Annotated in this window: 57 protein-coding genes and 1 tRNA gene (2 of these 58 only partly in view); 29 read left to right on the forward strand and 29 right to left on the reverse strand. The window is 70.9% G+C overall.

All coding sequences use genetic code 11. From position 1 onward, the window contains the following. Together ACIBX3_RS19585 and ACIBX3_RS19590 are read right to left on the reverse strand one after the other, a co-directional pair. Positions 1 to 94, reverse strand: partial view of an ABC transporter substrate-binding protein gene (locus tag ACIBX3_RS19585; RefSeq protein ID WP_397118801.1) — the start only. The gene continues 1,652 nt to the left of window position 1, outside the view; 94 of the gene's 1,746 nt are visible here — the first part of the coding sequence; its start codon is at positions 92 to 94; its stop codon lies beyond the left edge, outside the window. A 13-nt stretch (positions 95 to 107) separates the two neighbouring features. Next, positions 108 to 1,010 (reverse strand): proline iminopeptidase-family hydrolase, encoded by a 903-nt coding sequence (locus tag ACIBX3_RS19590; protein ID WP_397118803.1) that lies wholly within the window; start codon positions 1,008 to 1,010, stop codon positions 108 to 110. Between the two features lie 161 nt (positions 1,011 to 1,171). Between ACIBX3_RS19590 and ACIBX3_RS19595 the strand changes: the two genes are divergently transcribed. Next, positions 1,172 to 1,942, forward strand: a complete 771-nt coding sequence (locus ACIBX3_RS19595; protein WP_397118805.1) for a FadR/GntR family transcriptional regulator — start codon at positions 1,172 to 1,174, stop codon at positions 1,940 to 1,942. Between the two features lie 112 nt (positions 1,943 to 2,054). On the opposite strand, the gene ACIBX3_RS19600 is transcribed toward ACIBX3_RS19595, so the two are convergent. Further along, entirely contained in the window at positions 2,055 to 2,486 is a 432-nt protein-coding gene (locus ACIBX3_RS19600; RefSeq protein ID WP_397118807.1) for a type II toxin-antitoxin system PemK/MazF family toxin, read from the reverse strand. Between the two features lie 41 nt (positions 2,487 to 2,527). Beyond that, entirely contained in the window at positions 2,528 to 3,346 is an 819-nt protein-coding gene (locus ACIBX3_RS19605) for a helix-turn-helix domain-containing protein (RefSeq protein WP_397118809.1), read from the reverse strand. An 88-nt stretch (positions 3,347 to 3,434) separates the two neighbouring features. Between ACIBX3_RS19605 and ACIBX3_RS19610 the strand changes: the two genes are divergently transcribed. The 4 genes from ACIBX3_RS19610 to ACIBX3_RS19625 all read left to right on the forward strand — a co-directional run bounded on the left by ACIBX3_RS19610 (position 3,435) and on the right by ACIBX3_RS19625 (position 6,328). Beyond that, positions 3,435 to 3,785 carry a VOC family protein gene (locus ACIBX3_RS19610; RefSeq protein WP_397118811.1) on the forward strand — a complete coding sequence of 117 codons (351 nt, stop codon included), beginning with the start codon at positions 3,435 to 3,437 and terminating at the stop codon, positions 3,783 to 3,785. Positions 3,786 to 3,971: 186 nt separating this feature from the next. After that, positions 3,972 to 4,751, forward strand: coding sequence for an acyl-CoA thioesterase domain-containing protein (locus ACIBX3_RS19615; protein ID WP_397118813.1), 780 nt, complete (start codon positions 3,972 to 3,974; stop codon positions 4,749 to 4,751). A gap of 96 nt (positions 4,752 to 4,847) precedes the next feature. After that, entirely contained in the window at positions 4,848 to 5,771 is a 924-nt protein-coding gene (locus tag ACIBX3_RS19620; protein ID WP_397118815.1) for a hypothetical protein, read from the forward strand. After that, a complete protein-coding gene (locus ACIBX3_RS19625; RefSeq protein ID WP_397118817.1) occupies positions 5,771 to 6,328 on the forward strand; it encodes a DUF6529 family protein in 558 nt (185 codons plus the stop codon). Before ACIBX3_RS19620 ends, ACIBX3_RS19625 begins: the two co-directional genes overlap by 1 nt. Positions 6,329 to 6,396: 68 nt before the next feature. On the opposite strand, the gene gndA is transcribed toward ACIBX3_RS19625, so the two are convergent. Continuing rightward, on the reverse strand, positions 6,397 to 7,821 hold the full coding sequence (gndA, locus tag ACIBX3_RS19630) for an NADP-dependent phosphogluconate dehydrogenase (protein WP_397118819.1): 1,425 nt from the start codon (positions 7,819 to 7,821) through the stop codon (positions 6,397 to 6,399). A gap of 66 nt (positions 7,822 to 7,887) precedes the next feature. Further along, positions 7,888 to 8,580 carry an HAD family hydrolase gene (locus ACIBX3_RS19635; RefSeq protein ID WP_397118821.1) on the reverse strand — a complete coding sequence of 231 codons (693 nt, stop codon included), beginning with the start codon at positions 8,578 to 8,580 and terminating at the stop codon, positions 7,888 to 7,890. Positions 8,581 to 8,602: 22 nt separating this feature from the next. Here ACIBX3_RS19635 and ACIBX3_RS19640 point away from each other — a divergent pair, with 22 nt between their 5' ends. The 3 genes from ACIBX3_RS19640 (at position 8,603) to ACIBX3_RS19650 (ending at position 12,832) form a co-directional block, all read left to right on the forward strand. Beyond that, positions 8,603 to 9,247: an NAD(P)H-binding protein gene (locus ACIBX3_RS19640; protein WP_397118823.1), complete on the forward strand. Its 645-nt coding sequence runs from the start codon at positions 8,603 to 8,605 to the stop codon at positions 9,245 to 9,247. A gap of 5 nt (positions 9,248 to 9,252) precedes the next feature. Beyond that, entirely contained in the window at positions 9,253 to 10,287 is a 1,035-nt protein-coding gene (locus ACIBX3_RS19645; protein WP_397118825.1) for an aldo/keto reductase, read from the forward strand. Between the two features lie 79 nt (positions 10,288 to 10,366). Next, positions 10,367 to 12,832 carry an ATP-dependent Clp protease ATP-binding subunit gene (locus ACIBX3_RS19650; protein WP_397118827.1) on the forward strand — a complete coding sequence of 822 codons (2,466 nt, stop codon included), beginning with the start codon at positions 10,367 to 10,369 and terminating at the stop codon, positions 12,830 to 12,832. Here ACIBX3_RS19650 and ptsP read toward each other — a convergent pair. The 8 genes from ptsP to ACIBX3_RS19690 are packed head-to-tail and all read right to left on the reverse strand — an operon-like array spanning position 12,829 to position 19,455. After that, positions 12,829 to 14,529: a phosphoenolpyruvate--protein phosphotransferase gene (gene ptsP, locus ACIBX3_RS19655; RefSeq protein ID WP_397118829.1), complete on the reverse strand. Its 1,701-nt coding sequence runs from the start codon at positions 14,527 to 14,529 to the stop codon at positions 12,829 to 12,831. The two genes, ACIBX3_RS19650 and ptsP, sit on opposite strands and share 4 nt — an antisense overlap. Further along, positions 14,522 to 14,803 carry an HPr family phosphocarrier protein gene (locus ACIBX3_RS19660; protein ID WP_397118831.1) on the reverse strand — a complete coding sequence of 94 codons (282 nt, stop codon included), beginning with the start codon at positions 14,801 to 14,803 and terminating at the stop codon, positions 14,522 to 14,524. The genes ptsP and ACIBX3_RS19660 overlap by 8 nt, the downstream gene beginning before the upstream one ends. 12 nt (positions 14,804 to 14,815) lie before the next feature. Beyond that, positions 14,816 to 15,820: a zinc-dependent dehydrogenase gene (locus ACIBX3_RS19665; protein WP_397118833.1), complete on the reverse strand. Its 1,005-nt coding sequence runs from the start codon at positions 15,818 to 15,820 to the stop codon at positions 14,816 to 14,818. Then, on the reverse strand, positions 15,817 to 16,245 hold the full coding sequence (locus tag ACIBX3_RS19670; RefSeq protein ID WP_397118835.1) for a PTS sugar transporter subunit IIA: 429 nt from the start codon (positions 16,243 to 16,245) through the stop codon (positions 15,817 to 15,819). The genes ACIBX3_RS19665 and ACIBX3_RS19670 overlap by 4 nt, the downstream gene beginning before the upstream one ends. Next, complete coding sequence (locus ACIBX3_RS19675; protein ID WP_397118837.1) at positions 16,238 to 16,546, reverse strand: PTS lactose transporter subunit IIB; 309 nt, start codon at positions 16,544 to 16,546, stop codon at positions 16,238 to 16,240. Before ACIBX3_RS19675 ends, ACIBX3_RS19670 begins: the two co-directional genes overlap by 8 nt. A 3-nt stretch (positions 16,547 to 16,549) precedes the next feature. Further along, on the reverse strand, positions 16,550 to 17,659 hold the full coding sequence (gene mtlA / locus ACIBX3_RS19680; protein ID WP_397118839.1) for a mannitol-specific PTS transporter subunit IIC: 1,110 nt from the start codon (positions 17,657 to 17,659) through the stop codon (positions 16,550 to 16,552). A 51-nt stretch (positions 17,660 to 17,710) separates the two neighbouring features. Beyond that, positions 17,711 to 18,697: a 1-phosphofructokinase gene (pfkB, locus tag ACIBX3_RS19685; RefSeq protein ID WP_397118841.1), complete on the reverse strand. Its 987-nt coding sequence runs from the start codon at positions 18,695 to 18,697 to the stop codon at positions 17,711 to 17,713. Beyond that, positions 18,694 to 19,455, reverse strand: coding sequence for a DeoR/GlpR family DNA-binding transcription regulator (locus ACIBX3_RS19690; protein ID WP_397118843.1), 762 nt, complete (start codon positions 19,453 to 19,455; stop codon positions 18,694 to 18,696). Before ACIBX3_RS19690 ends, pfkB begins: the two co-directional genes overlap by 4 nt. Before the next feature lie 101 nt (positions 19,456 to 19,556). Here ACIBX3_RS19690 and ACIBX3_RS19695 point away from each other — a divergent pair, with 101 nt between their 5' ends. Further along, positions 19,557 to 20,414: a hypothetical protein gene (locus ACIBX3_RS19695; protein WP_397118845.1), complete on the forward strand. Its 858-nt coding sequence runs from the start codon at positions 19,557 to 19,559 to the stop codon at positions 20,412 to 20,414. Positions 20,415 to 20,430: 16 nt separating this feature from the next. Here ACIBX3_RS19695 and ACIBX3_RS19700 read toward each other — a convergent pair whose 3' ends face one another. From ACIBX3_RS19700 to def, 3 genes are all read right to left on the reverse strand, one after another. Further along, positions 20,431 to 20,790, reverse strand: a complete 360-nt coding sequence (locus tag ACIBX3_RS19700) for an MmcQ/YjbR family DNA-binding protein (protein ID WP_397118846.1) — start codon at positions 20,788 to 20,790, stop codon at positions 20,431 to 20,433. Between the two features lie 9 nt (positions 20,791 to 20,799). Then, positions 20,800 to 21,216: a CBS domain-containing protein gene (locus tag ACIBX3_RS19705; RefSeq protein ID WP_397118848.1), complete on the reverse strand. Its 417-nt coding sequence runs from the start codon at positions 21,214 to 21,216 to the stop codon at positions 20,800 to 20,802. 68 nt (positions 21,217 to 21,284) lie between these two features. Beyond that, complete coding sequence (gene def / locus ACIBX3_RS19710; RefSeq protein WP_397118850.1) at positions 21,285 to 21,827, reverse strand: peptide deformylase; 543 nt, start codon at positions 21,825 to 21,827, stop codon at positions 21,285 to 21,287. A gap of 146 nt (positions 21,828 to 21,973) precedes the next feature. On the opposite strand from def, the gene ACIBX3_RS19715 reads away from it, so the two are divergent. Beyond that, positions 21,974 to 22,768, forward strand: a complete 795-nt coding sequence (locus ACIBX3_RS19715; protein ID WP_397118852.1) for a class I SAM-dependent methyltransferase — start codon at positions 21,974 to 21,976, stop codon at positions 22,766 to 22,768. A 51-nt stretch (positions 22,769 to 22,819) separates the two neighbouring features. Here the strand turns inward: ACIBX3_RS19715 and ACIBX3_RS19720 are convergent, their stop codons facing one another. Both ACIBX3_RS19720 and ACIBX3_RS19725 read right to left on the reverse strand, forming a co-directional pair. Continuing rightward, positions 22,820 to 23,335, reverse strand: a complete 516-nt coding sequence (locus ACIBX3_RS19720; protein WP_397118854.1) for a hypothetical protein — start codon at positions 23,333 to 23,335, stop codon at positions 22,820 to 22,822. A 29-nt stretch (positions 23,336 to 23,364) separates the two neighbouring features. Continuing rightward, positions 23,365 to 24,294, reverse strand: coding sequence for a hypothetical protein (locus ACIBX3_RS19725; RefSeq protein WP_397118857.1), 930 nt, complete (start codon positions 24,292 to 24,294; stop codon positions 23,365 to 23,367). Between the two features lie 129 nt (positions 24,295 to 24,423). Between ACIBX3_RS19725 and ACIBX3_RS19730 the strand changes: the two genes are divergently transcribed. Then, positions 24,424 to 25,374 carry a GNAT family N-acetyltransferase gene (locus tag ACIBX3_RS19730; protein WP_397118859.1) on the forward strand — a complete coding sequence of 317 codons (951 nt, stop codon included), beginning with the start codon at positions 24,424 to 24,426 and terminating at the stop codon, positions 25,372 to 25,374. Positions 25,375 to 25,410: 36 nt separating this feature from the next. Next, a complete protein-coding gene (locus tag ACIBX3_RS19735; protein ID WP_397118861.1) occupies positions 25,411 to 25,689 on the forward strand; it encodes an arylamine N-acetyltransferase in 279 nt (92 codons plus the stop codon). Positions 25,690 to 25,739: 50 nt separating this feature from the next. Here the strand turns inward: ACIBX3_RS19735 and tnpA are convergent, their stop codons facing one another. Further along, the gene (gene tnpA / locus ACIBX3_RS19740) at positions 25,740 to 26,156 is read right to left on the reverse strand and encodes an IS200/IS605 family transposase (RefSeq protein WP_397118863.1); all 417 of its coding nucleotides are present in this window, start codon (positions 26,154 to 26,156) and stop codon (positions 25,740 to 25,742) included. Positions 26,157 to 26,178: 22 nt separating this feature from the next. Between tnpA and ACIBX3_RS19745 the strand changes: the two genes are divergently transcribed. The 7 genes from ACIBX3_RS19745 to ACIBX3_RS19775 all read left to right on the forward strand — a co-directional run bounded on the left by ACIBX3_RS19745 (position 26,179) and on the right by ACIBX3_RS19775 (position 32,594). Beyond that, positions 26,179 to 27,372 (forward strand): RNA-guided endonuclease InsQ/TnpB family protein, encoded by a 1,194-nt coding sequence (locus tag ACIBX3_RS19745; RefSeq protein WP_397118865.1) that lies wholly within the window; start codon positions 26,179 to 26,181, stop codon positions 27,370 to 27,372. 31 nt (positions 27,373 to 27,403) lie between these two features. Continuing rightward, positions 27,404 to 27,979 (forward strand): arylamine N-acetyltransferase, encoded by a 576-nt coding sequence (locus tag ACIBX3_RS19750; protein WP_397118867.1) that lies wholly within the window; start codon positions 27,404 to 27,406, stop codon positions 27,977 to 27,979. Between the two features lie 8 nt (positions 27,980 to 27,987). After that, positions 27,988 to 28,064: transfer RNA gene (locus ACIBX3_RS19755), tRNA-Ser, on the forward strand. Positions 28,065 to 28,715: 651 nt separating this feature from the next. Then, positions 28,716 to 31,613 (forward strand): hypothetical protein, encoded by a 2,898-nt coding sequence (locus tag ACIBX3_RS19760; RefSeq protein ID WP_397118869.1) that lies wholly within the window; start codon positions 28,716 to 28,718, stop codon positions 31,611 to 31,613. Between the two features lie 39 nt (positions 31,614 to 31,652). Beyond that, positions 31,653 to 31,853, forward strand: coding sequence for a hypothetical protein (locus tag ACIBX3_RS19765; RefSeq protein WP_397118871.1), 201 nt, complete (start codon positions 31,653 to 31,655; stop codon positions 31,851 to 31,853). A 281-nt stretch (positions 31,854 to 32,134) separates the two neighbouring features. Next, complete coding sequence (locus ACIBX3_RS19770) at positions 32,135 to 32,287, forward strand: hypothetical protein (RefSeq protein WP_397118873.1); 153 nt, start codon at positions 32,135 to 32,137, stop codon at positions 32,285 to 32,287. A 4-nt stretch (positions 32,288 to 32,291) separates the two neighbouring features. Continuing rightward, positions 32,292 to 32,594 carry a hypothetical protein gene (locus ACIBX3_RS19775; RefSeq protein ID WP_397118875.1) on the forward strand — a complete coding sequence of 101 codons (303 nt, stop codon included), beginning with the start codon at positions 32,292 to 32,294 and terminating at the stop codon, positions 32,592 to 32,594. 82 nt (positions 32,595 to 32,676) lie between these two features. Here the strand turns inward: ACIBX3_RS19775 and ACIBX3_RS19780 are convergent, their stop codons facing one another. The 3 genes from ACIBX3_RS19780 to ACIBX3_RS19790 form a co-directional block, all read right to left on the reverse strand. Further along, positions 32,677 to 33,498 carry a hypothetical protein gene (locus tag ACIBX3_RS19780; protein WP_397118877.1) on the reverse strand — a complete coding sequence of 274 codons (822 nt, stop codon included), beginning with the start codon at positions 33,496 to 33,498 and terminating at the stop codon, positions 32,677 to 32,679. An 850-nt stretch (positions 33,499 to 34,348) separates the two neighbouring features. Beyond that, positions 34,349 to 35,098: a DNA polymerase beta superfamily protein gene (locus tag ACIBX3_RS19785; protein WP_397118879.1), complete on the reverse strand. Its 750-nt coding sequence runs from the start codon at positions 35,096 to 35,098 to the stop codon at positions 34,349 to 34,351. Next, positions 35,095 to 35,733, reverse strand: coding sequence for a DNA polymerase beta superfamily protein (locus ACIBX3_RS19790; protein ID WP_397118881.1), 639 nt, complete (start codon positions 35,731 to 35,733; stop codon positions 35,095 to 35,097). Before ACIBX3_RS19790 ends, ACIBX3_RS19785 begins: the two co-directional genes overlap by 4 nt. Positions 35,734 to 35,778: 45 nt before the next feature. Here ACIBX3_RS19790 and ACIBX3_RS19795 point away from each other — a divergent pair, with 45 nt between their 5' ends. Together ACIBX3_RS19795 and ACIBX3_RS19800 are read left to right on the forward strand one after the other, a co-directional pair. Further along, positions 35,779 to 37,644: a propionyl-CoA synthetase gene (locus ACIBX3_RS19795; protein ID WP_397118883.1), complete on the forward strand. Its 1,866-nt coding sequence runs from the start codon at positions 35,779 to 35,781 to the stop codon at positions 37,642 to 37,644. Between the two features lie 75 nt (positions 37,645 to 37,719). Then, complete coding sequence (locus tag ACIBX3_RS19800) at positions 37,720 to 40,566, forward strand: hypothetical protein (protein ID WP_397118885.1); 2,847 nt, start codon at positions 37,720 to 37,722, stop codon at positions 40,564 to 40,566. Here the strand turns inward: ACIBX3_RS19800 and ACIBX3_RS19805 are convergent. Continuing rightward, a complete protein-coding gene (locus ACIBX3_RS19805; RefSeq protein WP_397118887.1) occupies positions 40,529 to 41,698 on the reverse strand; it encodes a sensor histidine kinase in 1,170 nt (389 codons plus the stop codon). The two genes, ACIBX3_RS19800 and ACIBX3_RS19805, sit on opposite strands and share 38 nt — an antisense overlap. Next, positions 41,695 to 42,351 carry a response regulator transcription factor gene (locus ACIBX3_RS19810; protein WP_397118889.1) on the reverse strand — a complete coding sequence of 219 codons (657 nt, stop codon included), beginning with the start codon at positions 42,349 to 42,351 and terminating at the stop codon, positions 41,695 to 41,697. Before ACIBX3_RS19810 ends, ACIBX3_RS19805 begins: the two co-directional genes overlap by 4 nt. Before the next feature lie 150 nt (positions 42,352 to 42,501). Between ACIBX3_RS19810 and ACIBX3_RS19815 the strand changes: the two genes are divergently transcribed. The 7 genes from ACIBX3_RS19815 (at position 42,502) to ACIBX3_RS19845 (ending at position 50,686) form a co-directional block, all read left to right on the forward strand. Then, positions 42,502 to 43,914, forward strand: coding sequence for a phospholipid carrier-dependent glycosyltransferase (locus tag ACIBX3_RS19815; protein ID WP_397118891.1), 1,413 nt, complete (start codon positions 42,502 to 42,504; stop codon positions 43,912 to 43,914). Continuing rightward, a complete protein-coding gene (locus ACIBX3_RS19820) occupies positions 43,911 to 45,029 on the forward strand; it encodes a sensor histidine kinase (protein WP_397118893.1) in 1,119 nt (372 codons plus the stop codon). The genes ACIBX3_RS19815 and ACIBX3_RS19820 overlap by 4 nt, the downstream gene beginning before the upstream one ends. Continuing rightward, positions 45,026 to 45,676, forward strand: coding sequence for a response regulator (locus ACIBX3_RS19825; protein WP_397118895.1), 651 nt, complete (start codon positions 45,026 to 45,028; stop codon positions 45,674 to 45,676). The genes ACIBX3_RS19820 and ACIBX3_RS19825 overlap by 4 nt, the downstream gene beginning before the upstream one ends. Positions 45,677 to 45,892: 216 nt before the next feature. After that, positions 45,893 to 47,872 (forward strand): MMPL family transporter, encoded by a 1,980-nt coding sequence (locus tag ACIBX3_RS19830; protein WP_397118897.1) that lies wholly within the window; start codon positions 45,893 to 45,895, stop codon positions 47,870 to 47,872. Between the two features lie 48 nt (positions 47,873 to 47,920). Next, entirely contained in the window at positions 47,921 to 48,808 is an 888-nt protein-coding gene (locus tag ACIBX3_RS19835) for a hypothetical protein (protein WP_397118899.1), read from the forward strand. A gap of 33 nt (positions 48,809 to 48,841) precedes the next feature. After that, entirely contained in the window at positions 48,842 to 49,750 is a 909-nt protein-coding gene (locus ACIBX3_RS19840; RefSeq protein ID WP_397118901.1) for a hypothetical protein, read from the forward strand. Between the two features lie 21 nt (positions 49,751 to 49,771). After that, positions 49,772 to 50,686 (forward strand): hypothetical protein, encoded by a 915-nt coding sequence (locus ACIBX3_RS19845; RefSeq protein ID WP_397118903.1) that lies wholly within the window; start codon positions 49,772 to 49,774, stop codon positions 50,684 to 50,686. Here the strand turns inward: ACIBX3_RS19845 and ACIBX3_RS19850 are convergent. The 3 genes from ACIBX3_RS19850 to ACIBX3_RS19860 form a co-directional block, all read right to left on the reverse strand. Continuing rightward, a complete protein-coding gene (locus tag ACIBX3_RS19850) occupies positions 50,641 to 51,816 on the reverse strand; it encodes a UDP-N-acetylglucosamine--N-acetylmuramyl-(pentapeptide) pyrophosphoryl-undecaprenol N-acetylglucosamine transferase (protein WP_397118905.1) in 1,176 nt (391 codons plus the stop codon). The two genes, ACIBX3_RS19845 and ACIBX3_RS19850, sit on opposite strands and share 46 nt — an antisense overlap. A gap of 4 nt (positions 51,817 to 51,820) precedes the next feature. Continuing rightward, positions 51,821 to 52,636, reverse strand: coding sequence for a formylglycine-generating enzyme family protein (locus tag ACIBX3_RS19855; RefSeq protein WP_397119326.1), 816 nt, complete (start codon positions 52,634 to 52,636; stop codon positions 51,821 to 51,823). 573 nt (positions 52,637 to 53,209) lie between these two features. Then, positions 53,210 to 54,139 carry a GNAT family N-acetyltransferase gene (locus tag ACIBX3_RS19860; protein WP_397118907.1) on the reverse strand — a complete coding sequence of 310 codons (930 nt, stop codon included), beginning with the start codon at positions 54,137 to 54,139 and terminating at the stop codon, positions 53,210 to 53,212. A 70-nt stretch (positions 54,140 to 54,209) separates the two neighbouring features. Between ACIBX3_RS19860 and ACIBX3_RS19865 the strand changes: the two genes are divergently transcribed. Further along, positions 54,210 to 54,530: an STAS domain-containing protein gene (locus tag ACIBX3_RS19865; RefSeq protein ID WP_397118909.1), complete on the forward strand. Its 321-nt coding sequence runs from the start codon at positions 54,210 to 54,212 to the stop codon at positions 54,528 to 54,530. Here ACIBX3_RS19865 and ACIBX3_RS19870 read toward each other — a convergent pair. After that, positions 54,511 to 55,668: the 3' portion of an MDR family MFS transporter gene (locus ACIBX3_RS19870; protein WP_397118911.1), read on the reverse strand. The gene runs 417 nt beyond the window's last position; only the last 1,158 of its 1,575 coding nucleotides appear in the window; the start codon falls outside the window, past its right edge; it ends in the stop codon at positions 54,511 to 54,513. The genes ACIBX3_RS19865 and ACIBX3_RS19870 overlap by 20 nt on opposite strands.

The following is a 55,668-nucleotide window of genomic DNA, read 5'->3' on the forward strand; positions in this document are numbered from 1 at the left end:
CCTGGGTGCTCGAGCAGGCGGCCAGGGCGAGTGCCGCGCAGACGGCGGCGATCGGGCGGATGAGCGGGCGGGCGCACGGGAGGTGACGTGCCATGGTGCGGCTCCAGTCAGTCGTTTGCGTCGAGGAACGCGCCGACGAGGTGGAGGTAGGCCTCTTCCTCTTCGACATGGGGCATGTGGCTGGAGTCCTCGAAGATCTCCCAGCGCACATCCGGGATCCGGTCGGCGTACGGCCGCACCGTGGCCTCGGTCGCCTCGTCGTGGCGGCCCGAGACGAGCAGCGTCGGCACCCCGATGCGGCCGGCCCGATCGATGATCGTCCAGTCCTTCAGCGTTCCGATGACGTGGAACTCGTTGGGACCGTTCATGGTGTGGTACACGGTCGGATCCGCCTCGATGGCGGCGAAGGTCGCGGCCACCTCGGGCGGGTTCGGCACGATGCGGCAGACGTGCCGGGCGTTGAAGACGGCCTCGGCCGCCTTGTAGTCCGGGTGGTCGGTGGTGCCGGCCGTCTCGTGATCGAGCAGCGTCTTCTGGACCTCGGGCGGGAGCAGGGCGCGCAGGCGTGCCGCCTCCGACAGCCACAGCTCCATGGACGCGGGGGAGTTGGCGATGACGAGCGACTTGAGTCCGGCCGGCCGGCGTACGGCGTGCTCGGCGGCGAGCATGCCGCCCCACGACTGACCGAGGACGTGGTAGCCGCCGGAGAGGCCGAGCGCGGCCAGCAGGTTGTCCAGCTCGTCGAGGAAGAGCCGGACGGTCCAGAAGTCCGCGCCCTCGCCGGGCAGGTGGGTGGAGTTGCCGATGCCGAGCTGGTCGTAGTGGATGACCGAACGGCCCTGCCGGGCGAGACCGGCGATGCGAAGCGTGTAGTCGTGGGCCGCGCCCGGGCCGCCGTGGAGCACCACCAAGGGGGTCTTGGCCGACTCCGGATCGCCGGTGATCCGGTACCACGTCTGCCAGTCGCGGAAGGGAACGGTGCCGGTGAGAGTGGGCTCTGGGATGGGCAATGGTTCCTCCCTCTGTTGCTCGGTAGAATGTATGGATTAATGGTCTGGCCACAAGACCTTTTTGTGAACGTTGCATACCAGTAACAGCGGCGAAACCCGCCGCCCGCGCTGCCATGATCGATAGGACCTGAGAAGGCCCGGAGAGGGCCGCGAGGAGGAACGTGCGGGACGAGACAGGCGAGACTGCCGAGACGGGCAGCGGTTCCGTGCTGCGACCGGTGCGGCTCCCGACAGCCGCGGAGGAGGTGGCCGACCGGCTCATCACAGCGGTCGCGATCGGTGAATACCTCCCCGGCGAGCGGCTGCCGCCGGAGCGGGAGCTGGCACAGATCCTCGGCGTGAGCCGTTCGACGATCCGGGAGGCGGTCGGCCGGCTGCTCGCCGTGGGCGTCGTCGACATCCGGCGCGGGCGCAACGGCGGGGCGTACGTCCGCGAGACCTGGACGAGCGCGTCCGCCGATGCGGTCCGGCGGACGCTGCTGCCCCGCTGGGCGGAGATGGAGCAGCTGTTCGACCTGCGCTGCCTGGTCGAGGGCATGGTCGCGCGGGTGGCGGCCGAGCGGCGCGAGCCCGCCGATGTGGCGCGGATGCGCGAGGCCCTCGACCGGTACGGCTCCGCGCGCTCCCCCCACGAGGAGCACGCCGCCGACATCGCCTTCCACCAGGCCGTCGTGGAGGCCACCCGCAATCCGCAGATCGCCCGGCTGAGCCGCGACCTGCTCAGCAGGGTCAGCCTGGGCTTCCCGATCGAGCCGTACGACGGTGCGTCGGCCGTCTACGAGCGGGCGCTGGCCGAGCACAGCGCGCTGTGCGACGCCATCGCCGCCGGCGACACACAGCGCGCCGGCGAGATCGCGCAGGGGCACTTCTCCATCACCAATGAGGCGTTGCGCGAAGTCCTGGCCCGCAGCCTGGGCGACGATCGCCCCTGACGCTTCCGGGAGGGCACCGGGGCCTCCCGCGTAGTCACCGCCGTGGGCCGCGGCTTTGTGGGCCGGCGCCCAGCCGCGGTCTATCGGCCGGCGCTCCAGCCGTGGCCGGGGTCTATCGGCCGGCGCTCCAGCCGTGCGTCTTCATGAGCCGGGCCGCCACCCGGGCGAACCGGTCCGCGTCCAGCACCGCGCCCTCCCGCCGGATGTCGTCCTCATCCAGCACGAAGACCCGATCCAGCCGCACGTACGACGCCTGGCCGTCCCGCCCCCACGCGCCGAGCGGCAGCCAGTCGGGCCCGTCGTCGCCCTTGCTGGACAACATCATGCCCAGCAGCCTGCCTCCGGTACGGCCCACGACGAGCAGGGGACGGTCCTTGCCCCGGGACGGGTCCTCCTCGTACGGCACCCACGCCCAGACGATCTCCCCCGGGTCGGCCAGCCCGTCGAGGTCGGGGGAGTAGGCCAGGGTGGCGGGGCCCCTGAGGGAGTGGATCTCGCGTACCGCACCCCGGGCAGGCCGGGGGTCCTCACCTAGATCGCGCATTGCTGGAGCTTACGGCCGGCGCCGGGCGGAAATCCACCCGGTCACGGATCTGGAGGCGAGAGCAGGCGGCGCAGGGCCGCCGGCGTGTGGCCGACGTGCCGGCGGATCGTCCGGGTCAGGTGCGCCTGGTCGGCGAACCCCAGGTCGGCGGCGAGCACCGCCAGACTCGGCTCCCCTTCCTCCAGCCGGTCGAGCGCCCGCCCCACGCGGACGCGGTTGCGGTAGTGGGTCAGCGAGACGCCGAGCTCGCCGGTGAACGCCCTGCTGAGCCTGTACGGCGACACGCCGAGGAACTCGGCCAGCGGCAGCAGCCCGCCGGCCGCGGGATGGCCGGCCGAGATGGCCTCCCTGGCGGCGCCGGTGAGGGCCGCCGCACCGGTCCGCGGGGCGGCGGCCGCCGTGGAACGGGTCTGGGCGGCGCGGACCACGGCGGCACCGACGACGGGCAGCAGGGACTCGGCCAGGCCGTATGGGGCGTCGCCGTCCCGCGCGGCGGCCAGGAGGCGGCGGTGGGCGAGGTCGAGGCGGGCGTCCACGTACACCGCCGAGCGGGCTGATCGAGTGTCATCCCCGGTGAGCGTGCGCCACAGCTCGGGTGTCAGGGACAGCGAGGTGCACACGTCGCCGCCGGCCGGATGCGCGAAACGCTCCTCCTCGCCCGGCACCCCGAGATAGCCCATCGTCGCGTCGGCGATCGTGCTGCGCCCGTCCGCCATCCGCCGGAACGTCCCCCGCCGCGCCAGCACCACCCGGTATCGGGAGCAGGCCTCCGCCGGCGACCATCCACGGTGGTCGTCGACACAGGTCACGGCGTCGAGGACGAACCCGGGCCCAGCGGCGAGACGGACGGAGGAACGCATGCGCCGCACGGTACGCCGTGACTACGACAATCCCGGCGCGCAAGGATGTTCAAGACCGGGCCGCGCCGTCACCGGCAGGCTGGCTCGCATGACGACAACTCTTTCCTCCATAGTCATCGACTGCGCCGAGCCCGCCGCCCTGGCCGCCTTCTACGCCAAGGTGACCGGCTGGAAGATCGCCGACGGCGACGCCGACTTCGTCGGTCTCGAAGGCGGCCCGGTCTCGATCGCCTTCCAGCGCATCGACGGCTACCGGGGTCCGGGCTGGCCGAACGACGGCAAGCACGTGCACCTCGAATTCAAGGTCCCCGACGTGGAGACCGCCAAGAAGGAACTGGCCGCGCTGGGCGCCACCGTCCCCGGCCACCAGCCGGGCGGGGACGACTGGACCGTCCTCATCGACCCGGAGGGCCATCCCTTCTGTGTCATGGCCGGCTAGAGCGCGAGAAGAACGCCCTGATGTCGTCCGCGGGCGCCGAGGGCGCCTGCCGGGCGACCGCGGGCGAGATCAGGACGCCGGCGTCGCCGCCCCGCACGCCAGGACCTGTCGCGGCCGGATCCAGGCCGCGATGGTGACCGTGCTGGACAGCAGGACGGCGCCCGTTCTCCTCTAGAATCTGATTCTGTGCCGTCGACTACAGCGTTCTTCACTCAGAAGCAGGGCGAGCTCGTGCCCGCGCCGCACGCCCGCGGCCCCTGGTCTCCCGACATGCTCCACGGCCGTCTCCTCGGCGGGCTGGCCGCCCGCGCCCTCGAGGAGCGGCACGCCGAGCCGGGCCTGCACTTCGCCCGGCTGACCGTCGACCTGTTCCGGAGCAGCCCGATGCTGCCCGTCACGGTGGAGACGTCCCTGGTCAGGGACGGGCGCCGGATCCGGGTCGCCGACGCGACCATCTCCACCGAGCAGGGCGTGATCGGGCGGGCCTGCGCGGTCCTGCTGCGGCAGGGCGAGGAGGCCGGCGGTACGCAGACCTTCCTCACACCCTCCTGGGACGAGCCCGCGCCGGACGGGCCGCCGGCCGACGGGCGTGGGTGGACGCCGCCGTTCGACCTGTGGCGGCTGACCGAATGGGGCGCGCCGGGGCCGGGGCGGGTGTGGACGCGGGAGACGCACCCGCTGGTGGACGAGGAGCCGGTGACGCCGTTCGTCCGGGCGGCGCTGGCCGCCGACTTCGCCAGCCCGCTCAGCAACGTGGGAACCGACGGGCTGCGCTACATCAACGCCGACTACACGCTGACGCTCGCCCGCCTGCCGGAGAGCGACTTGATCGGCATCGAGGCCACGGGACACGTGAGCGCGGCCGGCCTCGCGACGGGCCAGGTCACCCTGCACGACACGACCGGCCCGATCGGCTTCTGCACGGTGACGGCGGTGGCCAATCCGGCCGGCATCGGCGGCCGCTGACCGCGTCCACGCGGCGGATTCCACGCCGGATGACTGAACCTCTCCCGCCGTTCGCGCGTACCGAAAGGCATACGCACACGATCTAGGCAGGAGATCATGACGAGGTCCGGCCCCTTCCTCACGCTCCTGATGGGCATGGCGACCATCGTCGCCCTGGCGGCGCTGAGCATTTCCATGTTGCCCGCACCGCGGTCCGCCGCCGACGCCACCACGAGCGCCTCCGCGGAGCCCGTCCCCACAGCGGAGGGAGGTCCCGCGGCCGAGGCGGATCCCCCCGCGGGGGGAGATCCCACGGATCCCCCGGCAGGGGCGGATCCCAGTGATCCTCCGGCGGGAGCGGATCCCAGTGATCCCCCGGCGGGAGCGGATCCCACAGCAGACGCGGATCCCCCGGCGGAGGACGACCCCCCGGCAGGGGCGGATCCCTCGGTCGAGGCGGTTCCCACCGACGACGCGGATCCCCCGGCCGGCGACGACCCGCCGGCGAACCGGCAGGACCCCACCAACCCGTCGGCGTCCGCCTCCCCGAGGCAGACGGCCGCGGCCAAGTCCATCGACTACGCGGGAAGGGTCCAAGGCAGACGCGGGCTCCTGGCGATCTCCCTCCGCGGCACCAAGGCGGTCGGATACTTCTGCGACGGCAAGACCGAAGTCTGGTTCAAGGGCACGGTCAGCAATGGACAGGTGTCGCTGAAGGGCGCAGAGAACGCCGGGGACACCGTGACCGCCGAAGTCGACGGCACCAGACTCACCGGCGAGATGCGGATCGGCACGGCGAGGTCGAACTTCAGCCTGTCGACGGTGCGCAAGCCGTCCGGCCTCTACCGGGCGACCGCGACGATCAGGGGCGCGAACCTCCAGGCCGGCTGGATCTACCTGAACGACGGCACCCGGGTGGGCGCCGTGACCCTGGACGGCGTCCTGATACGCGCGCAGATCCCGGAGCCCGGAGAGCTCACGGTGATCAAGGGCGTGGCGATCACGCCCAAGGACGTGGACGAATTCATGGGAGGCAGCTGATGTACGAGGTCGAGACCGAAGCGCCCCGCCGGTCGGGCGCCCTCCTGCTGCTCGTGCCCCTCGGCGTGGGCGCGCTCGTCTCGGTCGCCCTCGGCCGCTACGGCGCGGTGCACCAGCCCACCGGCTACGCCGTCGGCCTCGCGGGCTTCTCCGGCGCGCTCCCGATGAAGGCCTGGCTGACCACGGGCGCGGCCCTCCTCGCCGGCGTCCAGATCCTCTCCGCCATGGTGATGTGGGGCAAAATCCAGCTGGACGCGCCGTGGATCGAGGGCGTGCACCGCTGGTCGGGCCGGCTGGCGTTCCTGATGACCCTGCCGGTGGCCTTCCACTGCCTGTACGCCCTGGGCGCGCGCTACGACAACCCCCGCGTGATGGTTCACTCCATCGCGGGCTGCTTCTTCTACGGCATCTTCATCACCAAGATGCTGTCTCTGCCCCGGCGCGGGGTCCCCGCCTGGGCGTTCGCCATCCTCGGCGGCCTGCTCTTCACCGCGCTGGTCGCCCTCTGGGTGACCTCGTCGCTGTGGTTCTTCACCACGAGCGGCCTGAAGTGGTGAGCCGCCCGGCTACGCGATGAGCGGCCCGCTCCTGGGAAGGGAGCGGGCCGCCGCATCCGTTCGAGGGGCTAGGCCGGGCGCTCCGCGCGGTCGCCGGACCAGTCGGTGTGGAAGGAGCCCTCCTTGTCCACGCGCAGGTACGTGTGCGCCCCGAAGAAGTCCCGGAGCCCCTGCACCAGCGCCGCCGGCAGCCGATCCCGGCGCAGCCCGTCGTAGTACGCCAGCGCCGACGAGAACCCCGGCGTGGGCACGCCGATCTGCACGGCCGTGGTGACCACCCGCCGCCACGCCTCCTGCGCCGCGTCCAGCGCGCCCGCGAACGCCGGGTCGGCCAGCAGCGTCGGCAGGGCCGGGTTGGCGTCGTACGCCGCCCGGATCCGGTCCAGGAACTTGGCCCGGATGATGCACCCGCCCCGCCAGATGGTGGCCATCGCGCCCAGGTCCACGTCCCAGCCGTACTCCTTCGAGGCGGCCGCCATCTGGTCGAAGCCCTGCGCGTACGCCACGATCTTGGACGCGTACAGCGCCTGCCGCACGTCCTCGATCAGCTCGCGCCCGCCGACCCCGGACAGCTTCGGGCCCCGCAGGGACGCGGCGGCGGCCCGCTGCTCCGGGTGGCCGGACAGCGCCCGCGCGAACGTCGCCTCGGCGATGCCCGTCACCGGGACGCCCAGATCGAGCGCGCTCTGCACGGTCCAGCGGCCGGTGCCCTTCTGCTCGGCCTGGTCCACCACGATGTCCACGAACGGCTTGCCCGTCTCGGCGTCCACCTGCTCGAGCACCTCGGCGGTGATCTCGATCAGATAGGAGTCCAGGTCACCCTGGTTCCACTCCCTGAACACCCCCGCCAGCTCGGCCGGCGTCGCGCCCAGGGCCTGGCGCAGCAGGTCGTACGACTCGGCGATGAGCTGCATGTCCGAGTATTCGATGCCGTTGTGCACCATCTTCACGAAATGCCCGGCGCCGTCGGGCCCGACGTGCACCGAGCACGGCACCCCGTCCACCTTGGCCGAGATGTCCTGCAGGATCGGCCCGAGGGCCTCCCACGACTCCTTCGACCCGCCCGGCATGATGCTCGGCCCGTTGAGCGCGCCCTCCTCGCCGCCGGAGATGCCGGTCCCGACGAAGTGGATGCCCCGCTCGCGCAGCGCGGCCTCGCGCCGCCTGGTGTCCTCGAAGTGCGCGTTGCCGCCGTCGACGATCATGTCGCCCGGCTCCATCAGGTCGGCGAGCTGGTCGATCACCGCGTCGGTGCCCGCGCCCGCCTTGACCATGATGATCGCCCGGCGCGGCCGCTTCAGCGCGGCCACGAAGCCGGCGAGGTCCTCGGACGGCACGAACGTGCCCTCCCCGCCGAACTCCTTGACCAGCTGCTGGGTGCGCCCGGACGACCGGTTGTGCACGGCCACCGCGTACCCGTGCCTGGCGAGGTTGCGCGCCAGATTGCGCCCCATGGTCGCCAGGCCGGTGACGCCGATGTCTGCCAAGTCCATTCTCAAGCTCCTTTATGGGGAAGTACGCGTGATCCAGCCCGGGAGTTCGGCGGGATATTCCTGACCTCAGTCGTCGAGCCGCACGCCGAGTTCGTCGAGTCTGCCCAGCATGTCCGCCGGATCGGCGTAGACCCTGAAGGCTCCGGCACGCTCAAGCTCCTCCCTGCCATACCCTCCGGACAACAGTCCGATGCCCAGCGCGCCGGCCCGGCGGGCGGCGAGCAGGTCCCAGACACTGTCGCCCACCACCATGGCATGCGCGGGGTCCACGCGGACCAGCGCGGCACCGGCGAGAAAGAGGTCGGGGTCGGGCTTGGCACGCCGCACCAGGTCCCGGGTGACCATCGGGGTATCCTCCGGCAGGCCCAGCATGCCGAGCGCGAGCCGGGCGGTGCGGGCGTACCCGCTGGTCGCGATGGCCCACGGGACCCCGCGCGAGGTCAGCTCCGCCAGCAGCTCGGCCGCGCCGGGCAGCGGCTTGACCGAGTGGGCCTGCTGCTCGTACGCCTCCATGTGGGCGATCTGCAGCTGGTCGATCTGCTCGCGCGTGAGCTTCAGCCCGGTCTCGCGCAGCAACGCGCTGACGAACAGCCCTCCGCTCATGCCGATCCGGCGGTGGATGCGCCACACCGACAGGTCGATCCCCATGCTCGCCAGAGCCTGTCTCCATGCGATGACGTGCTGATAAACGCTGTCGATCAAGGTGCCGTCGAGGTCGAACAGGAAGGCGGGCGTGGGGGCGTGCGGGAAGTCCGTCATGGCCCCATGACACCATGAAGCAATGCGGATCATCATCGCGGGCGGCCACGGGAAGATAGCGCTGCGCCTGGCGGAGCGCCTGAAGCCGGGCGCGGTCGGCCTGGTACGCAATCCCGCGCACGTCGCCGACGTCGAGGCCACCGGGGCGCGGGCCGTCGTGTGCGACCTGGAGCAGGCGAGCGTGGACGAGGTGACGGACATCGTCCGGGGCGGCGACGCCGTCGTCTTCGCGGCGGGCGCCGGGCCCGGCAGCGGCGCGGCGCGTAAGGACACCGTGGACCGGGCGGCGTCCGCGCTCCTCGCCGACGCGGCCGAGCGGGCGGGTGTGCGGCGCTTCATCCAGATTTCTTCCATGGGCACGGGCAAGCCGCCCGTGCCGGGCCGGGACGAGGTGTGGGCCGCCTACATCAAGGCCAAGACCGAGGCCGAGGAGGACCTGCGCCGCCGCGACGGCCTGGCCTGGACGATCCTCCGGCCGGGCCGCCTGACCGACGAGCCGGGCACGGGCCTGGTCCGGCTGGCCCCAGAAGTGCCGCCGGGATCGGTGCCGCGCGACGACGTGGCCGCCGTCATCGTGGCCCTCCTGGAGAACCCCGGCACGGCGGGCCGGACCCTCGAACTCGTCTCCGGCGAGACGCCCATCATCGACCTCGTTGCGACGGAGTGAAAACTGTGACGGAATATCGCATACTCGGACGTACCGGTCTCAAGGTCAGCCCGCTCTGCCTGGGCGCGATGATGTTCGGGGGGTGGGGCGAGTCCGACCCGGACGAGGCGGCCCGCATCATCGACCGGGCACTCGACTCGGGCGTCAACTTCATCGACACCGCCGACGTCTACGCCCAAGGCCAGTCGGAGGAGTACGTCGGCCGGGCGCTGGCCAAGTCCGGCAAGCGGGACGGCGTCGTGCTGGCCACCAAGTGCCACGGCGCCATGGGCGAGGGCCCCAACCAGCGGGGCAACTCCCGCCGCTGGATCTTCCAGGCCGTCGAGAACAGCCTGCGCCGCCTCGGCACCGACTGGATCGACCTCTACCAGATCCACCGCCCCGACCCCGGCACCGACGTCGAGGAGACCCTGAGCGCCCTGACCGACCTCGTCCGCCAGGGCAAGGTCCGCTACATCGGCAGCTCCACCTTCCCCGCCCACCAGATCGTCGAGGCCCAGTGGGCCGCCGAGCGGCGGGGGCTGGAGCGGTTCGTGTGCGAGCAGCCGCCGTACTCGCCGCTCGTGCGCGGCATCGAGGCCGGCGTGCTGCCCGTGGCCGAGAAGTACGGCATGGGCGTCATCGTCTGGAGCCCGCTCGCCGGCGGCTGGCTGAGCGGCCGTTACCGCAAGGGCCAGGACCTGCCGCAGACGCGCAGGGCGCAGCGGCTGCCCGACCGGTACGACCTGACGCAGGAGGTCAACCAGCGCAAGCTGGACGCGGTCGAGCAGCTCGCCCGGCTGGCCGAGGAGGCCGGGATCACGCTGATCGAGCTGTCGATCGCGTTCACGATCCGGCACCGGGCCGTGACCTCGGCCATCATCGGGCCGCGCACCATGGAGCACCTGGAGAGCCAGCTCACCGCCGCCGAGGTGCGGCTGAGCGACGACGTGCTCGACCGGATCGACGAGATCGTCGCGCCCGGCGTCACGCTCAACGCGGCCGACGCGGGCTGGCAGCCGCCCCAGCTGGCCGACGCGACCCTCCGCCGCCGCCCGTGACCTGATGCTTGCCTGTCGCTGGCTATGACTTGCGGCATACGCGGCTAGATGTCCTCCTGGAACGTTAGGGGGCCATGCGATGTCGTTCTTCGGCGGTGACCCGTTCAGGGGGTTCGAGGAGCTTACGGGCCGGGTGTTCGGCGGGCTGGAGAGCTGGCCGCCGGCCCGGCCCGGCGTGCAGCGGGTGGATGTGGGGCGGCTGCTGAGCGCCTCGGCCAGAGAGGTGCTGCGGCGCGCGCTCGAGGCGGCCGGGCAGCGAGGCGCGCCGGACCTCGACGTGCTCGACCTGCTCGACGCACTGATCGACAACGACGCCAAGGACATCCTGCGCACGGCGGGGGTGGACCTGGGCCGCCTGCGTGACCGCATCGACGAGATGGGCGGCCCCGGCCTGCCCGCCGAGCCGCCCACCACTCTCACGCCCGCCGCCAAGCGCGCCATCCTCGACGCCCAGCGCGTCTCCCGCGCCCTGCAGTCGTCCTACATCGGCCCCGAGCACCTGCTGCTCGCCCTCGCCGCCAACCCCGACTCCAGCGCCGCCCGCCTCCTGCAGGAGCAGGGCGTCTCGGCGAACGAACTGCAGCAGGCCGTCATGTACGGCGGCGCCCGCCGGGGCGAGGCCCGTCGCGCGACGAACACGCCGTCGCTGGACGAGTACGGCCGGGACCTCACGGAGGAGGCCAGGCAGGGCCGGATCGACCCGGTCGTCGGCCGCGAGGACGAGATCGAGCAGGCCATCGAGGTGCTGTCGCGCCGCACGAAGAACAACCCGTGCCTCATCGGCGAGCCCGGCGTCGGCAAGACCGCCATCGTCGAGGGCATAGCCCAGCGCATCGTGAACGGCAGCGTCCCCGGCCCGCTGAAGGACCGCCGCGTGGTCGCCCTCGACCTGACGGGGATGGTGGCGGGAACGAAATACCGCGGCGAGTTCGAAGAGCGCGTCAAGAAGGTCGTCGACGAGGTCCGCGCGCACTCGGACGAGATCATCGTCTTCATCGACGAGGTGCACACCCTGGTCGGCGCCGGCTCCGCCGAGGGCGGCATGGACGCCGCCAACATCCTCAAGCCCGCCCTGGCCCGCGGCGATCTGCACGTCGTCGCCGCCACCACGATCGACGAATACCGCAAGAACATCGAGAAGGACGCCGCGCTCGAACGCCGCTTCCAGCCGATCCTCGTCGCCGAGCCGACCGTGGAGCAGACGGTCGAGATCCTGGCCGGGCTGCGGGACACGTACGAGGCCCACCACCAGGTCCGCATCACCGACGAGGCGCTCGACGCGGCCGCCGCCCTGTCGGCCCGCTACATCGCCGACCGCTTCCTGCCCGACAAGGCCATCGACCTGATGGACCAGGCCGCGGCCCGGGTGCGGCTGCGCTCGCGCACCCCCGGCGGCGACGTGCGCGAGCTGGAGGAGCGCCTCGAGGCGCTGCGCCGCGACAAGGACCAGGCCGTCTCCTCCGACGACTTCGACCGGGCCAAGGAGCTGACCGCCCAGATCGGCAAGCTCCGGCCCGAGCTGGAGCGCGCCAGGCACGGCACGGACACGGTGCCGCAGGTCATGGTGGAGGACATCGCCGAGGTCGTCTCCCGCCGCACCGGCATCCCCGTCACCCAGCTCACCGAGCAGGAGCGTGACCGCCTGATGCGGCTGGAGGAGCACCTGCACGAGCGCGTGGTCGGCCAGGACCGGGCCGTGACCGCCATCGCCGAGGCCGTACGCAGGGCGCGGGCCGGCCTGTCCGACCCCAACCGGCCGATCGGCAGCTTCCTGTTCCTCGGCCCGACCGGCGTCGGCAAGACGGAGCTGGCCAGAGCCCTCGCCGCGGCGCTGTTCGGGGACGAGTACCACATGGTGCGCATCGACATGAGCGAGTTCCAGGAGCCGCACACGATCTCGCGCCTCATCGGCGCCCCGCCCGGATACGTCGGGTACGAGGAGGCGGGCCGGCTCACCGAGGCCGTACGCCGCCGCCCGCACGGCGTGATCCTGCTGGACGAGATCGAGAAGGCCCACCCGGACGTCATGAACCTCCTGCTCCAAATGCTCGACGACGGCCGCCTCACCGACGGGCACGGCCGCACGGTGGACTTCACCAACACCATCGTCATCATGACCAGCAACATCGGCGCCCAGCTCATCCTGGAGTCCACCGGCGACGTCGAGCGGCGCCTGATGGAGCTGCTGCGCCGCTCCCTGCGCCCCGAGCTGCTCAACCGCATCGACGAGACGATCATCTTCGAGCGGCTGGGACGCGACCAGCTCCGCCAGATCGTGGACCTGCTGCTGGAGCGTACCCGGCAGCGGCTGCGCGGCCAGGACGTCACGCTGGAGGTCACGGACGCGGCCAAGGACTGGCTGGCGCAGCGCGGCCACCAGCCGGAGTTCGGTGCCCGGCCGCTGCGCCGCACGGTGCAGCGGGAGCTGGACAACCGGCTGTCGACGATGCTGCTGACGGGCGAGGTCACCGAGGGTGGAACGGTCACGGTGGACGTCGAGGACGACCGGCTGCGACTGCGCGCCCGCGTCCCCGGACCGGCCTAGCCGAGGGCGGCGCGGGCGCGTTCCCGGCACTCCTCCAGGGTGAGTCCGGCCAGCGCCTCCCGTACGGCGGGAACGCACGCCGGGGCCATGGACAGGCTCGTCACCCCCAGCCCCACCAGCAGCGGCGCGAGCAGCGGGTCGCCGGCCGCCTCCCCGCACACGCCCACAGGCTTGCCCGCCTCCAGCCCGGCCTCGGCGCAGATCGCGATCAGCTCCAGCAGGGCGGGCTGGCGCGGGTCGAGCAGATCGGCCAGGGCGGAGTGCTGGCGGTCGGCGGCGAAGGTGTACTGGGCCAGGTCGTTGGTGCCGATGCTGAGGAAGTCCACCTCCCGCAGCAGCCGCCGCGCCCGCAGCGCCGCCGCCGGCACCTCCACCATCACGCCGACCTTGGCGATGCCCTTGGCACGGGCGCGGAGGGCGAAGTCGGACGCCTCGGCCAAGGTGGTGACCATGGGCGCCATCACCCAAGCCTGCGCGCCGGCGGCCCGGGCCGCCTCGGCGATCGCGTCGAGCTGGGTGTCCAGCACGCCGGGCAGCAGGCGATCGACCCGCAGCCCGCGTACGCCCAGCGCCGGGTTGGTCTCCTCCGGCAGCCCGAGGAACGGCAGCGGCTTGTCGGTGCCGGCGTCCAGGGTGCGGACGACGACCGTCTCCGCCTGCCGGAACACCTCGGCGTAGGCCGAGACCTGCTCGTCGAACGCGGGCGGCTGCTTGCGGTCCAGGAACAGGAACTCCGTGCGGAACAGGCCCACGCCCTCCGCTCCCGGCCGCAGGTCCGCCGCCGAGCCGACGTTGAGCAGCAGCTTGACGGGATGGCCGTCGGCGGTCCTGCCGGGGCCGCTGCCGGCCGCCAGCCGGGCCTTCTCGGCGCGGTCCCGCTCCCTGACCTCGGACACCTCCGCCTCGGTGAGGCCGACGGCGACCTCGCCGGTGGCGCCGTCCACGCCGACGACCGTGCCGTCGGGGACGTCCGCGATCCCCTGGCAGGCCACCACGGCGGGCAGCCCCTTGCCGCGGGCGAGGATCGCGGTGTGGCTCGTGGGGCCGCCCCGCTCCGTGACCAGCGCCAGCACGTCAGGGCCGAGGCCCGCGGTGTCGGCGGGGGAGAGGTCCGCGGCCGCCAGCACGTACGGGTGGCCGGGGGCGGGCAGGCCGGGCATGGGCAGGTCCAGCGCGAACGCCACCGCCCGGTGCTTGAGGTCGTCCAGGTCGGCGGCCCGCTCGGCCAGGTAGCCGCCGAGCGCGGCGAGGGCCTCCCGGTGGCCGGTGAAGGCCGCGTCCAGGGCGTGCGCCGCGTCGAGGCCGCCCCGGGCCCGCTCCTCGGCCTCCTCCCGCAGCATCGGGTCGTCGGCGATCATGGCGAGCGCCTCCAGGATGTCGGCCGCCTCGCCCTCCGCCGCGGCGGCACGCCGGCCGAGATCGGCGGCCACCGCCTCCAGGGCCTTGACGACCGTGGCGGCCTCGGCGCCGGGGTCGGTCACCGGCCGGGCCGCGGGCAGCCGCGGCGGCCCGGCCATCCGGATCAGCGGACCCGCCGTACGCCCCTGACTGACGCCGAGCCCCGTGAGCCGCCCGGCGGCACCCGCCCAAGGGCCGCTGTCAGGACGGGTGCCGCCGCCGGTGGGCGCGGATCCGGAGCCGCCGGAGCCGCCGGAGCCGCCGCCAGTCGATGGCGGTGGCGATGTCGTGTCAGGCATCGAGGGCCTCTTCCGCGTCCAGGTCACGCGAGAGCAGCGACACCAGCGCGTCCAGCGCCTCATCGGCCTCCGGCCCGTCCGCTTCCAGCGTCACCTCCGTGCCCTGGACGGCCCCCAGCGACAACACCCCCAGCATGCTCTTGGCCGGCACGGCCTTCTCGCCGACCCGCACCGTCACCGGCACCCCCAGCCGCACCGCCGCCTGCACGAACAACTTGGCGGGACGGGCGTGCAGGCCGCTGGCGGAGGCCACGGCGACCGTTCGCTGTGCCATGACAGCCCTCCTTCAGGGTTCGATCGTGACTTTGATGGCCGCGCCCCGGCTGACGAGGTCGATCCCGTCGAGCGCGCGGGGCAGCGGCAGCCGGTGGGTGATCAGGTCGGACACCGTCACGGCGCCCTCGGCCACCAGCCGCAGCGCCTCGGCGTTGTGGGCGGGGCTGGAACCGTTGGCGCCGACGATCGTCAGCTCGCGGTAGTGCACCAGGTTGGAGTCGAGCGAGATGATCGGCGCGTCCTTGGGCAGGCCGCCGAAGAAGCTGATCCGGCCCTGCCGGGCGGCCATCCGCACCGCCTGCTCCTGCGCCGCGCCCGACGCCGCCGCCGTGATCACCACGTCCGCTCCCCGGCCGCCGGTCAGCTTGAGCACCTGCTCGACGGGGTCGGCGTCGATGGCCGCGTCCGGGCGTACCAGCTCGGCGGCCATCGACAGGCGCTGCGCGTTGACGTCCACGAGGAACACCCGGGCGGCGCCGCGTGCCCGCGCCAGCCGTACGTGCAGGCAGCCGATCGGGCCGGCGCCCATGACGACCACGTCGTCGCCCGCGCCGACGCCCGCCAGCTCCTGCCCGTTCAGCACGCAGGCCAGCGGCTCGGCGACCGAGGCCTCCGCGTACCCGACGCCGTCGGGGATGGCGTTGACGCCGTTCACGGCCAGGACCTTCGCCGGGATGATCATGTACTCGGCGAAGCCGCCGTCGTAGTGGTAGCCCATCGACTCCTGGTTCGGGCAGACCGTCTGGCGGCCGCGCAGGCACTCGGCGCACGACCCGCACGGGATCGCGGCGATCACCTGCACCCGCGCGCCCGTGTCCACGACCTCGCCGGCGATCTCGTGGCCCATCACCCGCGGCGGCCTGATGTGGTGGTGACCGAACTTGTAGATCTTGGCGTCCGTGCCGCACGTCGAGCAGTTGCGTACCCGGATCTTCAGCTCGCCGGGCCCGGCGACGGGCTCGGGCGCGTCCTCGATCCTGATGTCGCCCGGGGCGTGGAATCTGGCGACCTTCATGAGGTGAGCTCCTTCATGACCTGCGAGACGTCGGTGGCCTCGCGAAGCGTCCTGGCGCGGTCGGGATCCATCAGGATCTCGGCCAGCGCGGCCAGCAGCGGCACGTGGCCGCCCTCCCGGGCGGCGATGCCGACGCACAGGGTGACCTGCTCGCCGTCCCAGTCCACGCCGCCGGGGAAGCGCACCACGCAGATCGCGTCGCGTTCGATGGCGTCCTTGGAGGCGTTCGTCCCGTGCGGGATGGCCACGCCCTCGCCGACGTACGTGGAGATCGACCGCTCGCGTTCGAGCATCGCCTCGATGTACGGCTCCGCGACCGCCCCCACCTCGACCAGTGCCCGGCCGCAGCGGCGGATGGCCGCCTCGCGGTCGGGGGCGTTCTCGTGCAGCAGCACCGCCCGCGGGTCGAGCAGATCGTCACGCATCGACGGTGCCGCCGTTCTTGATGGTGTTCACCAGCCTGGTCACGGCCGGGTCCCCGAGGAAGATCTGGAACGACACCAGCACCTTGCCCGGGGCGGCCGCCCTGGCGCGGGCGGCCAGCCCGGCGTGGCACACCACCACGTCGGCGTCGTCCGGGATGGAGTTGACCGGGGTGTGCTCCACGCTGACGCCGCTGTCCTTGAGCTGCTTGCGCAGCTGGGAGGCGAGCATCACGCTGCTGCCCATCCCGGCGTCGCAGGCGACGATGATCTTGTGGATGTCCTTGCTGTCGATGCCGGCCATGGCTCACGCCTCCTTGGTGACGGGTTCGGTGACGGTTTCGTCCGAGCCGGCGGGCTCCTCGGCCTTCTCGCCCCGGCCGAAGCCGAGCAGGACGGCGGCGACGGCGAACGACACGGCCGTGGCCACGAGGATGCCCAGGCTCGAGCCCAGCCAGCCGCCCCTCGGCGTGACCGCGAGGTAGGCGAAGATGCTGCCGGGCGACGGGGTGGCGACCAGGCCGGCCCCGGTGATCATGAAGGCGAAGACCCCGGCCGCGCCGCCCGCGATGACGGCCAGGATGAGGCGCGGCTTCATGAGCACGTACGGGAAGTAGATCTCGTGGATGCCGCCGAAGAAGTGGATGATCATCGCGGCGGGCGCGCTCGGGCGCAGCTGGCGCGGCCCGAACAGCAGGTACGCCAGCAGCAGGCCCAGCCCCGGGCCCGGGTTCGACTCGAGCATGAACAGGATCGACTTGCCCGTCTCCGCCGCCTGCGCGACGCCGAGCGGGCTGAGCACGCCGTGGTTGATGGCGTTGTTCAGGAACAGCACCTTGGCCGGCTCGATGAGCACGGACGCCACGGGCAGCAGGTTGTTGGTGATCAGCCATTCCACGGCGTTCCCGGCGGCCGTGGTGACCGCCTGCACGATGGGACCGATGCCCAGGAAACCGACCACCGCCATCGCGCCGCCCACGATCCCGGCGGAGAAGTTGTCCACCAGCATCTCGAACCCGGCCTTGGTCCGCGCCTCGGTGAACTTGTCCACATATTTCAGGATCAAGGCGGTGAGCGGGCCGATGATCATGGCGCCGAGGAACATCGGGCTCTCGGTGCCCACCACGACGCCCATCACCGCCACCGCGCCGACGACGGCCCCGCGCTGCCCGTGCACCATCCGGCCGCCCGTATAGGCGATGAGGACCGGCAGCAGGGTCGAGATGATCGGGCCGACCATCTTCGCGAGCGTCTCGTTCGGCAGCCAGCCGGTCGGGATGAACAGCGCCGTGATCAGGCCCCAGGCGATGAACGCGCCGATGTTCGGCATGATCATGCCGGCCAGATGGCCGCCGATGCGCTGGATGGTGGCCTTGACGCCGGTGCCGGTGACCCGGGGTGTGTAAGTGTCGGCCATGGACTTGCTCCTTCAGGGGGGATGAGCAGTGAAACAGCCGCTTTCGCCTGGCTAGGGGAGAGGAGCGGGGTCGGGAGGGGTGGGCAGGAGGGGGAAGGTGAGCAGCCGGTCCGGGTCGGGCGGGCCGACGGCGACGGCTGAGGGCTCGATGTCGGCGGGTCCGGGCATCCGGCTGCCGGGCAGGCGTACGGCGGCCGCGCCCCACGCCAGGGCCTGCGCCAAGGCGTGGTGGCCGTGCCCGCCGCCGGCGAGGAAGCCGGCCAGCATGGCGTCGCCCGCGCCGACGGAGCTGCGCGGCTCGGTCACGGGCGCCCGGCCGTACCAGACGCCGCCGTCCTCGACGAGCACGGCGCCGTCGGCGCCCAGGCTGGCCAGCACCGTGCGCGCGCCCGCGGCCCGAAGCTTACCCGCGGCCTCGACCACGTCGCCAAGGGTGCGGAGGGGGACTCCGGTGGCGGCGGCGAGCTCCTCCAGGTTGGGCTTGACCAGGGCGGGCGCCGCCCCGAGCGCGCATGAGAGCGCCGGGCCGCTGGTGTCGACCGCGACGTGGATGCCCGCTCCGGCGAACCTCCGGCACAGCCGGGCGTAGACGTCGGCGGGCACCTCGGGCGGCAGGCTGCCGGAGGCGACCACCCAGTCCGCCCCCTGATCGCCGGAGTGCGCGGCGGCCAGGACGGCGTCGGCGATCGTGTCCAGCTCCGCGGCCGACAGGGCTCCGCCGGGTTCGTTGATCTTGGTGGTGGTGCCGTCGGGCTCGGCCAGCGTGACGTTCGACCGGGTCGTGCCCGCCACCGGGACGGTGACCATGTCGAGCCCCTCGGCGGCGAGCAGGCGGACGAGCTGCCTGCCCTCGTCCCCGCCGTACGGCACCACCGCCCGGCTCGCGACGGCGTTGGCCAGCAGGGCGCGCGAGACGTTCACGCCCTTGCCTCCCGGGTCCAGGTGCGCCGCGGCGGCGCGGATGACCGCGCCCCTGTCCAGGGCGCCGATCTCGATGGTGCGGTCGAGACTCGGGTTGAGCGTCAGGGTGAGGATCACGCCCGGATCACCTCCGGGCCGGCCGCTGCCAGGTCGGAGGCCAGGCCGGCGTCCAGCCCCGTGTCGCTGATCACCACATCGATCTCGCTCAGCTCGGCGAACGTGGCCAGATACGTGTTGGAGAACTTCGTGTGGTCGGCCAGCAGCACGCTGCGCTGCGCGGCCTTGACCATCGCCCGCTTGATGGCCGCCTCCGCCGGGTCGGGCGTGGTCAGGCCCCGGATGAGCGAGCACCCGTTGGTGCCCATGAAGGCCACGTCCACGTTGAGGTGGGCCAGCGGGCGCATCGCCCAGTCGTCGACCGTCGCGAGGGTGTTGCCGCGCAGCCGGCCGCCCAGCACGATCACGTGCAGGTTGGCGCGGGCGGCCAGGACGGTGGCCAGCGGCGGCGAGTTCACCACCACGGTGAGCTCCCGGTCGGCGGGCAGCACCTGGACCAGGCGGCCGGTCGTGGTGCCCGCGTCGATGATCACCGATCCGTCCTCGGGCAGCTCGGCCAGCGCCGCCTTGGCGATGCGCTCCTTCTCGCCCGTCATCACCTCGTCGCGGGCGGCCAGCGCGGGCTCGAACCCGAGCCGCTCCACGGGGATCGCGCCCCCGTGCACCCGGCGCAGCACGCCCGCCCGCTCCAGCGACGTCAGATCGCGGCGGATCGTCTCGGTGGTCACGTCGAGCTCGGCGGCCAGCGTCACCACGTCGACGCGGCCCGCGGCGCGCGCCCTGCGCAGGATCTCCTGCTGCCGCTCCTCCGCGTACATGATGTTGGTTCACCGCCGTTTCGTTTTGGTTTCATCTGTGTTTATACCCGTTTTGTTTGGACGGTCAAGAGCTGGATGGCGAAATCTGGTAGTTATGGCGGATGCGAATCAAGCCCCTCGCCGCCGCGGTGGCCGTGCCTCTCATCGTCGGACTCGCCACGCCCGCCCGGGCGGAGGCCGCCCCGCCGCGCGTGCCGGCGGGCACGACGGCGGCGTGGGTGGTCTTCGACCGGCAGGCGGGCAGGTTCGTGGCCGTCCGGAACGCGCACCGGAAATACCGCTCGGCGTCCGTCGTCAAGATCCTCATCGCGATCGACTACCTGGAGCGCAGGAAGACCGTGCCCGCTGCGGACGCGAAGCTGCTGAAGGTCATGCTGCGCGCCAGCGACGACGACGCGGCCACGGCCTTCTGGAACCGGCAGGGCAAGGGGCAGATCGTCGTGCGGATGGCCCGCAAGCTGAGCCTGCGTGACACCTCGCCGCCGCCCGCGTCCAAGCCGGGCTTCTGGGGCTACACCTCGCTGAGCGCGTACGACATCGTCCGCACCTACCGCTACCTGCTGGACACCGCCGACGCGCGGGTCAGGGACACGATCCTGGGCCATCTGCGGCGGGCCGCGCCGTGCGGCAGCGACGGCTTCGACCAGACCTTCGGCATCCCGGACGCGGTGCCGCGGCCGTGGGCGGTCAAGCAGGGCTGGTCGGGGTTCGGCACGACGCCGCCGATCCGGTGCGACGGCAGGTCCGCGAGCATGCCCATCTCGTGGACCTCCCAGCGGGCCGCCGGCTCGGGCGTGCCCGACTACGGCCGGCCCGTGCTGTACACGACGGGCCTGGCGGGCAAGGGGGAGCGGTACGTCATGGCGGTGCTGACCGCCCACCCGGCGGGCAGCACGTGGAGCGCCTCGGTCAAGCGCATCACCACGCTCACCCGGGGCCTTTACCGCAGCGTCTCGTAGGCGGGGAGGGCCGGCCTCAGGGCAATGCGCGCTCGGCGGCCAGCCGCTGCTCTTCGCGCACCTTCTTCGGCACGCACATCCGCCACGCCTCCAGCACCAGCTCGCGCGTCTCCGCCACGTCGAGGGCGGCCATGCGCGCCACCACCCAGTTGAAGCGCAGGTCGGACTCCCTCGGCATGAGGAACTTCTCCGGCTCGGCCGCCACCAGCGCCTCGCGCTCCTCCTTGGGGAACCCGAAACCCATGAGCGTCTCGTCCCGCGAGAACGCCACATAGACGATCTTTCCTACGCGGAACTTGACACGGTCCCTGATCAGGTGTTCCGACGAGCGCGGGAGCGTGCGCGCGAACTGGCGTACATCGTCGACTGTGACCACACAGCCACGTTACTGGTTGCCTTCGGCGGCCGAAATGTCGGCGAGCGCCGAGTTCGGGTCGCGCTCGACCGCGAGGTCGCCGAGGCTGACGATGCCGACCGCGCGGCCGTCCTCGACCACCGGAAGGCGGCGCACGGCGTGCGAGCGCATGAGCTGGACCGCCTGGTCGATGCTGGTGTCGGGGCCGACGGCCTCGACGGACGGGCTGCACGCCTCGCGGACCGGCGTCTGCGGGCCCTTCTCGTCGGCCACCACGCGCACCGCGATGTCGCGGTCGGTGATGATGCCCTGCATGCGCCCGTTGTCGTTGACGATCACGGCGCCGGCGTCGTTGTCGCGCATGAGCGCGGCGGCGACGGCCACCGGCTGGTCGCCCTCGACCGTCGCCGGGCGGGAAGTCATGACATCAGCCACGGTCTTCGCCATGGGAAGGCCTCCTGTCGTTCGTCCGGGCCGACCCCCTACCCGGGCGAATGAGCGATTCACGTGGCGGACTAGAGCGGTGACGTGTCCCCCACCGGGGAGGGGTGCGCCTCCCGGTACGCCGCCAGCACCTGCTTGCGCCGCTTGGCGGGCAGGCGGTCGATGTAGAGGTGGCCGTCCAGGTGGTCGGTCTCGTGCTGCAGGCAGCGCGCCAGCAGCCCCGTGCCCTCGACCGTGACCGGCCGGCCGGAAGCGTCGAACCCGTGCACGGTGGCGTGGTCTGGGCGGGGGAGCGGCGCGTACTGGCCGGGGACCGACAGGCAGCCCTCGTCGTCGTCGTCGAGGTGGCGCTCGCCGACTCCCGGCAGCTCGAGTGCGGGATTGACGACGACGCCCTTGTGGTGCTCGCCGTCCGCGTCCGGGCAGTCGTAGACGAACACGCGCAGCGGCACGCCGATCTGGTTGGCGGCCAGGCCGACGCCCTCCGCCGCGTACATGCTGGCGAACATGTCCGCCACCAGCGCCGCCAGCTCGTCGTCGAACCGGGTGACCGGCTCGCACGGGTGATGCAGCACCGGGTCGCCCACATGCACGATCGGCCGGACCTCTCCCACGACCAACGCCTTCCTCCGAAGTTCGCGAACGTTTCGCGGCAAAGTCTATGAGACCGAAGGCGTCTCATATAACAAGACATTCTCTCTTGAATAATGAGATTGACGCTAGAGTGATCGTCGTCGGAGCAATCGAAGGAGTTTCGGTGATGGACGCCGTCTACACCCATGGCCACCACGAGTCCGTGCTGCGCTCGCACCGCTGGCGCACCGCGGAGAACTCGGCCGCGTACCTGCTGCCCCACCTGAAGCCCCACATGAAGCTCCTCGACGTGGGCAGCGGCCCCGGCACGATCACCGCCGACCTGGCGGGCCTGGTCGGGCACGTGACGGCGTCCGAGGTCACCGCCGAGGCGCTCGACCTGGCCAAGGCCGAGGTGGCCGCCCGCGGGCTGGGCAACGTGGACTTCGCCGTCGCGGACGCGCACGCGCTGCCGTACGACGACGACACCTTCTGCGTGGTGCACGCCCACCAGGTGCTCCAGCACGTCGGCGATCCGGTGCTCGCGCTGCGCGAGATGCGGCGGGTGACCAAGCCCACCGGGTACGTCGCCGCGCGCGACGGCGACTACGCCGCCTTCGCCTGGTACCCGCGGATCCCGGAGCTGGACGAGTGGCTGGCGCTGTACCAGAAGGTCGCGCGGGGGAACGGGGGCGAGCCGGACGCCGGCCGGCGGCTGCTGTCGTGGGCCCGGGCGGCGGGCTTCGAGGACGTCACCGCCACCTCCGCGACCTGGTGCTTCGCCACCCCGGACGACCGCGCCTGGTGGGGAGGCATGTGGGCCGAGCGCGTCCTGCGCTCCGCCATGGCCGAGCAGGCCCTGGCCACCGGCGCCGCCACGGAGGCCGGCCTGCGGCGGATCTCGGACGGCTGGCGGGAGTGGGCGGCGGCCGGGGACGGCTGGCTGGCCGTCCTGCACGGCGAGATCCTCTGCCGCGCCTGACCTGGCTGAACGACGCCCAGAAGGGTCAGACGCAGGTCAGCCGCGGAAGGGTCAGATGCCCAGGGTGCGGGCCCGCTGCCACTGCGGATCGCGGTAGAGGACCGTGTCGGAGCCGAGCATCTCGTCAGGGGCCGACAGCATGGTGATCTCGCCCGCGGCCTGCAGTTGCAGCAGCAGGTCACGCACCCGCGGCCCGACGGGCAGGCGTCCCGTGGGCAGCCCGAGACCCGTCCGGATCGTGTCGGCGATCTCCGACAGGTGGAACGGCCCGTCGAAGCGGGCCACGATCCCGCGGACCACGCTCATCGTGATCAGGTGCTCGGCCTCGGCGTACGCCAGCTGCCAGGTGATCTGCTCCTGGCGCCGCCCGGTGCCCGCGCACGCCGTGCAGCCGCGCACCAGGTCCGGCGCCACCTCCTCCGTCGTGGAGCCGAGGCAGGCCGAGCACAGGTCGTTCTCGGCGGCGTGCAGCTCCGCCACCATGCGGCCGCCCAGCACGACGCCGCAGTCGCAGGCGAACGCCTCACCCAGAATGCCGGTCTGTGGAGAGATCGTATGCTTCGTCACCGAGCCGACTCTACCGGGACGAGCGACCCTCACAGGCGCACGTCGCCCAGGCCGCGCAGCCGCCGCAGCGCCTTGCGGGCCGCGGCGGCGATCCGCTCGTCCGGATGGTGGTCGATGAACACCTGCAGCACCCGGCCCGTCCACGGATGGTCGCCGAACGCCAGGATCGCGATCGTGCCGGCCTGCTCCTCGGAGTTCATCCCCATGGCGATCGACTTGATCACCTCGCCCGCCGCGTCCCCGAACTCCAGCAGCGCCGCCGCCATGTCCACCAGCACCCAGGCGATCTCCTCGGGCACCGGCTGCCGGTCCGCGTTCCCGGTCCTGGCCGCGATCACCGCGCCCAGCTTGGGCTCCTCCAGCAGCCGGGACAGCGCCAGCCGGCCCCCGTCGCCGAAGTCCGACCACAGCAGCTCCACGCCGACCGCCCGGCTGAGCGGGCTCACCGTGCCCAGCACCGAGGCGATCTCGGCCGCCGCCGTGTCCGGGTCCCTGCCCTTCAGCCAGCCCACCACCTCCTCGTCGCGCTCGGCCTCCGGATAGGACCGCAGCCCGTGCAGGAGCGTGGCCGCGTCGCTGTCCGCGAGCGACCCCATGACCGGGATGTCCTGCCCCGTGGTGTCCGCGATGATCAGCCGCGCCGCCCACAGACCCAGCCAGCTCAGCGTGTACGGCTCCGCCTGCCGCACCAGCCCGAGCCCGGCCAGCGTCTCGGGCGCGTCGCCCTTGACCGGCTCGCGCGACAGGAACAGCCGGATGAACTCCAGCAGCAGCCCCTCGTCGGCGGCCAGCCGCTCCCGGCAGTGATCCGCCCACGCGGCCAGCGTCTCCGCGTCGTCGCCCTCCGGTTTCAGCTCCTCGGCCAGCGGCGCGGCGCGTACGGCCGCGGCCAGCGTGGCCTCGTCGGGCAGCCGGATCGGGGGCTGCAGGGGCAGTGTGTCGTCGTCGTAGGACCTCACGAGCCCATCCTGTCGCGATATTTCGGCTAGAGTGCCCGCTGACGCCGAAAAGTCGGAAGAAAGGAGGCGCTTTGATGTCGGTATTGCTTGGGGCGTTCAGAGCGCCCGCTTCTACTTCTCGGAGGAATCATGCATTTCCGTCACGCGGTCGAGGCTGACCTAGACCGCCTGCTCGGCTGCGTCGTCGACGAGTCCATCAGCTGGTCCCATCCCGAACGCCTGCTGTCGTACCTGGAGAGCGGCAACTACCGCCACGACCGCATCTGGCTGGCTCTGGACGAGGACAGCGGCGACATCCTGGCCCGCGCCGTCTGGTGGGGCTTCCCCGGCGGCAAGCCCATGGCCCTGGACTGCCTGTACGTGCATCCGTCCGTGGGTGACCGCGTGGGCCTGGCCGCCGAGCTGCTGCGCCACGCCCACGCCGCGTTCGGGGAGCGGCCCGCGTACCACGTGTTCGTCTCCAACGGCTGGCGCGGCGACCCGAAGGCCGCCGCGGCGATCGCCTGGCGGTGGGAGGCCGCCGGCCGCGCAGGGCTCACCGAGGAACTGGAGCGCCTGCGGTACGAGTGGACGGCGGACGAGCCCGTGCCCGAGCCGTCGGACCGGCTCGAGTTCCGCGGGGATGACGACGACGAGGTCTTCGTGGCCGCCTTCCGGCGGGTCGCCGAGGCCACGCTCGACCACTACACGCGGCAGGCCCTGGTCACGATGGACCCGGAGGCGCAGGCGCGCGAGGACGTGAACGACTACAAGCAGATGCCGGGAGACCGGTCGTGGTGGCGCCTGGCGTACGCCAAGGACGGGTCGCTGGTGGGGGTCGCGCTGCCGTCGGCCAACGCGGGCGGGCCCGTGGTCGGCTACCTCGGCGTGGTGCCCGAGCACCGCGGCCACGGGTACGTCGACGATCTGCTCGCCGAGATCACCCGCTTCCACGCCGAGCGGGGCGTGCAACGGATCGTGGCCGACACGGACACGGGGAACGTGCCGATGGCCAGGGCGTTCGAGCGCGCCGGGTACCGCAACTTCGCCGTCAGGCTCGTCCTGTCCGCCAAGCCCGGGGCCGAGTCCCTGAACGGGTGACACGCGCGGGTCGTCGTATCCGTCATTGTTGATCACATGACATGGGACATTGAGAAGCTGGACCTGGGCGCGTACCTGACCCGGCTTGGCTACGACGGCCCGCTCACCCCCACGGCCGGGACGCTGCGCGCCGTGCACCTGGCGCACGTGCAGGCCATCCCGTTCGAGAATCTGGACGTGCTCCTCGACCGCGGCGTCCGCCTCGACCTCGGCAGCCTGCAGGACAAGCTGGTGACGGGCGGGCGCGGCGGCTACCAGATTCGTCGGCAGTGCTCCGGCGTTCACGCCGGGGGTCAAGCCGACCAGCCCGCGTAGCGGGGCAGGAATAGCCGATTCGCCGCCAGGCGAATCGGCGTCCACCGAGTTCAGATGGGCCGGTTCTGCTGTTCGATGTACTGGCGTAGGACACTGATCGGAGCGCCGCCCACCGACCCGGCGAAGTAGGAACCCGACCACAGCTTGTTCGCCCGATAGTAGTGGCGGGCGAGTTCGGGGAACTCCTGACGCATCCGCCGTGATGACACTCCTTTGAGGCTGTTGACCAGCTTGGAGAGGGCGATCTTGGGTGGGAAGCCGACCAGCAGGCGGACGTGGTTGTTCTCGCCGTTGAACTCGGTCAGCTGGGTTTCGAAGCCGGCGCACACGGATCTCATGATCTCTTCCATGCGGGTCAGGTGGGTGCCGGTGAAGACGCGGTGCCGGAACTTTGTCACGAAAACCAAATGGGCGTGGAGGAGGAAAACGCAGTGTCTGCCGGTCCTGATTCCGCTGTATTCGTCCATAAGCCAACTGTAGGATGCGGTCGTGCAGCTTCGTTACTCCTTCCGGCTGGACCCGACCCCGATGCAGCGGATCGCGCTGGCGCGGGCGTTCGGGTGCGCGCGGGTGGTGTTCAACGACGCGCTCGCGGCACGTCGTCAAGCGCACGCGGACGGCCTGCCGTTCATCAGTGACGGGGACCTGTCCAAGCACGTCATCACCGAGGCCAAGCAGCGACCGGATCGGGTGTGGCTTTGCGAGGTGTCGGCGGTCGTGCTCCAGCAGGCCCTGGCTGACGCCTGCATGGCCTACCGCAACTTCTTCGCCAGTCTCAGTGGGAAGAGGAAGGGGCCGAAGATCGCCGCGCCTCGGTTCCGGTCCCGCCGGGACCAGCGGCAGGCGATCCGGTTCACCAGGAACGCCCGGTTCAAGGTGGGGGAGAAACTGACCTTGCCGAAGATCGGCGATATCGCGGTGCGCTGGTCGCGCCGCCTGCCGTCGGTCCCGTCCAGCGTGACGGTGATCAAGGACGCGGCGGGCCGGTACTTCGCCTCGTTCGTCGTCGAGGTCGCCCAGCACCCCCTGCCTCAAAGGCAGAGCGAGACCGGCATTGACCTTGGGCTTGAGCACTTCGCGGTGCTGGCGGACGGCCGGAAGATCGACTCCCCGCGGTTCCTGCGCCGGGCCGAGAAGAAACTGCGCAAGCTGCAGAAGGCGTTGAGCCGTAAGCAGAAGGGATCATCCAACCGGGCCAAGGCCCGGATCAAGGTCGCCCGCCAGCACGTGAAGGTCGCCGACGCACGGCGCGAGTTCCACCACCAGGAATCCACCCGGATAGTTCGCGAGAACCAAGCGATCTTCGTGGAAGACCTGGCGGTCAACGGACTGGCCCGCACCCGGCTGGCCAAGAGCGTCCACGACGCGGGCTGGTCGGCGTTCACCGCCATGCTGGAGTACAAAGCGAAACTGTACGGGCGGACGTTCGCCAGGATCGACCGGTTCTTCCCCTCCTCCAAGCTCTGCTCAGGCTGCGGGACACTCGCCGGGCAGATGCCGCTGGCGGTTCGGAAGTGGGACTGCTCGTGCGGGGCACACCACGACCGGGACGTCAACGCCGCGATCAACATCCTCGCCGCTGGACGGGCGGAGAGACGAAACGCCTGTGGAGGCCAGGTAAGACCATCGCTCGCGGTGGCACAGGCCGATGAAGCAGGAAGCCGTGGAAGTGCCGCCGCATGAACGGCGCGGCACAGGCCAGAATCCTCGGCGTTTGCGCCGGGGAGCGCGTCAATGCCACGAGCACAACCTGCTGTTCGCCGCCGCGCTCGAACGCCTCGGCTTCACCCTGGAACGTCACCTGGCCCGGATCCGGTTCGGCCGTTACCACCTGCCGCGCTCGCACGCCACGCTCACCGTGGCGGCCGACGGCCGTACGTGGCTGGCCGATGTCGGGTTCGGGGGCGATGGGCTGGTGGAGCCGATGCCGTTCGAGGACGGCGCCACGCTGGAGTCGGGGCCTTGGCGGTGGCGGCTGCGGCACGACGGCGACTTCTGGGTGCTGCATTCGGGGCCTGCTTCGGGGGAGACGGAGCTGTACGCCTTCCGCCCCGACGAGCCGCACTATCCGAGCGACTTCGAGGTGGCCAACTTCTACGTCTCGGAGTACCCGCAGTCGCCGTTCCGGCACCACATACTCGTCCAGCGGACCAGGGCGGACACGCGGATCCGGCTGGAGAATCTTCCGGTGGCGACGGCGGCGGAGCTGGCGACGACCCTGAGCGACCGCTTCGGCACCGAAATCGCGGAGCCGGACGCCCAGGCTGTCCTCCCCAAGCTTGTCACCTGACCGTCCACGCCACTGGGCACGGGGACCACGCCTTCGCAACCGGCCTCCGGAGCCGGGTGCGTAGGTTCGAATCCTACAGGGGGCACACGATCTTGACCGGCGATTTTGGCCGCTGACCAGGGCGAACATCGCAAGAATGGGCGAGCCTCCAGTCTCACGGAGTCCCGCCCGTTCTCGTTGTAGCTCACCGGTTGTGGACCAGTTGTGGACCGCTGTGGACCGTCTCCACGGTCCACCACACGAGGCGGATCTATGCCCCTCATGGATTCCAGGAGGGGCTGTCAATGCCCAGACGGCCTACCCCTCAGGTCTGAGACGCGTTGCGGTCGGTCGGACGGCGGCGTAGCAACAGGGCAAGGGTGGCGTGGGCATCGCGACGGCGGGCAGGGCTGCGAGCGAAGACGGAGGCGGCGGCCAGGACGGTGATGGTGGTCCCATACAACAGTGCGCCGGCTCCCGCCGCCATTGCCGCGGACTGCAGATCAGTAAGGATGCCCATGTGTGGTACTCCCATGGATTGGAGCCCCTGCCCGGTTGGCCAGGGCACATGGGAGTTAACACATCTGTCCGGCCGATTTCCGGCGACCGGTGTCGCTCCGGGCGGCGAGATTCTAGGCTGGTCGATGCATGAGAACGTAGATTCCGGAAGCGTTCCGGTCCGAACTGCCGCCGGAAACCCTTCTACTGATCACACGTTTTCTGGAGCCGCTGTTGCCACAGCTACCCCCCCACCCCCATGCCGAATGACGGTGGCCAGGAACTGGTGTTCTCTCAAGCGTTGGCCGATCTATATGAACATGCTGGCCGTCCCACCTACGCCGAGCTGATCCGCCAGGCTACCGCGCAGCGACCGCCGCTCAAGCTCACCGATTCTTCGCTCAGTGACTGGCTAACAGGGGTGAGCGTGCCCTCCTCGGCCTCGATCGTGATGTTCCTAGTGTCGTACCTACAGAACAAGGCCGCGCGGAACGGATACCAGTCACAGCCGATGCCCCAATGGCTGGCCCAGCGCGAGCAGGCGCAGCGCGCGCGGCGCGCAGGCCGTAGCGGCCGCCCTCGCACGCGCGTCGCCAGAGACAGTGACAGCTCGCTCGACCACGTGCCGGATGTGCTGGAGCGACTGGGGTGGCCACTGACCCAGGTTGACCCCATAGCGTTAGAGGTTCATCCAGCGATTGACGCTGGCGCTGCCGCAGCCGTGCTCGGCAGCCTGCCCGCCTATCTCCCCCGCGCTCACGATCAAGTATTGGCCGACCTAGTGGCCGAGGCCGAGGGCGGAGCAAGCCGGATCGTAGTGCTGGTAGGGGGGTCATCCACGGGCAAGACCCGCGCCCTATGGGAAGCGGTCCGCAGTCTGAGGGAGCCGTGGCGGCTGTGGCACCCTATCGATCCCAGTCATCCCCAAGCCGCCCTCGCCGGTCTCCGGCACGTTCGCCCACATACGGTGGTCTGGCTCAATGAGAGCCAGCATTACCTTCTAACTGCTGATGAGACCGGCGAGCAAGTTGCAGCCGCGCTGCGTGAGCTGCTCCGCACCAACGAACGGGGCCCAGTACTGGTGATGGCCACTCTGTGGCCTGAATACGCCACCATGCTGTCCACCGTTCCGAAGCCGGGGGAGCCCGATCGGCATCCTCAGGCCCGTAATCTACTCAAAGGGGCAGAGCTCCTGGTTCCGGACACGTTCACAGGCCCAGAACTGGATGCGGCGGCCAAGGCAGGGAATGATGATCCCCGGCTTGCGGAAGCAGTGCAACGGGCCCGCTTCGGCGCGCTAACTCAGTACCTGGCCGGGGGCCCAGCGTTGATCGAGCGCTACCAGACCGCCACCGTAGAGGCCCGTGCCGTACTGCATGCGGCGATGGACGCCCGCCGGTTGGGCCATGGAGCAGCCCTTCCACGGCTATTGCTGGAGCAGGCTGCCGTCGGCTATATGAGTCAGGATCAATGGGACCTGCTAAGCGAGGATTGGTTGGAGCAGACTTTTGCCTATCTCACCGATCCGCGGCCTTGCCGAGGCGCCCTGCCCCCAATAGCCCGTATCCGCTCCCGCCCAGGCAGTGGCAACCCCCAAACGGCGATGGCCGAGCCTTATTACCGACTGGCTGACTACCTGGAACAACATGGCACCCGCAGTCGTCGTCTGATCTGCCCGCCCACCGAATTCTGGGACGCGGCCACCCAGCATGCCGCGACCCCGGCAGATCACGCCGCCCTAGCAATATCCGCCTACGACCGCGGCCGCTACCGCTACTCCTACAACCTCTGGGGACGACTTGCCGCCGCTGGCAGCGCCTACGCGCTGCAGCGACTGGCCGGAATGCGGGAACGAGCCGGAGACGAGGAAGAAGCAGAACAGCTATACCGAGCGGCCGCCGCCGATGGCGACACCAATGCACTGTGGTGTCTCGCCCGGATGCGCCAACGAGCCGGAGACCAGGAAGAAGCAGAACAGCTATACCGAGCGGCCGCCGTCGGCACCGCCCACTGGGATTTGATCCGGATGCGTGAGCAAGCCGGAGACCAAGAAGGAGCCGAACAACTCGCACGCACCGCCACCGACACCAGATTGCTGATAGCCCTAGCACTGAAACGAGAGCAAGCCGGAGACCAAGAAGGAGCCGAACGACTCGCACGCACCGTTGCGGACACGAACGCGCTTATGGTCCTAGCTCTGACACGAGAGGAGTCCGGAGACCAGAAGGGAGCCGAACGACTCGCCCAGGTCGCCGCCGACGCTGGCAACACGAAAGCCCTGTTTGCATGGGTCCTATTGCGTGGGCAAGCCGGAGACCAAGAGGGAGCCGAACGACTCGCACGCACCGCCGCCGACGTTAACGCCGACGCAGTCTTGGCCCTGGCTCTGATGCGTGAGCAAGCCGGAGACCAGGAAGGAGCCAAACGACTCGCCCAAGTCGCCGCCGACGCTGGCAGCTCCACAGCGCTGTCTCTCCTAACCCTGATGCGTAAGCTCGAAGACCGGAAGGAAGCCGAACGACTCGCACGCGCCGCCACCGACACCAGCAGCGTTGAAGCGCCCTTGTTCCATGCCCTAATACGTGAGCGAGCCGGAGACAAGGAGGGAGCCGAACAACTCGCACGCACCGCCGCCGACACCGACGGCGACACTGACGCGGTATGGATCCTGGCCCGCATGCGTGAGCAAGCCGGAGACAAGGAGGGAGCCGAACAACTCGCACGCACCGCCGCCGACACCGGCAGCACTGAAGTGCTCTTGTCCCTAGCCCTAATGCGTGAGCAAGCCGGAGACCAGGAAGGAGCCCAACGACTCGCACAGGTCGCCGCCGACACCGATGGCCAAACTGACGCGGTATGGATCCTGGCCCGCATGCGTGAGCGAGCTGGAGATAAGGAGGGAGCCGAACAACTCGCACGCACCGCCGCCGACGCTTACGGTGATACCGCCGCACTACGAAATCTGGCCTGGACGCGTGAGCGGGCCGGAGATCATGAAGAAGCAGAACGACTGGCATTTGTCGCCGCTGACGCCGGCGACACCCTCGCGCTGCAAGGCTTGGCCCAGAAGCGAGAACAAGCGGGGACGACTGGCCAATGGTCAGACCTCCTCAGGTTCGGGTTGGAAGCGGACGGCCAGTTGGCCAACCCCTGGTGAGATCGAGAAGGTTTCCACTCTTGAGATCTCTGCCGAAAGATGTCATCGGAGATCCAACGCAATCTCGATCCGACGGTTGCTCTGGTCATGTCGGCCATCCAGACACTTGGCGTAGCGTTTGAGAAGCACTTCCACGCTGTTGCCAGCACGGTCAGCCACCTCGGTGGCGTCTACTCCGGCATTGAGCCACGTGGACAGGGCGGCGTGGCGCAGGTCGTAAGGCTTTCCGGCAAGGGGTGAGGCGACCTGTTACGGGGTCAAGGCGAAGCGGCGGGCCTCTTCCCAGGCGCGCGAACTCGCACGCGAGGAGCGCCCTGCCACCGGCGCCTGCTCCGCCTATCAGCGAACCGGCGAGCGCTGGACGGTGCTTCGCATCATGCTTGACACCGGCGGTACTCGCGGCCAGATCGAGAACCAACTGCGCGACGGCTACTCCAAGCAGCTCCCGGAGATCGTCCCTGGCGGTTTCGGTTACTACGCCAGCTACCCCAACGAGAAGACCCACGTCGGCGCGATGGCTGGTGAGAGGCCAGGCACGGCTGTCCATAGAACTGGTAAGAGGCGTCAAGGGACGCGACAACGCCGCCGACGTGGTCGCCCTGATGAAACTCATCGCACCCAAACTCATCACCACCCCGAGCACCCCCTCCCCCAGCGCCGACAAGAACGGCTGAGCCGATGCCCGACATGGTGCCCAACCCGCTCTACGAAGCGTTACGCGAAGCTGAGCAGAGGATCACCCCGCTCATCCAGAACGCGACCCAGGCGATCGAACAGTCCTACAAGGAGTTCCACTCTGGCCTGATCTGGATGGGACCCACGGCCAAACTGTTCGACTCCCAGCTGGAGCTTCACCGGTCCCGCGTCGTCCGCGCAGGCAACAAAATCTTGGAGGAGTTACGCCAGAAGATGGCTAATCTGCCACTCCAGGTGGACGAGAAGAAGGCCATGGCCCTCATCAAGCAGTACGACTTGCCGTAATATCCAACCAGACGACTGTGCGGCCCACAAAACTCAATGATCTTGTTGTTTGCAGAGCCTATTTTTATTACCCTATAGAGAGCTATCGAGCGGAATTCTGAAGCTCAATCTTAGCGTCTTTCAAGATAAGGCCACCTTCTTGAAGCTTTAAGGTAGTCACAGTAAGGCGCAATTTTGTAGCCCCCATGCAACGATCCAGCGATTCATTGACATAAGCAAGCTTTCGCTTGCCGCCTTCATGGACTCGCCTAAAGGCAACCAATGAATGACCGCGCTCGTCTACACATTCGACCATGTAGGCATTTTTGCCGAGACCCTGGTGTGAGTGTTGTCCTACAATGGCAACGAAGTTGTCATTTGCCACAATGGGGCGGGGGAGAAGAAATTCACCCCTAGTCCACCCGTTTATTTTCCACGGTGGCGAGAAAAAAATTCCACCCGTTGCATCGGACCCGTCTTCAAAATGAGCATACGTGCGCATGGCGAACCCCTTATACTGCTCCTCCTTTTCCGGTGGATTAAACGGTGCTGGATCAATTTCTGACGTGTTCCAGTGAGCCCCATACATTGGGCCCATAAGATCCACTTCCAGTGAGCGATCGGATTCGCCGGGAGGCGTTGGAGAGAACCCATTGTTCTGAGCATCGCCACGGGTCGGCAGCAATGACGCCGGAGTTTCTTCAGAATTACACTGGAAAACATTGTTGTTTCCCTTTACGTCGCCCGCTATATTGCATTTGCCGATATTGGTGCCGCCCTCCCCTCGATTCGACTGAGGCGACGCACTTACCACGCCGTAAACGGTGATGGCCAATGCGACTATGGCCACCAGTGCCGCAACCCCTTGCCACCAAGGGCGGCCGAGGAAAGTAAGTGTTTCTTTAGTCATCTGCAATAATCCCATTCGCGACGAACTAAACGCACAAACTAATTCAGCCAGTCGGGAGTGCCTCCTATCGATCTAGATCAAGCACTCCCGCAGGCATGGGGTTGCCATTATGACAGGGGATCTCAGCTAGTATGCCAAAAGTAGTTTATGGAGGTAGTGCGTCGTTCATCCCAATTGGCGCCAAATGAGAGCGCCGTCAGCGTTATGGCGGTATGGCCTCAACCGCATATAGAGAGTGTCTGAAAAGTCACGATCGAACAGTGGTTCCTACTGCCCCGGGCACAAGGTGCTGACACAGGAATTCGACCTTCACGGAGCAGGCGGCAGCGAACCCTGAGTGATGGTGAGGGAGAGTGACTCGCGGTGGATTGTGGGCCAGCGCGGGAAACTCATGTCAGTTGATCGGCGTCCTTACAACGATCGATCTGAACTGAACGAGTGATCGAATCGAACTCAACAGATGTAAGCGTGGACCCCCTGTGGACCAGCGGCGTATCTAGAGGGGCATCTGGTATGCAAACTTGCAGCTCACTCACGGAATAGGGCCGAAATCCGCAACCCTCTCTCGGAGCCGGGTGCGTAGGTTCGAATCCTACAGGGGGCACTCACGATCTACATCGCAAGATGGGCAAGGACCTGCGGAAACGCAGGTCCTTTCGCATTCCGGGTGTGCCACCCGCTGCCACCGATGGCGAGCACGTGCCCATGATCACGTACCAGACACGTACCGAGATCATGGGCTACACGCGACGACCGGATCGGCGGCCTTCAGGTCCGGTCGAGAGCCTGTTCCGATGGCATAGGGGGCGACCCGGCGCCAGCACCCGGTCGACGACGTCGAGTGCGCCTTCCCTGCCGACCAGCGTCACAGTCCGGCCCCGGAGCCCATCCGCGCCCGTACCACCAGATCGTGCAGCGCTCCCTCGGCCGTCGCCCGCTCCGGCAGAGCCGAGGCGTCCCGTGCCTCCTCCAGCGTGGCCGTCATCCGCTCCACGTCCGCCTCCAGCCCCTCGACCGACGGCGACCGCCCGTGCTCGGCGTCCTTCTTCAGCGCCACCAGGTCGGGCAGGTACGCGGGCCCGTACGCGTACAGCCGCGTCAGATCCGCCTCCAGCTCCCCGGTACGCATGAGGTGCGTCCCGGTCGCCAGCACGCGGAAGGTGTAGAGCAGTGGCTTGAGCTCCAGGGTCTTCTCGTACAGCCGCCACTGCGTCCGCGCGAACCCGAGGTAGTGGTGGGCGTGATGCCGCGTCACGCACCCGGGCGCCAGCGCCACCAGCTCCTCGTGCATCGCCGACGACGCCACGACGAGCGGCGACAGGAGCTGCTCCAGCACATAGCCGTTGCGCCCGAGCAGCAGCCGGCAGAACTTGGCCAGGTCGTGTGTGACCAGGTCCATCTCCACGTCGTCGCGCGTCCACGTCCGCTCCAGCGTCTCCGGCCCGCCCCGCAGCCCCACCACCTCCTCGGCCGGCAGTACGTGCACGCCCCGCAGGTCCACGTCCGAGTCCACCGACGGGAAGCCGTACAGGTGCGCGCCGCTCACCGTGGCGAACGCCAGCGGGTACGGCTGCTCGCCGGGGATCTCTTGAAGCCAGCCGGGCAGCCCGTTCACAGGTTCTCCTTACGCACGCTGATCAGGAACTCCTCCACCCGCTCCCGGTCCGGCTCGGCGGGGAGCACGCCGGGAGCGGCGGCCAGTTCGGCCACGAGCTCCTTCCTCCAGGCGTCCACCTCCGCCCACGGCACCTCGCCGTGCTTGATCGCCAGCAGCCGCTCCCAGTGCGGCCCGACCTGGACGAGCGGCTCCCCGTGGCGTACCAGGTGCAGGCCGCTCAGCAGCAGCCGCAGCATGTGCATGGCCTGCTTCCACTTGGGCGCGGCCGGGTCGAGGCGGCGGAACTGCGCGTCGGCGTACCCGGCGAAGGAGCGTTGCGCCTTCGCCGACACGAACGCCCCGCGCAGGTCGCGCAGCCGCCGCCCGGCCGGGGTGATCACCTCCACGATGGGGGACCACAGGCACTCCAGGACCGTGGGGTTCGCGTCGAGGGCGAGCACGCAGAAACGCTCGACCTCCCACGAGAACTGCTCGGGCAGCGGCCCGTCCCGGTGTGTGGCCGGCTTGTCCAGCCGCCAGAACGCGGCCGTCGGCGCCGCGAACACGCCCCGCCGGTCGGTGTCCGAGTCGTCGGTTTCGAGCCCGTACGCCCGCGACCCCATGACGACGGAAAGGATCAGGTCATCGCTCACGCGAACATCTTGCGTCATGGGGCCGGGGACTGGTCTGATCGATAAGTGGGCGGTTATGACGAAGCTTATCGGCGCAGCATCCGGCATCCCGACGAGTTCTGGGCCGAGGCGGCCCGCGGCATCGACTGGGACGTGGCGCCCGCCACGTCCTACGGCGACGGCCGGTGGTTTCCCGGCGGACGGCTCAACACCTGTCACAACGCGCTGGACAGGCACGTGGCGGCCGGGCGCGGCGGGCAGGCGGCGCTGATCCACGACAGCCCCGTCAGCGGCTCCGTGCGCGTCTACACCTACGCCGAGCTGCTCGACCAGGTGGCGCGGACCGCGGGCATGCTGCGGGACCTCGGCGTGCGCGCCGGCGACACCGTGGTGATCTACATGCCCATGGTGCCGGAGGCGGTCGTCGCGATGCTGGCGTGCGCCCGGCTCGGGGCGGTGCACTCGGTGGTGTTCGGCGGGTTCGCGGCCAGGGAGCTGGCCGTGCGGATCGACCACGCCCGGCCCAAGGTCGTGCTGTCGGCGTCGTGCGGGATCGAGCCGGCCCGGGTGGTGGCGTACAAACCGCTGCTGGACGCCGCGCTGGAGCAGGCCGGGCATCGGCCCGGGCACTGCGTGATCCTGCAGCGGCCGCAGTGCGTGGCCGAGCTCGCCGAGGGCCGCGACCTGGACTGGGCGTCGCTCGTCCGCGACGCCGAGCCGGCCGCCTGCGTGAGCGTGGCCGCCACCGACCCGCTCTACATCCTCTACACCTCCGGCACGACCGGTGTCCCGAAGGGCGTCGTCCGCGACAACGGCGGGCACGCCGTCGCGCTGCACTGGAGCATGGCCAACGTGTACGGCGCCGCCCCCGGAGAGGTCTACTGGGCGGCCTCCGACGTCGGCTGGGTGGTGGGCCACTCCTACATCGTGTACGCGCCGCTGCTGGCCGGCTGCACGAGCGTGCTGTACGAGGGCAAGCCGGTCGGCACCCCGGACCCCGGGGCGTTCTGGCGGGTGGTGTCGACGCACGGCGTGCGGACGCTGTTCACGGCGCCGACCGCGATCAGGGCCATCAAGAAAGAGGACCCATCAGGTAATTTCGCGAAAAAGTGGGACCTGTCCGGACTTCGCTACCTCTTCCTCGCCGGCGAACGCCTCGACCCCGACACCTACCACTGGGCGTCCGACCTGCTCGGCATCCCGGTCATCGACCACTGGTGGCAGACCGAGACCGGCTGGCCGATCGCCGCCAACTGCGTCGGAATCGAAACCCTGCCGATCAAACCCGGCTCCCCGACCAAGCCCGTCCCCGGCTGGGACGTCCACATCCTCGACGCCGACGGCCGCGACTGCCCGCCGGGCGTCGAGGGCGCGGTCACCGTCAAGCTGCCGCTGCCGCCCGGCGCGCTGCCCACCCTCTACCGCGACGAGGCCCGCTTCGCCCGCTCCTACCTGGAGCGCCACCCCGGCCACTACCTGACGGGCGACGGCGGCCACCTGGACGCCGACGGCTACCTCTACGTCATGGGCCGCATCGACGACGTGATCAACGTGGCCGGCCACCGGCTCTCGACCGGCGCGATGGAGGAGGTCGTCGCCGCGCACCCCGACGTCGCCGAGTGCGCCGTGATCGGCGTGGCCGACGAGCTGAAAGGCCAGCTCCCGGTCGGCTTCGTGGTGCTGAAGGCAGGCGCGGAACGCGACCCCGAGGACCTCGAACGCGAGCTGGTCGCCCTGGTACGCGAGCGCATCGGCCCGGTCGCCGCCTTCCGCCGGGCGATGGTGGTGGCCCGGCTCCCCAAGACCCGCTCCGGAAAGATCCTTCGCGCCACGATGCGGGACATCGCCGACGGCAGGTCGTACACCACGCCGTCCACGATCGAGGACCCGGCCGCCCTGCCGGAGATCGCCGAGGCCGTGAAAGGAAAGTGACGGGCGGGTAACTACCAACACGAGGCGCTCGCACGCGGCGCATGATGGGACATCCCCGCTCCCCGGGAGAAGGCCATGATCGAGACTCCGAGCTACGCCGACGCCCTGAGGATCCTCGGATGCAAGGACGGCAGACTCGCCAAGGTGATCGGTTTCGCCGCGGCGGCCGAGCGCAGCGGCTGGGCGCTGGCCGGCGCCGGGCAGCTCGTGCTGGGCCTGGCCGACATGCGCGCGTCCGTCATGCGCTTCGGCGAGGACGTCGCGGGCCGCATGCGCGAGTTACGCAGCGGCGTCGGCCGGCACACCCGCACCCAGCGCCTGGCCGCCGCGCACGCCGTGATCGTCGTCTCGGCGTACTTCGAGGCGCTCGGCGAGGCCAAGCTGCCGTTCACGCTGGACAAACTGGACCGTACCGACCAGATCTCCCACGGCGTGCCGACCCGTGAGCGGTTCGCCAGGCTGATGGCCGAGCTGCTGCTCCAGCGGCTGCCCACGCCCGAGCCGCACCTGCCGTACGCCGAGACGCGTCAGGCCGTGGAACGTGCCTACCTGCGCATGTCCGAGGCCATGGCCGGATACGTCGGCGGCCTGCCGGTCTGGGACGAGCTCACCGTCGACGACCAGCTCCTGCTGCCCCGGATGTTGTCCGAGGGGCCGCCCGCGCACGCGCTGCGCATCTACGACGAGGACTACCGGTCGCTGGCGCTGGACAGCCACGAGTTCGGCGTGCGCAGCCTCGTCACCGAGCGGCCGCAGCCGGCCACCGCGCTGTCGCGGGTGGCGTGGCTGCTGGCCGAGCTGGCCCCGCCCCGGGTCGGCGACCGCCCCGTGATCCACCTGGCCAGGATGGCCGCGAACCTCCTCGACCAGCCGCTCCTGCTGGCCGGCAAGCTCCCCGAGGACGTCTACCTGCCGCTGCTCGGCGAGGGCTACCTCACCCCGCTCTGCCGGGTCGCGGAGCTGACCCGCGAGGCCGCGCCCGCCCAGCGTGAGTGGTGGGAGGGCCGGCGGCTGCTGCCCGACACCGAGGCGTTCCTCGTCGGCCACCTCACCTCGCTGCGCGCCACGCAGGCGCCCCTGCTCGTGCTCGGCGAGCCCGGCTCGGGCAAGACCAAGCTGACCGAGGTTCTGGCCGCCCGGCTGGCCCGCTCGGAGTTCCTGCCGATCCGGGTGGACCTGCAGGGCGTGGCGGCGCGGGCGAGCGTCACCGAGCAGATCGAGCAGGCCATCGGCGCGATGCTGGACGAGCACGTCGAGTACGCCGAGCTCGTGGCGGCCGCCGACGGGGCGCTGCCGGTGATCCTGCTCGACGGGTTCGACGAGCTGGTGCAGGGCGGCGTCAACCGCTACGACTACCTCGCCCAGGTCCAGGAGTTCCAGCGGCAGGAGGCCGGTCAGGGGCGGCCCGCCGCGGTCATCGTGACCAGCCGCACCGTGGTGGCCGAGCGGATGAGGTTCCCCGACGGGCTGCTGGCGCTGCAGCTGCAGCCGTTCGAGGACGACCAGGTACGCCAGTGGCTCGAGATCTGGGACCAGGCCAACCGCGCCCTGCTGGCCAGGCGCGACCTGAAGCCCCTGCCCGCCGAGGCCGCGCTCGCCCACGGCGAGATGGCCAGGCAGCCGCTCCTGCTGCTCCTGCTCGCGCTCTACGACGCCGGCGGCAACGCGCTGCAGCGCGGCGCGGCCGAGCCGCTCAAGCGCTCCCGCCTCTACGAGGTCCTGCTCAGGGACTTCACCGAGCGCGAGACCGGCGGGGCTCGCCGCGTGCTCATCGACCAGGAGCTCGTCATGCTCGGCACGGTCGCGCTGTCCATGCTGGCCCGCGGCCGCCAGGTGATCACCGACGAGGCGCTCAACAGGGACCTGCCCGCACTGTGCCACGGGGGCGAGGACGACCCCGAGGAGCACGCCCGCGTCGACTGGGCGCGCAAGGCCACCGAGCGGTTCTTCTTCGTGCGCAGGAACGGCCACGCGTTCCTGCACTCCACGTTCGGCGAGTTCCTGGTGGCCTGGCTGACCATGTACGCGCTGCGCGACCTGGACCGCAGGCGCCGCCTGGCCGGGGACGAGCCGCTCGCGCTGGTGCAGAGCGTGGACGACGACCTGCTGTACGCGGTCACCTCCCACTCCTGCCTGGCCGAGCGGGGGCCGACGGTCGGGTTCATCCTGGAACTGCTGGAGGAGGTGCCGGCCGCGGTGCGGGCCCGCTGCGTGGAGCAGCTGACCGGGCTGCTGCGGCGCTCCCTGCACGAGCGCGGCCGCCGCCACTTCACCGGCTTCCGCCCGGTGCGGCACACGATGACCCGGCGCCTGGCCGCGTACTCGGCGAACCTCACCCTGCTCATCGTCGCCGCCTCCGGCGAGCCGGTCGCCGTCTCCTCGCTCCTGCCCGGACCCGGTCACCTGGAGCGCTGGGCCTCCTTCACCCACCTGTGGAAGGGCCAGCTGGGCGAGGAGGGCTGGACCGGGCTGCTCACCGCCCTGTCGGCGCGCCGGGTGGTCGAGGACGGCGAGGAGGACGTCGTGCTCGGCGTCACGGAGACCTCCGGCATGGGCGACGCCGTCGTCGCCGTCGCCACCGGCCACTCGCCGCACCACCGGCGGCTGCTCGACCTGCTGCTGCGGGCGCTGGGGGAGGGGCGTGCCCTGCCGTTCCGCGAGCGGGTCGCGATCCTGGAGGAGCTGCTGCGGACGGCCGCGGTCCGCTCGCCCGCCATGCACCGGGCGATCGGCGCGATGTGGGCGGAGGACGGCGCCGACCACGCCGCGCTGCGGCCCCTCCTGCGCGCCATGCTCGCCGACCCGGCCGACCGGATGGCGACCTGGGAACAGCTCGTCAAGGCGGGCGTCCCGGAGACGGTGCTCTGGGACATCCACGAGGGCGTCACGGAGCCGACGGATCCACCGGCAGCTCCACGGTGATCGTCAAGCCGCCCTCGTCCCTCGGCCGGGCCGTGACCGTGCCCCCGTGAGCCTCGGTGATCACCCGGACGATCGACAGGCCCAGCCCGCTGCCCCGGTCCGAGCGCAGCCGGTCGCCGTGCAGCCGCCGGAACGGCTCGAAGATCGTCTCGATCTCGTACGGCGGGACCTGCAGCCCCGTGTTGGCCACGACCAGTTCGACCTGCTCGGTCCGCCGCCGCGTCGTCACCCACACCTCGCCCTTGGGGTGGTTGTGCCGGATCGCGTTCTCCACGAGGTTCTGCACCAGCCGCTCGACCAGCACCGCCTCGCCCGCCGTCGGGGCGGAGTCGAGCAGCCGGTGCATGGTCACCTCCCGCTCGGCCGCCTCTCCGGCCGCCTGGTCCAGCACGTGCTCGGCCACGTCCATCAGGTCGAACGGCCGCCGGTCCAGCACCGCCTGCTCGCCCTCGGTCAGCGCCAGCAGGCCGTCGATGAGCCGCTCGTGACGGGCGTTGACCAGCAGCAGCGACTCGCCCAGGCGCTTGACGTCCTCGGTCGCGTCCGGCCTGCGCACCGCCACGTCCACCAGCGTCCTGTTGATCGTCAGCGGGGTGCGCAGCTCGTGCGAGGCGTTGGCCACGAACCTGCGTTGCCCGTCGAACGAGCGCGCCAGCCGGCTGAGCATCGTGTCGTAGATGTCGGTCAGCTCCTTGACCTCGTCGCGCGGGCCTTCGTAGCTGATGCGCTCGGTGAGGTCGTGGCTCTGGGCCACCTGACGGGCGGTCTCGGTGACCCTTCTGAGCGGCCGGAGCGCCAGTCCCGCCGCCCGCCAGCCGAGCCCGAACGTCCCGCCCGTGCCGGCGAGCACGGCGAGGGCGCCGACGTTGCGCACGTTGGAGAGGACGCTGCTCTGGTAGGTGGCGTGCGTCTTGAGCGCGAACTCGCGGGCGAGCTCGTACACCTGGTCGTACCGCTCGTAGGAGAGGTAGCCGAAATCGGGCCGTACGGTTTGGACGCGGGCGGGAGTGAAGACGGAGGCGCGGTATTGGAGCGTCGTCTGCACGACGAAGTAGAGGCCGGCCAGAACCAGCGCGGAGAGGACGAAGAACACTCCCGCACTGGCCAGGGCGAAACGGAGGCGAATGCTCACGGGATGCGGTACCCCGATCCGGGCACGGTCTCGATGACCTGGGGCTCGCCGAGCTTCTTGCGTAACTTCATCATCGTCGTGCGCACCGTGTTCGTGAACGGGTCGATGTGCTCGTCCCACACCTTCTCCAGCAGCGTCTCCGCCGAGACCACCGCCCCCTGGGCGCGCAGCAGCTCGGCCAGCACACCGAACTCCTTGCGCGCCAGCGGCACGTACCGGCCGTCGCGGAACACCTGCCGGTGCGCCCAGTCCAGCCGCACGCCCGCCCGCTCCAGCATCGGCGGATCCGCCCGCCTGGCCCGCCGGCCGAGCGCGTGCACCCTGGCCACCAGCTCCTCGAACGCGAACGGCTTCGGCAGGTAGTCGTCGGCCCCGAGCGACAGCCCGGCCACCCGGGACCGCACGTCGCCGGCCGCGGTCAGCATGAGCACCCGCACCAGCCAGCCCCGCTCGACCACGGCCTTGCACACCTCGTCCCCGTGCACCAGCGGCAGATCCCGGTCGAGGATCAGCACGTCGTAGTCGTGCACGCCCAGCCGCTCCAGCGCCGCGTCCCCGTCGTAAGCGACGTCCACGGCCAGCGCCTCGCCGCGCAGTCCCTCGGCGATCGAGTCGGCGAGCATGCGCTCGTCCTCGGCCACCAGAACACGCACAGTGCCCCCTAAAGATCTTAAATGCCGTCAGTCTGCCCCGCCCCGCATAACGCCGGCATAACCGGAATCGGTGACGATCAGGTTATCGACCACCCGCTGGACTGACCCCCCGCACGCCGGGATCCACCCGGCTCTCCCGGGGGGAAGATCATGGCGCTCACGCTCGCGGTGCCGCGCCCGGACCGCCGCGCCACCGGCCCGGCGCGCGGTCACCGCCTGTTCGCGGTCGTGCTCCTGCTCGCCGCCGCGCTGCGCGTGCTGGTCATGCTGGGCTACGACACGGCGCGGCTCTACTGGTACGACTCCTTCACCTACCTGGACACGGCCGTGCACCTGCGGCCGCAGGGAGCGTTCCATCCGGCCGGCTACTCCTGGTTCCTGCGGGCGCTGCGGCCTTTCCACAGTGTGGAGCTGGTCGCGGGCGTGCAGCACGCGATGGGCCTGGCCACCGGCATGCTGATCTACGTGCTGCTGCGCCGCAGATCGGTGCCCGGCTGGGGCGCGGCGCTCGCGGCGGTCCCGGTGCTGTTCGATCCGGCGTTCGTCCGCCTGGAGCACGCCGTGCTGTCGGACACGCTGGTCATCTTCCTCATCACGGCCGCCCTGCTCACGCTCCTGTGGCGGCGGGAGCCGTCCGCGCGGGCGGCCGCGGCGGCCGGGCTGCTGCTCGCGCTCGCCGGCCTGACCCGCACCGCCGCCGTGCCGCTGATCGGCCTGGCCGCCCTGTACGTGCTGCTGCGCCGCGCGTCGTGGCGGCAGGCCGCGGCCCTGGCGGTGGCGGGCCTGCTGCCGCTGCTCGCCTACGCCGGCTGGTACGCCCAGCACCACGGCAGGTTCGCGCTGAGCGGCTCGGACGGAGTCGCCCTGTGGGCCCGTACCATGACCTTCGCCGACTGCTCGGTCATCCGCCCGGGCCCGGACCTGGCCGCGCTCTGCCCGAACGGCACGGTCCTCGACGCCGCCTCCGAGTACGTCTGGGATCCACGGGCCCCGCTCAACCGGCTGCCCGGCGACCGGTTCGCCCACAACGACCTGGCCAGGTCGTTCGCGCTCGCCGCCATCGCCGCCCAGCCCCTCGACTACCTGCGCGAGGTGGCCCGGGACACCTCGCTCGCCTTCACCTGGCAGCCGGTCGCCCACCCGGCGCGGATGACCCCGTCCACGACCTTCCCGCGAGGCTCGTGGCCGCTCCCGGAGGAGCACGCCCTGGTCGGCAAGGTGCGGCAGGAGTACGACCCGGACCTCCGCGGCATGCGCTCCGTCGAGCCGTACGCCTCGGTCCTGGCCGTCTACCAGTACCCGTGGTTCCTGCACGGGAGCCTCTTCGGCGTCGTGCTCCTGGCAGGCGGGGCGGGCGTTCTGGCGCGCCCGCGCTCCGCGCTCCTGCCGTGGTCGTTCGCGGTGTTCCTGCTCGTCGCGCCGGTTGCCGCGCTCGACTTCGACCACCGCTACGTGCTGCCGGCCATCCCCATGGCCTGCGTGGCTGCCGCGCTGGCCGTACCCGGACTGCTGCGACGGGAGTATCGCGTGGCGGGGCCGGGGCGAACTACGGTGCGGGGGTGAAGACGATCGCCCTGGTCTGTGGCGCGGCGGTGGTGGTATTTTTCTCGGCCGGCATGGCGTCCGGGAACCAGCCGGACGCCCGGCCGCTCGACCTGCTCGGCTACGCGCTGCTCGCCGCGACGGCGCTCGGCCTGGCCTGGCTGCCGCGGCGGCCGGACCTGGCGCTGGCCACGTGCGCGGGCGCGGAGGCGGGCCTGTTCGCACTCGGGTACGCGCTGTCGCTGTGGGCGGTGCCCGCGCTGATCGCGTTGTTCTCGGCCATCGCGGCCGGGCGGCGGCTCGCCGGGTGGGCGGGCGCGGCGTTCCTGGTGGCGGTGCCCGGGGTGGCGGCGGCTGTGAGGTGGGAGGCCGACGTCGCGATCGCCGTCGTCATCTGGGCGCTGCTCGTGCTGGTCACGGCCCAGCCGGCGGAGGTGTCGCGGGCCAGGCGCGCCTACACCGAGGAGGTGGAGCGGCGTGCCGAGGAGGCCGAGCGCACCCGCGAGGAGGAGGCTCTGCGGCGCGCCCAGGAGGAGCGGTTGCGGGTCGCCAGAGAGCTGCACGACGTCACCTCGCACACGGTGTCGGTGATCGCGCTGCACGCCGCCGTGGCCGCCGAGGCGGTGGAACGAGCCGGCGGACCGCCCGAAGCCGCCGCCGCCCTCCTGGTCATCCGCACCTCCAGCCGCCAGGCCCTGGCGGAGATGAAGGCCGTCCTCGGCGTCCTCCGCCCCGGCACCGCCGCCCCCCACGGCCTGGCCGAGCCGCGACGTCCCTCGCCCGGATGCGCGCAGCTTCCCGGGCTCCTGCGGACGGCCGGGCTGCCCGTGACGCTCGGCGTCGAGGGCGAGCGGCGGCCTCTCCCTCCGGCCGCCGACCTGACCGTCTACCGTGTGGTGCAGGAAGCCCTGACCAACTCCATCAGGCACGCGAACGCCACCACGGCGACCGTGACGCTGGCCTACGAGACGGGAGCCGTGACCGTGCGGGTGGACGACGACGGGCAGGGGAGCCAGGCGCCGCGCGGGCACGGCCTGACGGGCATGGCCGAGCGGGTCGCCGCCGTGGGCGGCCGGCTCACCACGGGAAACGCCCCTGACGGCGGCTTCCGCGTCACCGCGAGGCTGCCGACGTGATCACCGTCCTGCTCGCCGACGACCAGCCGCTGGTACGGGCGGGCCTGCGCGCCCTGCTCGACACCGAGGACGACATGACCGTGGTCGGCGAGGCCGCCGACGGCGTCGAGGCGGTGCGCCTGGCCGGCCGGCTCCAGCCGGACGTCGTCCTGATGGACATCCGCATGCCCGAGCTCGACGGCCTCCAGGCCACCAGGACGCTGACGGCCGCCGGTGTGCGGGTCGTCGTGGTCACCACCTTCGACCTGGACGAGTACGTGTACGAGGCGCTCCGCTCCGGAGCCAGCGGCTTCCTGGTGAAGGACGCCGAGCCGGCCGAGATCCGCCACGCCGTCCGGGTGGCCGCCCGCGGCGACGCCCTCCTGTCACCCGGCGTCACCCGTCGGCTGATCGAAGAGTTCACCGCCCGGCCGGCCCACCTGGACGCCGCCCGGCTGGCCCCGCTGACCGACCGCGAGCGTGAGGTCCTGGCGCGAGTCGCCATGGGCCTGACCAACGCCCAGATCGCCGAGCGCCTCGTCATGAGCCCTCTCACCGTCAAGACGCACGTGAACCGCATGATGACCAAGCTCGGCGTCCACGACCGAGCCCAACTGGTCGTCCTCGGCTACGAAACCGGCCTGGTCCGCCCGGGCCAGGCCACCTGACCGTCCGGCACTCACCCGGCCACGCCGCCACGCCGGCCACGCCCGCGCCCGGTGTCGTCCGCGCCCGGTGTCGTCCGCGCCCGGTGTCGTCCGCGCCCGGTGTCGCGCGCTTCCGCCGCGCGCACCGCCCCGGGACGCCTGCTACCGCGGACGACGTAGCGGGGTGACCGCGGGTGCGGGACGACCGCGGGCGTCCGCGATCTCTACCGTCGCCGCATGATCCGACTATGTCTCCGCCGCAGAAAACTCGTCGTCGTCCTCTGGCCGGTCCTCGCCGCCGCGCTCGTCGCGGCCGCCGCTTTCTGGCCGGCGCCCTCCGACGACGACTTCACACTCCCCGGCTCGGAAAGCCAGCAGGCCGCCGAGCTGCTCGGGGAGGCCGCTCACGAGCCCCCGGGCACGCTGGTCGTGTCAGCCGGGTCCGGCGTGGAGTCCGCAGATCAGGCCGTGACCGCGCTGGTCACCCGCATGAACGCCGTCCCAGGCGTGCACGTGGCCACGGACGCCCAGCGCGTCTCCCCGGACGGGACCGTCGCCGCCATCCCCATCGACTACCCCGACGAGGACACCGCGCGCCGGCTGAAGGAACTCCGCGACACGTTCCAGGCCCCCGGTGTGACGGTCGAGCTGGCCGGGGACGACTTCGCGGACTTCTCGCCCGGAGGGCTCACCGAGGGCATCGGCCTGCTGGCCGCCGCCGTGGTGCTGCTGGTCGCCTTCCGCTCCCTGATCGGGGCCGCCCTCCCGCTCCTGATCGGCATCGTAGGCGTGACCTGCGGCGTCGCGCTCCTCGGCGTGCTCGGCAACGTCGTCAGCACGCCGAGCTACGCCGTCTACCTCACGATCATGCTGGGGCTCGGCGTCGGCATCGACTACGCGCTGCTGATCGTCACCAGGTTCCGCGCCGGACTGAAGGACGGGCTCGGCGTGGAGGCGGCCGTCGAACGGGCCATGCGTACGGCGGGCAGGTCCGTGCTGTTCGCCGGGCTGATCGTCATCGCGACGGGTGCGGGGATCCTGTCGCTCGGCCCTGCGCTGGGCGGCGGGCTCGCGCTGGCGTCCGGGTGCGGGGTGCTCATGGTGATGCTGGCCGCGCTCACCCTCCTGCCGGCCCTGCTCGGGATGATCGGCGCCAGGATCGACAGGTTCGCCCTGCCGCATCGCGAGGCAGGGCGGCGGCCCCTGGCGTACCGGTGGAGCCGGGTCGTCCAGCGCAGGCCGTGGATGACCGGGGCGGTGGCGTTCGGGCTGCTCGTCCTGCTGGCCCTGCCCGCCCTCCAGTTGCGCGTCGGCTGGTCCGACGCGAGCAACCGGCCGGTCACCGACACCACGCGGCGCGCCCACGACCTGATCGTCAAGGGGTTCGGGCCGGGCGCGGAAGGGCCGCTCATCCTGGCTGTCCGTGGCACGACGCCCGTCGACGACGTGGTCCGGGAGGCCGCCGCCACTCCCGGCGTGGCGAGCGCGTTCCGGGCGGGGGAGCGGGCCGCGGTCGTGGTGCCGGACACCGGCCACCAGGACGAGCGGACCACCGAGCTCATCCACCGTCTGCGCGCCGAACTGCCCGAGCCGGTGCTCGTCACCGGATCGACAGCCGCCGCCGTCGACTACGCGCGCTACTCCGGCGAGCGGCTGCCGTGGACCGTCGGCGCGGTGCTGCTGGCGTCGTTCGCCTTGCTGGCCGGAGTGTTCCGGAGCCTGGTCCTGCCGGTGAAGGCCATCGTCGTGAACCTGCTGTCCATCGGTGCCGCCTACGGCGTGGTCGTGGCGGTCTTCCAGCTGGACGTGCTCGGCCAGGGCACGGCGGGGCCGGTGGACGCGTGGGTGCCGATGATGCTGTTCGTGATCACGTTCGGGCTGTCGATGGACTACGAGGTGTTCCTGCTCTCCCGCATCAGGGAGGAGTATCTGAAGACCGGCGACAACGGCCGCGCGGTCGCCGACGGACTCGCCGCCACCGCCCGCGTCATTACCGCGGCGGCTACGATCATGTTCTGCGTGTTCGCCGCTTTCGGCACGTTCGACGACCGCGCGCTGCGCATCATGGGCGTCGGGCTGGCCGTCGCGGTGCTGGTCGACGCCACGGTGGTGCGGCTGGTGCTGGTGCCCGCGGCCATGGAGGTGCTCGGCGAGCGCAACTGGTGGTTCCCGGCTCTGACCCTTTCGAGGCTGACACGCAGCCAGAATGTTACGTAATATCCACCCATCACGAGCTTGGGGGGCGCCAGGGTGCCAGGACAGAGCGTGGGTGTGGTCGTCGATCCGGGAGTACCCCCGGAGATCGCCGGATTGTTGCGTGCCAATGCTCCGCTGCTGTCGAGGGTGCGGGCCGGATGGGTGCCTTCCGCCGAGGTGCGCCTCCAGCGCCGCAGGAGCCCTTCCAGCGCCATGCTGCTGGCCGCCACACCCGTGGTGATCGCGCTCATGGCCGTCCTGCTGGCCTCCCCGCTCGCGCCGGCCGGGTTCGTGCTGCTCGGCACGTACGTCTTCATCGTCCTCGTCAAGATCGCCTCCATGAGCGAGCTGCCCGAGGACGACCGCCCGCACGAGCGCCACGTGTACGAGCAGGCCCGCTGGTACGACGGCCGCTACCTCCTGGCGGACGACTTCGACCGGGAGGCCGGGCTCGTCCTGACCAGGGCGCAGCGCGCCATCGGCTCGGTGCTGCGCTCCCACGTCAACGCCGAGGGCCTGCTGGACGACGCGCGCAACGCCGTGATGCTGCCCGCCCAGGAGTGGGAGATCGCCCGCCTGCTGGCCAAGCTGTCCGCGCTGCGCGCCGAGCACAGAGAGCTGCTGGCCAGAGGGCTCGCGCCGGAGGTCGGCGCGGTGGTCGAGCAGCTCGAACGGGCGCTGGTCAACAGCGAGGCCGCCGTGGTCGCCCGCGTGGAGGCTCTGGAACGTTACGCCGCCCACGTCGCCGAGGCCGAGCGCGCCTATCACGCCCGCGGCCAGATCGAGGAGCTGCGCTCGCGGCTGCCGCGCTACGAGGAGCTCCTCGCGGAGTCGGGCGCCGACACGTTCGCCGTCCCCGAGATCGAGCGGCTGGCCGAGGACGCCGACACGCTGGAGCGCACCTTACGCCGCAGCGTCAAGTCCGCCCACGAGGCGTTCCGGTACCTTGAAGGCTGACGCCCGGACAGAGCGCCACATAGGATCAATGATGTGCCCGGACGTCAGGCGAAGGTGATAGTCGATCCGGCGGTGCCCCGCGACGCGGCGAACCTTCTGCGTGACAACCGCAAGCTCCTCGCCCGCATCCACGCCGGCTGGACGCCCGTGCACAGGCGCCTGCGCCCCCCGGCCGGCTTCATCGCCAGGCTGGCCGTCAGCGGGACGGCCGTGGTGGCCGCCCTGTACGGCCTGGTCCTCTTCATCGCCGGGCTGTACACCCCCTTCGTCGTGATCATGACGGGGGCCGCGTTGCTGACCGTCGCCGTCCTGGTCAGGACCGGGCCCGACGCCGAGGTCGAACGCCGCCAGGCGCTCGAACGCGACGTCCACGACAAGAGCCGCGAGTACGCCGGCCGCTACGTCCTGCGCGACCACCTCGACGAGCCCGCCCGCGCCCTCATGGCCCGCACCCAGACGGCCGTCGAGCAGGTCATGGGGTCCCGGGTCAACGCCGAGGGCCTGCTGGACGACGCGCGCAACGGAGTGATGCTGCCCGCCCAGGAGTGGGAGATCGCCCGGCTGCTGGCCAAGCTGTCGGAGTTACGCGCCGAGCACCAGGAGGTCGTCTCCGAGGGACTGACGCCGGAGGTGGAGGCCGTGGCCGAGCCCCTCGCCCAGGCGCTCGACAGCAGCGACCGGGCCGTGCTCGCCCGCGTCGAGGCTCTGGAACGTTACGCCGGCCACGTCGCCGACGCCGAGCGCGCCTACCGCGCCAGGCATCAGATCGAGCGACTCAGCGCCAGGCTGCCCCGCTATGAGGAGCTCCTCGCGGAGTCCGGCGCCGACGAGACCGCCGTACCGGAACTCGGCAGATTGTCGGAAGACGCCGACCGCCTTGAGCAGGCGTTACGAGACAGTGTCAGCTCCGCACACGAGGCTTTTCGCCACCTTAGGGGGTGACTTCGCTTAGGATCCAATTTTGTGGCGGATGTGGTGGTAGATCCCGGAGTACCGCCGGACGACGCGCAGCTGCTGAGAGAGAGCCGGCGGGTGCTCATCAAGATGCGCCAGGGCTGGGTCCCGCAACCGCGCAGACTCCTGTCGAGCGCGCACTGGCGCATGGTGGCGGCCTTCGCCACCGTGGCCTTCTTCGGGCTGATGCTCGGTTTAGGCGCCGCGGGCAGGGGACTCGGCCTGCTCATGCTCGTGCTCTTCGGCATTCCCCTCATGATCGTGCTGTTCGTCCGCAACGACCTGCCGGGCGACGAGGAAGACGACTTCGAGCGCGACATCTACGAGCAGCTGCGCTGGTACGAGGGCCGCTATGTGCTGACCGACGACCTCGACGAGTCCTCCAGGAGGCTGCTCACCCGCGCCCAGCGGGCCATCGCGACCGTGACCGGCTCCCGGGTCAACACCGAAGGCCTGCTGGACGACGCGCGCAACGCGGTGATGCTGCCCGCCCAGGAGTGGGAGATCGCCCGGCTGCTGGCCAAGCTGTCGGCGCTGCGCGCCAAGCACAGGGAGACCGTCTCGCGGGGGCTCACGCCCGAGGTCGAGGCCGTGGCCGCGCCCCTGGCCCGCGCGCTCGACGGCAGCGAGGCCGCCGTGGTGGCCCGGGTCGAGGCGCTGGAACGTTACGCGGCCAACGTCACCGAGGCCGAGCGCGCCTACCGCGCCCACCAGCAGATCGAGGAGCTGCGCGGCCGGCTGCACCAGTACGAGGAGCTGGTGGCCGAGACCGGGGCGGACGGCTTCGCCGTACCCGAGCTGGAGCGGCTCGCCGCCGACGCCGACAGCCTCGAACAGGCGCTGAGGCGGAGCGTGAGCTCCGCCCGCGAGGTGTTCGGCTACCTCGACCCGGCCCCGCCGAAAGAGCCGGACGACGGGGACTGAGCCCCGCCGTGCGCCACTTCCAGCAGCAGGTCGCACAGCGCGTCGGCGGCGTCCACGCGGCCCAGCTTGGCGGCGGCCTGCCCCATCGACGCCCGCAACCCCGGATCGGCCAGCAACGGCATCAGCTCGGCCAGCAGCTGGCCGGCCGTCGGATGCGGCTCCAGCAGCGCTCGCGCCGCGCCCGCCGAGGCCAGGTAGGAGGCGTTCTTGCGCTGCTCGTCGCCGCCGGTCGGGATCAGCGGGATCAGCACGGCGGGCTTGCCGATGGCGGTCAGCTCCGAGACGGTCCCGGCGCCGCTGCGCGAGATCACCACGTCGGCGGCGGCGAACAGGTCGGCCAGCTCCCCGCCCACGTACGGCACCGGGTGGTAGCGCTCGGCCAGGTCGGCGGGCAGCTGGACGGCCCGCATGTGGTCGATCCAGGCGGGCCCGCACTGGTGCACGACCTGCGCGTGCGGCAGCAGCCGCGGCAGGATCTCCGTGATCAGCGTGTTGATCTGCTTGCTGCCCGTCGCGCCGCCCGTCACGTAGATCAGCGGCACCTCGAACGTCAGCCCGAACATGTCGTACGCCGCCGCCCGGTTGCCCTGCAGCAGCTCCGGCCTGATCGGATTGCCCGTCACCACCGCCTTCTTCCTGGCCGAGGCGGGCAGGTAGTCCAGCGACGACTCGTGTGACAGCGCGATCCTCGTCGCCAGCCTGGCCAGGATCCGGTTGGCCAGGCCCACCACGGTCGTCTGCTCGTGCATGACCAGCGGCCGCCGGATCAGCTTGGCCGCCACCCCGATGGGCACCGCCACGTAACCCCCCGTCGACAGCACCACGTCGGGCAGGTAGCGGGCCGCGTGCCCGATCGCCTGGAACACCCCCACCGGGATGCGGAACACGTCGGCGATGTTGGTGCCCAGCTCCTTGAGGTTCGGGCGGCGGCGCAGCTTGCCCGTGGTGATCGCCTTGAACGGGATGCCGTGCTCGGCCGTGATCCTGGCTTCCAGGCCGCTGGCCGTGCCGACCCAGAGCACGTCGTGCGGCACCCGGCGGCGCTGGACGGCCGACAGAGTGGTCAGGGCCGGATAGGTGTGACCACCGGTGCCGCCGCCGGTGATCAACAGTCGCAGGGTTCGTGACATGCGATCAGCGTATTGCCGCACAGCGGAAACCGGTGTGTCCGGTCGAGGAGTCCGGGGTGTTGGCGGTGCGGGCGGCCACCCGGTAGCGGTTGCAGTAGGAGTCGTGGCACAGGTACGACCCGCCGCGGATCACCTTCGCCGCGCCCTCGGCGGGCCCGCCCGGGTTCTCGGCGTACGGCTCCCAGGTCGTGCCCCACCAGTCGGCGGTCCACTCCCACACGTTGCCGGACACGTTGTAGAGGCCGTGCCCGTTGGGCTGGAACGACTTGACCGGCATCGTCCCCTTGCTCGGCGCGGCCGGGAAGCGCCCCTGCCAGATGTTGCACCGCTGCCGCCCCTTGGGCGCCAGCTCGTCGCCCCACGGGAACCTCTTCTGCTCCAGTCCGCCGCGGGCCGCCATCTCCCATTCCGCCTCCGTGGGCAGCCGCTTGCCGGCCCACGCGGCGTACGCGGTGGCGTCGTGCCACGACACGTGCACGACCGGGTGGTTCTGCCGGTCGCCGATCGACGAGCCCGGACCCTCGGGCGAGCGCCACGTGGCCCCCTCCACGCCCGCCCACCAGGGCGCCCCCGGCACGGTCGCGTCCATCACCCCGGCCGTGGCGAACTGCCGGAACACGAACGACCACCCGATCCGCTCGGCCTCGGTGACGTAGCCGGTCTCCTTGACGAACGTGGCGAACTGCGCGTTCGTCACGCACGTCGGATCGATCATGAACGGGTCCAGCCGCACCTCCCTGACCGGCCCTTCGCCGTCCTCGGGGCGGCCGTCGGGGTCGTTCCCGCCCATGAGGAACGTACCGCCGGGAATGCGGACCATCCCGCGCGGCGCCGTGCGCCGCACGGTGATCACTGGTTCCTGGTGCGTCCCGGCGGCGCCCTCCCTGCCCGGACCACAGCAAGCGCTCACAGATCCCCCAAACGTGTCATCCGGCCTTCTCCGTGGATACTCCGGCCTTCAAGCCGGAGAGGAACCGGACTCCCTGCTCCGCTCGCGCGGGTGACACCCTCGCTACCAGATGAGGCGGTGAGGGTCTCCCCTCGACCAGGTGGGCACTCCGTTGCCCGGAGGCCTCCGCGCCCCGTTTCGTCCCTGCTCCGGGGTCGGCGGAGTGGATCTGCTGAGGTGTGTCCAACATAGCCACCAAGGCCACCTCCTTGTGCGTGGTGGCTGGATGCGGATGCGATGGCGTGCACGCGTGCAAGGGTAGCGGGGCAGAGCCATCACCAAGGGGTGCCACGATGAGCGGGCGCCGGCACGCCGCCGGCAGACCGGCGGGCCCTCCCCGCAGTGCGGCCTCAGCTTGCCGCAGAGGCTTCCCGGAGGCCGATCAAGCGCGCCATCGACTGTTGGTCAGGCGGCTCCGACGTCTGACCCACGTGTTCCATCGCCTCAGAGGCGGCGGCGCCAGACGTCGATGGCCAGGACCTGGCGCATGCCCGCCGACTCGTACAACCCCAGCGCCGGCGTGGTGTTGTTGGAGTCCACGTGCAGGATGGTCCCCTTGCGGCCGCGGGCGGCGTCGGCGGCGAACGCGTGGCGCAGCAGGAAGCGCCCCAGACCCCGGCCGCGGAACTCGGGCAGCACGGCCAGCGTGGCCACGTAACCGCAGTCCTCGTCCACCACGAACTGGTTGTTGCCGATGAGCACCGCCGCCGGCCTCCCGTCGAGGCGGGCGAGCGTGAGCTGGCTCCAGTCGGTGGTGCTCATCGCCTGCCGCCGCTCGTGCCACTGGTCGTAGTCCAGCTTGACGAAGCCGAAGTGCTGCGCGAAACCCTCCTGGTGGACCCGGTGGCCCTCGCGCCGGACCTCGTCGCTCTCGCCGCTGTGCAGCGTGAGCCCGGCCGGCGGGGCGGGCGGCTCGACGGGGCCGTCGTGGTCGATGCGCATGCGGTGGAAGCTGGTGGCCGGCTCGAAGCCGTGCTCCTTGGCGAGGGCCTGCTTGGCGTGGTCGGGGCGGTAGACGCCGATGTCCGCGGTGACGCCGTCGTGGCCGCGCTCGGCGGCCAGCTCGCGGGCGCGGGTGGTCACGGCGTCCCACAGCTCGCCGTGCAGCCCTTCGACACCCGGGCGGACGATCACCTCGATGTCCACCTTGTCGCTGTCGCCGTTGGCGCACGCCCAGGCCCAGGCCAGCAGAGTGCCGTCGGCGTCGCGGACGAGCCAGCCGTCCTTGCCGAGGTCGAAGCCGGGCTCGACCAGCTCGTCGGCGATGTCGTCCAGCGTCATGTCCGGCCGGCCGATCACCGCGGTGTCGTAGGCGGCGACGAGCTCGTGGATGACGGCGGCGTCCTCGGCCCGCGGCCGGCTGAAGGCGTACATGGGATGGCATTGTGCAGGGTTCGCCGCACCCGCGCCTCCCCTTTTTCCGCGGCTCGCTAAGCTGAGTGACGTGCTCGACAGGATGCCGCTGCGCATCGAGGTCGCCGCCCCCGACGCGGCGACCGTCGCGCTCGCGCTCAGCGGCGACCTCGACCACGGCTCGGTGTCCCAAGTCGCGGCCCTGACCTTCGCGGCGGGCTACCGCAGGATCGACGTGGACCTGTCGGCGCTCACCTTCATCGACTCCTCCGGCCTGGCCGCGCTCGTGGGCCTGCGGCAGCGGGCCGCGGACGCCGACGCCGTGGTCAACGTGGTGGCGTTGACGCCCTACCTGCGCGGCCTGTTCAAGATGACCGCGCTCGACCAGCTGTTCACTTTGCCGCCGGCGTGACGGGCTCCCCCTCAGGCGCTGCCTCCACCGGGTCGGCGCCGCGCAGCGGGATCTCCTTGATGAAGGCCGCCAGCACCGGCACCACCACCGCGAACGCGATGGCCCACCAGAAGACGCCGGAGATCGAGGTGGCCAGTGACTCCATCAGCCCGGTGCGCTGGGCCGCCGGCATCTGGGCGAGCGCCGCGGGGTCCATCCTGCCGCCGCCCGTGGCGATCCGCTCCGCCTCCTGCGGGCCGAACCTGCCGGTCAGCTCCGACAGGAAGTGGTTGTTGAAGATCGCGCCGAACAGCGACACGCCGAACGAGCCGCCGATCGACCGGAAGAACGTGCTCGCGCTGCTGGCCACACCCAGGTCCCGTTGCTCGACGCTGTTCTGGGCGATCAGCATGGTGGTCTGCATGAGGAAACCCATGCCGAGGCCGAGCACCGCGATGTAGACGCCGGTCAGCCAGGTGGGCGTGGTGACGTCCATCGTGGACAGCAGCCCCATGCCCGCCGCCATGCCGACCCCGCCGATCACCGGGTAGATCTTGTACTTGCCGGTGCTGGTGATGGCCTTGCCGACGAACAGCGACACGACCATGGCCGCGCCCATCATCGGCAGGAGCAGCAGGCCGGAGTTGGTGGCGCTGGCGCCCTGCACGGTCTGCTGGAACAGCGGCAGGAAGTTGATCGCGCCGAACATGGCGAAGCCGAGCAGGAACCCGATGACGGAGATCAGCGTGAAGTTGCGGTTCCCGAACAGCTGCAGCGGCATGATCGGCTCTGCGGCCTTGCGCTCGACGAGCACGAACGCCGCCAGCGTGAGCACGGCGACCGCGGCCAGGGCGAGGATCTGCCAGGAGCCCCACGCGTACTGGTTGCCGCCCCACGTCGTGATGAGGACCATCGCGGTGATGCTGACCGACAGCAGGATCGCGCCCGCCCAGTCGATGCGCACGCGGTTGTGCAGCTTGGGCAGGCGCAGGTTCGTCACGATGAGGACCAGCGCGACCGCGCCGACCGGCAGGTTCACGTAGAAGGCCCAGCGCCAGTCGAGGTGGTCGGTGATGAAGCCGCCGACCAGCGGGCCGGCGATCATCGCCAGCGACATGACGCCGGCCATGACTCCCTGGTACTGGCCGCGCTCGCGGGG

Origin of the sequence: Nonomuraea sp. NPDC049480, assembly GCF_044465905.1 — a bacterium.
In the GTDB taxonomy this organism is placed as follows: domain Bacteria; phylum Actinomycetota; class Actinomycetes; order Streptosporangiales; family Streptosporangiaceae; genus Nonomuraea.

Bases quoted from the DNA above. Each gene is read 5' to 3' on its own strand.
- ACIBX3_RS19730 (WP_397118859.1), top strand. From the start codon at position 24,424: ATGCATTTCCGTCACGCGGTCGAGGCTGACCTAGACCGCCTGCTCGGC.
- ACIBX3_RS19690 (WP_397118843.1), bottom strand. From the start codon at position 19,455: ATGTACGCGGAGGAGCGGCAGCAGGAGATCCTGCGCAGGGCGCGCGCC.
- ACIBX3_RS19765 (WP_397118871.1), top strand. From the start codon at position 31,653: ATGTCATCGGAGATCCAACGCAATCTCGATCCGACGGTTGCTCTGGTC.
- ACIBX3_RS19670 (WP_397118835.1), bottom strand. From the start codon at position 16,245: ATGCGTGACGATCTGCTCGACCCGCGGGCGGTGCTGCTGCACGAGAAC.
- ACIBX3_RS19800 (WP_397118885.1), top strand. From the start codon at position 37,720: ATGATCGAGACTCCGAGCTACGCCGACGCCCTGAGGATCCTCGGATGC.
- ACIBX3_RS19705 (WP_397118848.1), bottom strand. From the start codon at position 21,216: ATGGCGAAGACCGTGGCTGATGTCATGACTTCCCGCCCGGCGACGGTC.
- ACIBX3_RS19780 (WP_397118877.1), bottom strand. From the start codon at position 33,498: ATGGGATTATTGCAGATGACTAAAGAAACACTTACTTTCCTCGGCCGC.
- ACIBX3_RS19620 (WP_397118815.1), top strand. From the start codon at position 4,848: ATGACGAGGTCCGGCCCCTTCCTCACGCTCCTGATGGGCATGGCGACC.
- mtlA (WP_397118839.1), bottom strand. From the start codon at position 17,659: ATGGCCGACACTTACACACCCCGGGTCACCGGCACCGGCGTCAAGGCC.
- ACIBX3_RS19695 (WP_397118845.1), top strand. From the start codon at position 19,557: ATGCGAATCAAGCCCCTCGCCGCCGCGGTGGCCGTGCCTCTCATCGTC.
- ACIBX3_RS19715 (WP_397118852.1), top strand. From the start codon at position 21,974: ATGGACGCCGTCTACACCCATGGCCACCACGAGTCCGTGCTGCGCTCG.
- ACIBX3_RS19775 (WP_397118875.1), top strand. From the start codon at position 32,292: ATGCCCGACATGGTGCCCAACCCGCTCTACGAAGCGTTACGCGAAGCT.
- ACIBX3_RS19610 (WP_397118811.1), top strand. From the start codon at position 3,435: ATGACGACAACTCTTTCCTCCATAGTCATCGACTGCGCCGAGCCCGCC.
- ACIBX3_RS19665 (WP_397118833.1), bottom strand. From the start codon at position 15,820: ATGAAGGTCGCCAGATTCCACGCCCCGGGCGACATCAGGATCGAGGAC.
- ptsP (WP_397118829.1), bottom strand. From the start codon at position 14,529: ATGCCTGACACGACATCGCCACCGCCATCGACTGGCGGCGGCTCCGGC.
- tnpA (WP_397118863.1), bottom strand. From the start codon at position 26,156: ATGGACGAATACAGCGGAATCAGGACCGGCAGACACTGCGTTTTCCTC.
- ACIBX3_RS19815 (WP_397118891.1), top strand. From the start codon at position 42,502: ATGGCGCTCACGCTCGCGGTGCCGCGCCCGGACCGCCGCGCCACCGGC.
- ACIBX3_RS19600 (WP_397118807.1), bottom strand. From the start codon at position 2,486: ATGCGCGATCTAGGTGAGGACCCCCGGCCTGCCCGGGGTGCGGTACGC.
- ACIBX3_RS19855 (WP_397119326.1), bottom strand. From the start codon at position 52,636: ATGGTCCGCATTCCCGGCGGTACGTTCCTCATGGGCGGGAACGACCCC.
- ACIBX3_RS19830 (WP_397118897.1), top strand. From the start codon at position 45,893: ATGATCCGACTATGTCTCCGCCGCAGAAAACTCGTCGTCGTCCTCTGG.
- ACIBX3_RS19860 (WP_397118907.1), bottom strand. From the start codon at position 54,139: ATGTACGCCTTCAGCCGGCCGCGGGCCGAGGACGCCGCCGTCATCCAC.
- ACIBX3_RS19850 (WP_397118905.1), bottom strand. From the start codon at position 51,816: ATGTCACGAACCCTGCGACTGTTGATCACCGGCGGCGGCACCGGTGGT.
- ACIBX3_RS19675 (WP_397118837.1), bottom strand. From the start codon at position 16,546: ATGGCCGGCATCGACAGCAAGGACATCCACAAGATCATCGTCGCCTGC.
- ACIBX3_RS19625 (WP_397118817.1), top strand. From the start codon at position 5,771: ATGTACGAGGTCGAGACCGAAGCGCCCCGCCGGTCGGGCGCCCTCCTG.
- ACIBX3_RS19660 (WP_397118831.1), bottom strand. From the start codon at position 14,803: ATGGCACAGCGAACGGTCGCCGTGGCCTCCGCCAGCGGCCTGCACGCC.
- ACIBX3_RS19735 (WP_397118861.1), top strand. From the start codon at position 25,411: ATGACATGGGACATTGAGAAGCTGGACCTGGGCGCGTACCTGACCCGG.
- ACIBX3_RS19635 (WP_397118821.1), bottom strand. From the start codon at position 8,580: ATGACGGACTTCCCGCACGCCCCCACGCCCGCCTTCCTGTTCGACCTC.
- ACIBX3_RS19760 (WP_397118869.1), top strand. From the start codon at position 28,716: ATGCCGAATGACGGTGGCCAGGAACTGGTGTTCTCTCAAGCGTTGGCC.
- ACIBX3_RS19650 (WP_397118827.1), top strand. From the start codon at position 10,367: ATGTCGTTCTTCGGCGGTGACCCGTTCAGGGGGTTCGAGGAGCTTACG.
- gndA (WP_397118819.1), bottom strand. From the start codon at position 7,821: ATGGACTTGGCAGACATCGGCGTCACCGGCCTGGCGACCATGGGGCGC.
- ACIBX3_RS19605 (WP_397118809.1), bottom strand. From the start codon at position 3,346: ATGCGTTCCTCCGTCCGTCTCGCCGCTGGGCCCGGGTTCGTCCTCGAC.
- ACIBX3_RS19640 (WP_397118823.1), top strand. From the start codon at position 8,603: ATGCGGATCATCATCGCGGGCGGCCACGGGAAGATAGCGCTGCGCCTG.